The sequence below is a fragment of the Streptosporangium sp. NPDC050148 genome, from assembly GCF_055586505.1.
Genome location: NZ_JBVJIA010000032.1, coordinates 1 through 57,252 on the forward strand (window position 1 = coordinate 1; position 57,252 = coordinate 57,252).

General features: G+C 71.4%; 53 protein-coding genes and 1 pseudogene (1 of these 54 only partly in view). 16 read left to right on the forward strand and 38 right to left on the reverse strand.

What is annotated here, in order from left to right:
* Nucleotides 1–199 precede the first annotated feature (199 nt).
* Nucleotides 200–2,128: a propionyl-CoA synthetase gene (locus ACZ6RT_RS29140; RefSeq protein WP_470157204.1), complete on the forward strand. Its 1,929-nt coding sequence runs from the start codon at nt 200–202 to the stop codon at nt 2,126–2,128.
* 95 nt (nt 2,129–2,223) lie between these two features.
* Nucleotides 2,224–4,380, forward strand: coding sequence for a WD40 repeat domain-containing serine/threonine protein kinase (locus tag ACZ6RT_RS29145; RefSeq protein ID WP_470157205.1), 2,157 nt, complete (start codon nt 2,224–2,226; stop codon nt 4,378–4,380).
* 86 nt (nt 4,381–4,466) lie between these two features.
* Here ACZ6RT_RS29145 and ACZ6RT_RS29150 read toward each other — a convergent pair whose 3' ends face one another.
* The 9 genes from ACZ6RT_RS29150 to ACZ6RT_RS29190 all read right to left on the reverse strand — a co-directional run bounded on the left by ACZ6RT_RS29150 (nt 4,467) and on the right by ACZ6RT_RS29190 (nt 15,203).
* Nucleotides 4,467–5,633, reverse strand: coding sequence for a DUF418 domain-containing protein (locus ACZ6RT_RS29150; RefSeq protein WP_470157206.1), 1,167 nt, complete (start codon nt 5,631–5,633; stop codon nt 4,467–4,469).
* Between the two features lie 196 nt (nt 5,634–5,829).
* Nucleotides 5,830–6,840, reverse strand: coding sequence for an N-acetylglucosamine kinase (locus tag ACZ6RT_RS29155; RefSeq protein ID WP_470157207.1), 1,011 nt, complete (start codon nt 6,838–6,840; stop codon nt 5,830–5,832).
* Nucleotides 6,841–6,860: 20 nt separating this feature from the next.
* Complete coding sequence (locus ACZ6RT_RS29160) at nt 6,861–7,748, reverse strand: alpha/beta hydrolase (protein ID WP_470157208.1); 888 nt, start codon at nt 7,746–7,748, stop codon at nt 6,861–6,863.
* A gap of 233 nt (nt 7,749–7,981) precedes the next feature.
* The gene (locus ACZ6RT_RS29165; protein WP_399187760.1) at nt 7,982–9,376 is read right to left on the reverse strand and encodes an NAD(P)/FAD-dependent oxidoreductase; all 1,395 of its coding nucleotides are present in this window, start codon (nt 9,374–9,376) and stop codon (nt 7,982–7,984) included.
* Nucleotides 9,377–9,562: 186 nt separating this feature from the next.
* Nucleotides 9,563–10,393: an ABC transporter permease gene (locus tag ACZ6RT_RS29170; protein WP_399187218.1), complete on the reverse strand. Its 831-nt coding sequence runs from the start codon at nt 10,391–10,393 to the stop codon at nt 9,563–9,565.
* A 76-nt stretch (nt 10,394–10,469) separates the two neighbouring features.
* Nucleotides 10,470–11,321, reverse strand: coding sequence for an ABC transporter permease (locus tag ACZ6RT_RS29175; protein WP_399187219.1), 852 nt, complete (start codon nt 11,319–11,321; stop codon nt 10,470–10,472).
* Between the two features lie 13 nt (nt 11,322–11,334).
* Entirely contained in the window at nt 11,335–12,540 is a 1,206-nt protein-coding gene (locus tag ACZ6RT_RS29180) for a polyamine ABC transporter substrate-binding protein (protein WP_470157209.1), read from the reverse strand.
* A gap of 43 nt (nt 12,541–12,583) precedes the next feature.
* A complete protein-coding gene (locus tag ACZ6RT_RS29185) occupies nt 12,584–13,729 on the reverse strand; it encodes an ABC transporter ATP-binding protein (RefSeq protein WP_399187221.1) in 1,146 nt (381 codons plus the stop codon).
* 25 nt (nt 13,730–13,754) lie between these two features.
* On the reverse strand, nt 13,755–15,203 hold the full coding sequence (locus ACZ6RT_RS29190) for a gamma-aminobutyraldehyde dehydrogenase (protein ID WP_399187222.1): 1,449 nt from the start codon (nt 15,201–15,203) through the stop codon (nt 13,755–13,757).
* A 193-nt stretch (nt 15,204–15,396) separates the two neighbouring features.
* Here ACZ6RT_RS29190 and ACZ6RT_RS29195 point away from each other — a divergent pair, with 193 nt between their 5' ends.
* The gene (locus ACZ6RT_RS29195) at nt 15,397–15,891 is read left to right on the forward strand and encodes an Lrp/AsnC family transcriptional regulator (protein WP_399187223.1); all 495 of its coding nucleotides are present in this window, start codon (nt 15,397–15,399) and stop codon (nt 15,889–15,891) included.
* A gap of 106 nt (nt 15,892–15,997) precedes the next feature.
* Here the strand turns inward: ACZ6RT_RS29195 and ACZ6RT_RS29200 are convergent, their stop codons facing one another.
* Nucleotides 15,998–16,924, reverse strand: a complete 927-nt coding sequence (locus ACZ6RT_RS29200; protein WP_470157210.1) for a DivIVA domain-containing protein — start codon at nt 16,922–16,924, stop codon at nt 15,998–16,000.
* A gap of 387 nt (nt 16,925–17,311) precedes the next feature.
* On the opposite strand from ACZ6RT_RS29200, the gene ACZ6RT_RS29205 reads away from it, so the two are divergent.
* The 4 genes from ACZ6RT_RS29205 to ACZ6RT_RS29220 all read left to right on the forward strand — a co-directional run bounded on the left by ACZ6RT_RS29205 (nt 17,312) and on the right by ACZ6RT_RS29220 (nt 20,655).
* Nucleotides 17,312–18,112 carry an ABC transporter ATP-binding protein gene (locus tag ACZ6RT_RS29205; protein ID WP_470157211.1) on the forward strand — a complete coding sequence of 267 codons (801 nt, stop codon included), beginning with the start codon at nt 17,312–17,314 and terminating at the stop codon, nt 18,110–18,112.
* Nucleotides 18,109–18,780 carry a hypothetical protein gene (locus ACZ6RT_RS29210; protein ID WP_399187226.1) on the forward strand — a complete coding sequence of 224 codons (672 nt, stop codon included), beginning with the start codon at nt 18,109–18,111 and terminating at the stop codon, nt 18,778–18,780. Before ACZ6RT_RS29205 ends, ACZ6RT_RS29210 begins: the two co-directional genes overlap by 4 nt.
* A gap of 487 nt (nt 18,781–19,267) precedes the next feature.
* On the forward strand, nt 19,268–19,606 hold the full coding sequence (locus ACZ6RT_RS29215) for a PadR family transcriptional regulator (RefSeq protein ID WP_399187227.1): 339 nt from the start codon (nt 19,268–19,270) through the stop codon (nt 19,604–19,606).
* Nucleotides 19,603–20,655, forward strand: coding sequence for a hypothetical protein (locus ACZ6RT_RS29220; RefSeq protein WP_470157212.1), 1,053 nt, complete (start codon nt 19,603–19,605; stop codon nt 20,653–20,655). The genes ACZ6RT_RS29215 and ACZ6RT_RS29220 overlap by 4 nt, the downstream gene beginning before the upstream one ends.
* Nucleotides 20,656–20,674: 19 nt before the next feature.
* On the opposite strand, the gene rlmN is transcribed toward ACZ6RT_RS29220, so the two are convergent.
* Nucleotides 20,675–21,799, reverse strand: a complete 1,125-nt coding sequence (gene rlmN / locus ACZ6RT_RS29225) for a dual-specificity RNA methyltransferase RlmN (RefSeq protein ID WP_399187229.1) — start codon at nt 21,797–21,799, stop codon at nt 20,675–20,677.
* A 72-nt stretch (nt 21,800–21,871) separates the two neighbouring features.
* On the opposite strand from rlmN, the gene ACZ6RT_RS29230 reads away from it, so the two are divergent.
* A complete protein-coding gene (locus ACZ6RT_RS29230; protein WP_470157213.1) occupies nt 21,872–22,954 on the forward strand; it encodes a suppressor of fused domain protein in 1,083 nt (360 codons plus the stop codon).
* Between the two features lie 137 nt (nt 22,955–23,091).
* Here the strand turns inward: ACZ6RT_RS29230 and ACZ6RT_RS29235 are convergent, their stop codons facing one another.
* From ACZ6RT_RS29235 to ACZ6RT_RS29260, 6 genes are all read right to left on the reverse strand, one after another.
* Nucleotides 23,092–23,934: a phosphatidate cytidylyltransferase gene (locus tag ACZ6RT_RS29235; RefSeq protein WP_470157214.1), complete on the reverse strand. Its 843-nt coding sequence runs from the start codon at nt 23,932–23,934 to the stop codon at nt 23,092–23,094.
* An 82-nt stretch (nt 23,935–24,016) separates the two neighbouring features.
* A complete protein-coding gene (frr, locus tag ACZ6RT_RS29240; RefSeq protein ID WP_470157215.1) occupies nt 24,017–24,574 on the reverse strand; it encodes a ribosome recycling factor in 558 nt (185 codons plus the stop codon).
* 202 nt (nt 24,575–24,776) lie between these two features.
* On the reverse strand, nt 24,777–25,544 hold the full coding sequence (gene pyrH / locus ACZ6RT_RS29245) for a UMP kinase (protein ID WP_399187232.1): 768 nt from the start codon (nt 25,542–25,544) through the stop codon (nt 24,777–24,779).
* A gap of 61 nt (nt 25,545–25,605) precedes the next feature.
* Nucleotides 25,606–26,439, reverse strand: coding sequence for a translation elongation factor Ts (gene tsf / locus ACZ6RT_RS29250; RefSeq protein WP_399187233.1), 834 nt, complete (start codon nt 26,437–26,439; stop codon nt 25,606–25,608).
* 114 nt (nt 26,440–26,553) lie between these two features.
* The gene (rpsB, locus tag ACZ6RT_RS29255) at nt 26,554–27,546 is read right to left on the reverse strand and encodes a 30S ribosomal protein S2 (RefSeq protein WP_470157216.1); all 993 of its coding nucleotides are present in this window, start codon (nt 27,544–27,546) and stop codon (nt 26,554–26,556) included.
* Nucleotides 27,547–27,938: 392 nt separating this feature from the next.
* Complete coding sequence (locus ACZ6RT_RS29260) at nt 27,939–28,547, reverse strand: ArsR/SmtB family transcription factor (protein WP_399187235.1); 609 nt, start codon at nt 28,545–28,547, stop codon at nt 27,939–27,941.
* Nucleotides 28,548–28,615: 68 nt separating this feature from the next.
* Between ACZ6RT_RS29260 and ACZ6RT_RS29265 the strand changes: the two genes are divergently transcribed.
* Nucleotides 28,616–29,917 carry an MFS transporter gene (locus ACZ6RT_RS29265; protein ID WP_470157217.1) on the forward strand — a complete coding sequence of 434 codons (1,302 nt, stop codon included), beginning with the start codon at nt 28,616–28,618 and terminating at the stop codon, nt 29,915–29,917.
* Nucleotides 29,918–30,071: 154 nt separating this feature from the next.
* Here ACZ6RT_RS29265 and ACZ6RT_RS29270 read toward each other — a convergent pair whose 3' ends face one another.
* Together ACZ6RT_RS29270 and ACZ6RT_RS29275 are read right to left on the reverse strand one after the other, a co-directional pair.
* Nucleotides 30,072–31,574, reverse strand: a complete 1,503-nt coding sequence (locus ACZ6RT_RS29270; protein WP_470157218.1) for a CoA transferase — start codon at nt 31,572–31,574, stop codon at nt 30,072–30,074.
* On the reverse strand, nt 31,552–31,965 hold the full coding sequence (locus ACZ6RT_RS29275) for a hypothetical protein (protein ID WP_470157219.1): 414 nt from the start codon (nt 31,963–31,965) through the stop codon (nt 31,552–31,554). Before ACZ6RT_RS29275 ends, ACZ6RT_RS29270 begins: the two co-directional genes overlap by 23 nt.
* Nucleotides 31,966–32,149: 184 nt before the next feature.
* Between ACZ6RT_RS29275 and ACZ6RT_RS29280 the strand changes: the two genes are divergently transcribed.
* Nucleotides 32,150–32,566, forward strand: coding sequence for a murein hydrolase activator EnvC family protein (locus tag ACZ6RT_RS29280; protein WP_470157220.1), 417 nt, complete (start codon nt 32,150–32,152; stop codon nt 32,564–32,566).
* Nucleotides 32,567–32,799: 233 nt separating this feature from the next.
* Here ACZ6RT_RS29280 and ACZ6RT_RS29285 read toward each other — a convergent pair whose 3' ends face one another.
* From ACZ6RT_RS29285 to rpsP, 13 genes and pseudogenes are all read right to left on the reverse strand, one after another.
* Nucleotides 32,800–33,138 carry a cupin domain-containing protein gene (locus ACZ6RT_RS29285; protein ID WP_399187239.1) on the reverse strand — a complete coding sequence of 113 codons (339 nt, stop codon included), beginning with the start codon at nt 33,136–33,138 and terminating at the stop codon, nt 32,800–32,802.
* 524 nt (nt 33,139–33,662) lie between these two features.
* On the reverse strand, nt 33,663–34,991 hold the full coding sequence (gene dprA / locus ACZ6RT_RS29290) for a DNA-processing protein DprA (protein ID WP_470157221.1): 1,329 nt from the start codon (nt 34,989–34,991) through the stop codon (nt 33,663–33,665).
* Entirely contained in the window at nt 34,988–36,757 is a 1,770-nt protein-coding gene (locus tag ACZ6RT_RS29295) for a YifB family Mg chelatase-like AAA ATPase (protein ID WP_470157222.1), read from the reverse strand. The genes dprA and ACZ6RT_RS29295 overlap by 4 nt, the downstream gene beginning before the upstream one ends.
* Before the next feature lie 50 nt (nt 36,758–36,807).
* Nucleotides 36,808–37,161, reverse strand: coding sequence for a YraN family protein (locus tag ACZ6RT_RS29300; protein WP_344888311.1), 354 nt, complete (start codon nt 37,159–37,161; stop codon nt 36,808–36,810).
* A gap of 544 nt (nt 37,162–37,705) precedes the next feature.
* Nucleotides 37,706–38,029, reverse strand: coding sequence for a DUF2469 domain-containing protein (locus tag ACZ6RT_RS29305; RefSeq protein WP_030511723.1), 324 nt, complete (start codon nt 38,027–38,029; stop codon nt 37,706–37,708).
* A gap of 39 nt (nt 38,030–38,068) precedes the next feature.
* A complete protein-coding gene (locus tag ACZ6RT_RS29310) occupies nt 38,069–38,755 on the reverse strand; it encodes a ribonuclease HII (protein ID WP_470157223.1) in 687 nt (228 codons plus the stop codon).
* A 64-nt stretch (nt 38,756–38,819) separates the two neighbouring features.
* A complete protein-coding gene (lepB, locus tag ACZ6RT_RS29315; protein WP_399187248.1) occupies nt 38,820–39,425 on the reverse strand; it encodes a signal peptidase I in 606 nt (201 codons plus the stop codon).
* Nucleotides 39,422–40,291, reverse strand: coding sequence for a signal peptidase I (gene lepB / locus ACZ6RT_RS29320; protein ID WP_399187250.1), 870 nt, complete (start codon nt 40,289–40,291; stop codon nt 39,422–39,424). The genes lepB (ACZ6RT_RS29315) and lepB (ACZ6RT_RS29320) overlap by 4 nt, the downstream gene beginning before the upstream one ends.
* Nucleotides 40,292–40,445: 154 nt before the next feature.
* Nucleotides 40,446–40,799: a 50S ribosomal protein L19 gene (rplS, locus tag ACZ6RT_RS29325; protein WP_344888299.1), complete on the reverse strand. Its 354-nt coding sequence runs from the start codon at nt 40,797–40,799 to the stop codon at nt 40,446–40,448.
* Between the two features lie 389 nt (nt 40,800–41,188).
* Nucleotides 41,189–41,983: pseudogene (gene trmD, locus ACZ6RT_RS29330) on the reverse strand (tRNA (guanosine(37)-N1)-methyltransferase TrmD); the annotation flags it as partial.
* Between the two features lie 2 nt (nt 41,984–41,985).
* Nucleotides 41,986–42,531: a ribosome maturation factor RimM gene (gene rimM / locus ACZ6RT_RS29335; protein WP_399187252.1), complete on the reverse strand. Its 546-nt coding sequence runs from the start codon at nt 42,529–42,531 to the stop codon at nt 41,986–41,988.
* A gap of 110 nt (nt 42,532–42,641) precedes the next feature.
* Complete coding sequence (locus tag ACZ6RT_RS29340) at nt 42,642–42,884, reverse strand: RNA-binding protein (RefSeq protein WP_344888290.1); 243 nt, start codon at nt 42,882–42,884, stop codon at nt 42,642–42,644.
* Between the two features lies 1 nt (nt 42,885).
* Nucleotides 42,886–43,422: a 30S ribosomal protein S16 gene (rpsP, locus tag ACZ6RT_RS29345; RefSeq protein ID WP_399187254.1), complete on the reverse strand. Its 537-nt coding sequence runs from the start codon at nt 43,420–43,422 to the stop codon at nt 42,886–42,888.
* Between the two features lie 267 nt (nt 43,423–43,689).
* Between rpsP and ACZ6RT_RS29350 the strand changes: the two genes are divergently transcribed.
* Nucleotides 43,690–44,250 (forward strand): hypothetical protein, encoded by a 561-nt coding sequence (locus tag ACZ6RT_RS29350; RefSeq protein WP_470157224.1) that lies wholly within the window; start codon nt 43,690–43,692, stop codon nt 44,248–44,250.
* A gap of 260 nt (nt 44,251–44,510) precedes the next feature.
* Here ACZ6RT_RS29350 and ffh read toward each other — a convergent pair whose 3' ends face one another.
* From ffh to ACZ6RT_RS29375, 5 genes are all read right to left on the reverse strand, one after another.
* Nucleotides 44,511–46,067, reverse strand: coding sequence for a signal recognition particle protein (gene ffh / locus ACZ6RT_RS29355; protein ID WP_470157225.1), 1,557 nt, complete (start codon nt 46,065–46,067; stop codon nt 44,511–44,513).
* 85 nt (nt 46,068–46,152) lie between these two features.
* Nucleotides 46,153–46,746, reverse strand: a complete 594-nt coding sequence (locus ACZ6RT_RS29360; protein WP_399187259.1) for a GTP-binding protein — start codon at nt 46,744–46,746, stop codon at nt 46,153–46,155.
* A complete protein-coding gene (locus tag ACZ6RT_RS29365) occupies nt 46,727–47,185 on the reverse strand; it encodes a DUF742 domain-containing protein (RefSeq protein ID WP_399187261.1) in 459 nt (152 codons plus the stop codon). Before ACZ6RT_RS29365 ends, ACZ6RT_RS29360 begins: the two co-directional genes overlap by 20 nt.
* A gap of 24 nt (nt 47,186–47,209) precedes the next feature.
* Nucleotides 47,210–47,623, reverse strand: coding sequence for a roadblock/LC7 domain-containing protein (locus tag ACZ6RT_RS29370; protein ID WP_211263895.1), 414 nt, complete (start codon nt 47,621–47,623; stop codon nt 47,210–47,212).
* Between the two features lie 43 nt (nt 47,624–47,666).
* Nucleotides 47,667–50,723 (reverse strand): sensor histidine kinase, encoded by a 3,057-nt coding sequence (locus tag ACZ6RT_RS29375; RefSeq protein WP_470157226.1) that lies wholly within the window; start codon nt 50,721–50,723, stop codon nt 47,667–47,669.
* A 665-nt stretch (nt 50,724–51,388) separates the two neighbouring features.
* Between ACZ6RT_RS29375 and ACZ6RT_RS29380 the strand changes: the two genes are divergently transcribed.
* The 5 genes from ACZ6RT_RS29380 to ACZ6RT_RS29400 all read left to right on the forward strand — a co-directional run bounded on the left by ACZ6RT_RS29380 (nt 51,389) and on the right by ACZ6RT_RS29400 (nt 55,920).
* The gene (locus ACZ6RT_RS29380; RefSeq protein WP_399187265.1) at nt 51,389–52,375 is read left to right on the forward strand and encodes an ABC transporter substrate-binding protein; all 987 of its coding nucleotides are present in this window, start codon (nt 51,389–51,391) and stop codon (nt 52,373–52,375) included.
* A complete protein-coding gene (locus tag ACZ6RT_RS29385) occupies nt 52,372–53,160 on the forward strand; it encodes an ABC transporter permease (RefSeq protein WP_399187267.1) in 789 nt (262 codons plus the stop codon). Before ACZ6RT_RS29380 ends, ACZ6RT_RS29385 begins: the two co-directional genes overlap by 4 nt.
* Nucleotides 53,160–53,951, forward strand: a complete 792-nt coding sequence (locus tag ACZ6RT_RS29390) for an ABC transporter permease (protein WP_399187269.1) — start codon at nt 53,160–53,162, stop codon at nt 53,949–53,951. The genes ACZ6RT_RS29385 and ACZ6RT_RS29390 overlap by 1 nt, the downstream gene beginning before the upstream one ends.
* A gap of 9 nt (nt 53,952–53,960) precedes the next feature.
* Nucleotides 53,961–54,743, forward strand: a complete 783-nt coding sequence (locus ACZ6RT_RS29395; RefSeq protein WP_470157227.1) for an ABC transporter ATP-binding protein — start codon at nt 53,961–53,963, stop codon at nt 54,741–54,743.
* 172 nt (nt 54,744–54,915) lie between these two features.
* Complete coding sequence (locus tag ACZ6RT_RS29400; protein ID WP_470157228.1) at nt 54,916–55,920, forward strand: methyltransferase; 1,005 nt, start codon at nt 54,916–54,918, stop codon at nt 55,918–55,920.
* Here ACZ6RT_RS29400 and ACZ6RT_RS29405 read toward each other — a convergent pair.
* On the reverse strand, nt 55,862–57,252 hold the 3' portion of the coding sequence (locus ACZ6RT_RS29405) for a flavin-dependent oxidoreductase (protein WP_470157229.1). The gene runs 118 nt beyond the window's last position; only the last 1,391 of its 1,509 coding nucleotides appear in the window; its start codon lies beyond the right edge, outside the window — the gene reads right to left on this strand; it ends in the stop codon at nt 55,862–55,864. The genes ACZ6RT_RS29400 and ACZ6RT_RS29405 overlap by 59 nt on opposite strands.

The window sequence follows — 57,252 nt, forward strand, 5'->3', positions numbered from 1 at the left end:
TCCAGCGCCTGCCACTCGGCGTCCGTCAGCTCATAGCGTCGCACCACGTCTTACATACTGCACGATTCCCAACCACTTTGACGACACGCCCTAGGGGCCCGTGGCGTCCGCCCCCGGGCGGTGGCATCGCCGCCCCGGCCTGGCCGGCGGGCCGGAAAGGGATCTCGACCGGGAGTCCCCGGAAGAGCATGATGGCCTGATGCCGTACGCCGACGCCTTCGCCCGCAGCATCGCCGATCCCGAGGACTTCTGGGGCGAGGCCGCCGAGGCGGTCACCTGGATCAGGCCCCCGCGCGAGATCCTGGACGCCGGAGCGCCCCCCTTCCACCGCTGGTTCCCCGACGGGGAGCTGAACACCTGTCACAACGCGCTGGACCGGCACGTAGAGGCCGGTCACGGCGACCGGCTCGCGCTGGTGTACGACAGCCCGGTGACCGGCACCGGGCGGTCGTACACCTACGCCGGGCTGCGCGAGGAGGTCGCGAGGTTCGCCGGGGCGCTGCGCTCCCTTGGCGTGGAGCATGGCGACCGGGTGGTGGTCTACATGCCGATGGTGCCCGAGGCGGTCGTCGCGATGCTGGCGTGCGCGCGGCTCGGGGCGGTGCACTCGGTGGTGTTCGGCGGGTTCGCTCCCAAGGAGCTGGCGGCCAGGATCGACGACGCGCGGCCCAAGGTGGTGGTCTCGGCCTCCTGCGGGATCGAGCCCTCGCGCGTGGTGCCGTACAAGCCGATGCTGGACGCCGCGCTGGAGCTGGCCGCGCACGCGCCCGCGCACTGCGTGGTCCTGCAGCGCGAGCAGGCGCCCGCCGAGCTCGTGCCCGGGCGCGACGTCGACTGGGCGGACGCGCTGGCGAAGGCCGAACCGGCCGGGTGCGTGCCGGTCAAGGCGACCGACCCGCTGTACATCCTCTACACCAGCGGCACCACCGGGACGCCCAAGGGCGTGGTGCGCGACAACGGCGGGCACGCGGTGGCGCTGCTGTGGAGCATGGCCAACGTCTACGACATCGCGCCGGGCGAGGTGTTCTGGGCGGCCTCCGACGTCGGCTGGGTGGTCGGGCACTCCTACATCGTGTACGGCCCGCTGCTGCGCGGCGCCACCACCGTGCTGTACGAGGGCAAGCCTGTCGGCACCCCGGACGCGGGCGCGTTCTGGCGGGTGATCGCCGAGCACCGGGTGAACGCGCTGTTCACCGCGCCGACCGCGTTCCGGGCGATCCGCCGGGCCGACCCCGAGGCGCTGCTGCTGCGCGACCACGACGTCTCCTCACTGCGGACGCTGTTCCTGGCCGGGGAGCGCCTGGACCCCGACACCTACCACTGGGCCGCGGAGAAACTGGGCGTCCCGGTGGTCGACCACTGGTGGCAGACCGAGACCGGCTGGCCCGTCGCGGCCAACCTGCGCGGCCTGGAGCCCATGCCGGTCAAGCCGGGCTCCCCCACCGTGCCCGTCCCCGGCTACGACGTGCGCGTGCTGCGGGCCTCGGGCGAGGAGTGCGCGCCGGGCGAGGAGGGGGCGATCTGCATCCGGCTGCCGCTGCCGCCCGGCACGCTCCCCACGCTCTGGCAGGACGACGAGCGCTACGTGCGGTCCTACCTGTCGGCCTTCCCCGGCCACTACCTGACCGGCGACGGCGGCCACCTCGACGAGGACGGCTACCTGTACGTGATGGGCCGCACCGACGACGTGATCAACGTGGCCGGTCACCGGCTGTCCACCGGATCCATGGAAGCGGTGCTCGCCGCGCACCCGGCGGTGGCCGAGTGCGCGGTGATCGGGGTGGCCGACGAGCTGAAGGGGCAGGTGCCGCGCGGTTTCGTGGTGCTCAAGAGCGGGGTGGCGATCGACCCGGAGACGCTGCGCGCCGAGCTGATCTCCGCCGTACGCGACCAGGTGGGCGCGGTGGCGGCCTTCCGGCGGGTGGACGTGGTCCCGGCGCTGCCGAAGACCAGGTCGGGGAAGATCCTGCGCAAGACCATGCGCGGCATCGCCGAGGGCGCCGACGAGCCCGCCCCCTCGACCATCGAGGACCCGGCGGTGCTGGAGGTGCTGCGTCCCATCATCGGACGCCCCGCCCTGGACGGACCGCTCACCGGACGTCCTGCCGTGGACGGACCGCCGCGGTGACCCGCCCCCGCCGGGGAGCGACGCCCGGCATCAGGACGGTCACGATCGGTTCCGCGCCGGAGCTCGCGGGGGCATACCCTCATTAAGGTCGTGTCGTGGCGAATGACACCGGAAGGCTGGTCGCCGGTCGATACCGGTTGATGGAGGTGCTCGGCCGCGGCGGGATGGGCACGGTGTGGCGGGCGCGGGACGAGAGCCTGCACCGCGAGGTGGCGATCAAGGAGCTCACCCTCCCCGATCATCTGGACCTTCCGGAACGCGAGATGCTGCACAGGCGGGTGCAGCGCGAGGCGCGGGCCGCGGCGCGGCTGAAGCACCCGTCGATCATCACCGTCCACGACCATCTCGTCGAGACCGACGGCAGCCCGTGGATCGTGACAGAGATCATCGACGGGCCGTCGCTGGAGGCGGTGCTGAGGACCCGCGGGCGGCTGCCGCCCGCGGAGGTGGCGGAGATCGGCACGCGGATCCTCGCGGCGCTGGAGGTCGCGCACGCCGCCGGGATCACCCACCGCGACATCAAGCCCGCGAACGTCCTGCTCGAGGGCGAGCGGGTGGTGCTGACCGACTTCGGCATCGCCGCGGTCGAGGGGGACGCCACCCTCACCGGCACCGGCGTCACCCTGGGCACCCCGGCCTTCATCTCTCCCGAGCAGATCAACGGCCGTCCGGCCACCGCGGCGTCGGACCTGTGGTCGCTGGGCGCCACCCTGTACGCCGCGGTCGAGGGCCGCAGGCCGTTCACGGGAACGACGGCCGGTTCGATATACGTCTCCATCGTCACCCGGCCGCCCGACCCGCCCGTGCACGCCGGCCCCCTCGCCCCGCTCCTGGAGGGGCTGCTGCGCAAGGAGCCCGCCGACCGCCTCACCGCCTCCCAGGCCGCCGGGATGCTCGCCGGCATCGCCGCGAGCCCGGCACCCGGTGGCTCCTCCACCGGAACGCGACCGCATCACGACGGCGCCCCGGCCACCGCCCTCCTGACCCCCGGCACCCCGGCCCCTCCCTCACCGGCCGAGCCGCCCGCCCTCCCGCCGGACGGCGCCACGCTGTCCACCCCGCCGGACGGTGCAACGCTGTTCGACGCCGCGCCGCCCACCGCCCCGTCCCCCGGCGCCCCGTCCCCCCGCGCGACCGTCGCACCCGGCGTACCCGGCACGCCGGGCGCGCCCGGCGTGCCGCCCGCCGCCTCGCCCACCCTCGCGGGGGCGGGGAGCGCGGCGGGCACCTCCCGGCGCCGGTTCCGCTCGGTGATCGTCGCGGCCGTGGTGCTCCTGGCCTCGGCGACCTCGGCCTACCTGCTCTGGCCCGACGCGAAGGACCCCGTGCGAGCGACGGCCGTCGCCCGTCTCAAGGCCCACACCGAGACGGTGAACGCGGTGGCGTTCAGCCCGGACGGCAGGACCCTGGCCAGCGGGGGCGGCGACGGAGCGGTGATCCTGTGGGACGCGGCGACCCGGCGTCCGGTCGGCGGACCGCTCACCGGCCACACCAGGGCGGTGGAGGCCGTGGCGTTCAGCCCGGACGGCAGGACCCTGATCGCCGGTGGCAGCAACGGGCAGGGGACCGACCCCGGCGACCACACGGCGGTCATGTGGGACACGGCGACCCGGCGGCCGGTCGGCGACCCGCTCACCGGCCACACCGACTGGATACGGTCGGTGGCCTTCAGCCCGGACGGGAAGACCTTCGCCACCGGAAGCGGCGACCACTCGGTCATCATGTGGGACGCGCGGGCCCGGCAGGCGGTCGGCGACCCGCTCAACGGCCACACCGACTGGGTGCAGTCGCTGGCCTTCAGCCCGGACGGGAAGACCCTCGCCACCGGAGGCGACGACACGACGGTGATCCTGTGGAACGCGGCGACCCAGGAGGCGCTCGGCGACTCGCTCACCGGACACACCGGGCCGATACGGTCGCTGGCCTTCAGCCCCGACGGGAAGACCCTCGCCACCGGAGGCGACGACAGAACGGTGATCCTCTGGGACGTGGCGACCCGCCGCCCGGCCGGAGCACCGCTCACCGGTCACCCGGGCGACGTCCACGCTCTCGCGTTCAGCCCGGACGGCGCCACCCTGGCCGTGGGCACCGGTTCCGTCGTCCGGCTGTGGGACGCGCGGGCCCGGCGGGTCGTCGGCGACCCGCTCACCGGTCACGCCGACTCGGTGTGGTCGCTGGCCTTCAGCCCGGACGGCAGGACGCTCGCCACGGCCGGCGGGGACCGTCAGGTGATCCTGTGGAGCCTGTCCTGACCGGCCGGTGCCCGGTGCGCCCCGATCAACCGTGACACGTCGGCCCCCGCTCGAAGCGCCACGGACGCGCGGGGCGCGGGGCGTCCCTACCGGCCGGTGGAGGCGCCCACGTTCTCACCGGGGCTCTTCGAGCGCCTCTGCGGCGCCAGGTAGGCCCACTGCCACAGTGCCTCGACCGGCCCCCGCTCGAAGCGTCGCAGCCAGAGCGTGGACAGCGTCATGAAGAGCGCGCAGATGACCAGCCAGGCCACCGGCACCCACCACGGCCGCAGGTCGTCGAAACGCGCGGCCAGGCCCAGACCCCAGCCGTAGCAGAGCGCGGAGGCGACCAGGTTCTGGAAGATGTAGCAGCTCAGCGCGGTACGGCCGACGTTGGTGAGCCCTCGCCTCAGCACGCCGGGGGCACCGGTCGCCCGCCGCGCCAGGGTCGCGACGAGACCGAGCAGGCCCAGCGCCACCAGCGGGGGCAGCAGGTAGCGGTCCACCAGGAACCAGCCGGGCCCGGCGAAGGAGGTGAGCAGGTTCAGCGGCACGCCCACGGCGAACCCGGCGACCATGAGCCGCCGCCGGAGCGCGGTGCCGCGCCCGGAGTCCTCGAACACCCCGGCGCGCATCAGCCGGGAACCGAGCAGGAACAGCACGATGCCCAGCGGGACGATGACGACGATCTCGATGCGGTACAGGCCGAACGACTCGATCCGGGCGGCGACCTGGTCGAGGTAGCCGCCGGTGGTGAAGAGCGTGGAGGGCGCCGGGGCCGTGCCCGCGCCCGTTCCCCCGGCGAGCATGACCGCGGTGAGCAGGCCGATCAGCACGGTGAACACCGACCCGACCGTGACCATCCACATCGTGATCGCCCGGTCGCTCCTGCCGATCAGGTACGCCACGATGACGGAGGTCAGCGCGTACCCCATGAGCACGTCGAACTCGAAGATCAGCAGATAGTGGATCAGCCCCTCGACGAACAGCAGGCCGGCCCGCCACAGGTACCAGCCGGGCCAGGGTGCGTTCCGTCGCGCGGCCGAGCGGTACTGCAGTTCCAGGCCGATCCCGAAGAGCAGGGTGAGCAGCGCCAGGAACTTGCCGTTGGTGACGAAGCGGAGGAGGGTCTCCATCGTCCCGGGCGTGCCCAGCGCGTTCAGGACCTGGGCGGGCCCGCCGGGATCGGTGAAGATCCAGATGTTCGTGCCCAGGGTGCCGGCGATGGCGATGCCCCGGAGCAGGTCGAGCGTTTCGATACGGCGTTGTGTCACGCCTTCCACGATCTCGTCCGGCCGGGCCCGGGACATCGTCGCTCAGGCCCATCCGGGGCGTACATCGATGTATGTACCCGCCCCGGACCCCGGCCGTCCCCGCGTGGCGCCCGTCCGGTCCCGGCCGCGCCCCGCCCGTCCGGTCCACGAGCACCTCGGTCGGCGTACGGGCGCCAGGCGCGCGGGAGGACGGCGGCTACCGGCCGAAGGCGATGCGGGCGTGCAGCAGCGCGGCGGTCTCCGGGTCCCAGCCGAACGCCTCCCGCCCGGCCAGCCACGCCGCCGCACCGGCGCCGTCACCCGCGGGCACCGCCCCGGCGCCCAGCCTCTCCCGTACGGCGGCACCGACCGGGCCGTCACCGGCCAGCACGCCACCGGCCAGCACGATCGGGCCCGTCCCGTCCGCGGGGCGGACCTCTGCCACCGTCTCGCAGAGCAGCCGGGCCGCGGTGGACACGATCTCCCGGGCGACCGGGTCGCCCTCGGACGCCGCCCGCGCGACGAGCGGGGCGAGCCTGGCCAGCTCCAGCGGGGGGCGCGACTGGGCGCGGACCACCAGCCTGATCGCCAGCGCCCGCATCTCCCCGGCGGCGCCGTCGCCCATCTCGCCGACGACCGCCCTCCCAGGGGCGGGCGTCTCCGGGTCGGTCGCCTCCGGGCGGGGCGGCGCGTCGTCCAGCAGGGCGTCCATGACCAGGCCGGTCAGCGTCCCGCCCGCGTCGCCCCGGCTGAGGGCGCGGGCGGCGGCCCGGGCCGCCCGCCTGCCCAGCCAGAACCCCGACCCCTGGTCGCCCAGCAGCCAGCCGAGCCCGTCGGCGACGGTCACCGGCTCGCCGTCCTCGATCCTGGCGGCGATCGCCCCGGTACCGGCGATGAGCACGGTCCCGTGCGGCTCCGCCGTACCGGCGGCGAAGGCGATGCCGAGGTCCCCGACGAGGCGGGGCGCGACGCGCAGTCCCGTCGCGGCCCACATGCGGTCGAACACCGGCCGCTCCAGCGCGCCCGAGCCCGCCAGGCCGACGACCGCCCCGGCCACCAGGGCCGGATCCGTCCCGCGCAGGGCGGACCCCAGCGCCAGGCCGATGTTGGCGACGGCCGAGGCGTTGCCGTGGGCCGCGGGATTGCCGCCCGCGGCGTGGCCGTACCCGGAGCGCCGCCCGGAGGCGTCCAGCAGCAGCGCCCGCGAGGAGGTCCCGCCGACGTCCATCCCGAGGACGTACACGGCGCTCAGAGGTGTTCGCCGAAGAACGCGACGACGGCCTCGACCGCCCGGGTGACGTGCGGCTCGGCGTCGTAGAGGTCGATGTGGACCTTGCTGTCCAGCCAGACGATCCTCTTGGGCTCGTCCATCCGCCGGTAGGCCTCCTCGGCTCCCTCCGGCGAGCAGAAGCGGTCGACCACCCCGTGCACGATCAGGCCGGGCGTGGGCGAGAGGAAGTCGGCGCCCGTCATGTTGTCCATGGTGATCAGCTCGCGGATCGAGGCCCTGGTCACCGTGTTGCGCCAGTGCTGCGAGGCCCCGCGCCCGGTGCCGTAGTACGCCCACGGCTCGTCGCCGGGCATGGCCGCCTCCCCCTCCTCGGCCACCGCGGGCAGGTACTCGGTCTCGCCGCCCGTGTCCTGGCGCTCCAGCACCTCGGTGAAGGAGGCCAGCGCCCGCCGGTACCCGTCGGGCGACATCCCGGCCCGCATGGCGTAGGGGTTGTTGTACGCCCCGGCGATGCCCGCGAACGCCCTCACCCGGGGGTCGAACGCGGCGAACCTCAGCGCGTACCCCCCGCCGAGGCAGATCCCGACCGCGCCGATCCTGCCGCCGTCCACCTCACCTCGCGAGCGCAGCAGCGACACCGCGGCCCGCAGGTCCTCCAGCTTGCCCTGCGGGTCCTCGTGGCAGCGCGGCTCGCCGCCCGACTCGCCCCAGTTGCGGTGGTCGAAGGCCAGCGTCGCGTATCCGGCCTCGGCCAGCAGGGCGGCGTACCGGCCGGCCACCTGGTCGCGGACGCCGGTGAACGGCCCGGTGAGGACCACGGCGGGGTGCGGCCCCGGCGCCGCGGGGACCCGCAGGTCACCGGCGAGGGTGACCCCTCCGGCGGTGAACGTCACTTTTTCCGACATGGCGCAAGTCTGTACGGCCCGCCGGGCGGAAGCCAACACGCGCCCGGCCGGAACGCGGGACGGCGCCCGGGAACCCAGTGGACCGACCCCGGACGCCGGACGCCCGGCCGGACCGGCGGCACCGGCCCTGGACGCGGGACGGCGCCCAGGGGGCGGACGGGACCGGAGCCGGACGCGGGACGGTGCCCCGGGGCCCGGCCGCGGGGCCGGGTGCCGGGGCGCCGTCCGGCGCGCTAGGAGTCGAACCCCAGGCCCATCCGGTCCAGGGTGCGCAGCCAGAGGTTGCGCCGGCCCTGGTGCAGGTCGGCCTGGGCGATCGACCAGCGGGTCATCTGAATCCCGGCCGAGCGGACCGGCTCGGGCGGGAACGGCACCGGCTTCTCCTTCACCATCCGCAGCTCGGTCCGCTCGGTCCGCTCTCCGGCGAGCAGGTCGAGCATGACGTTGGCCCCGAACCGGGTCGCGCCGACGCCCATGCCGGTGTACCCGGCGGCGTAGGCGACCCGGCCGCCGTGCGACCGGCCGTAGAAGGCGCTGAACCGGCTGCAGGTGTCGATCACCCCGCCCCACCGGTGGGTGAAGCGCACCCCGTCGAGCTGGGGGAACGTGGTGGCGAAGTGCTCGGCCAGCGTGACGAAGGTCTCGTCGCGCTGCTCGTACTCGGGCTTGATCATGCCGCCGTTGTAGTAGACCGCGTCGTAGCCGCCCCACAGGATCCGGTCGTCGTCGGTGAGCCGGTAGTAGTGGAACTGGTTGGCCGCGTCCCCCACCCCCTGCCGGTTGTGCCAGCCCACCGAGGCCAGCTGCTCGGCCGAGAGCGGCTCGGTCACCAGCGCGTAGTCGTAGACCGGCACCAGGAAGTGCCGTAGCCGCCGCAGCAGCGGCTGGAACACCCCGGTGCCCAGGGCGACCTTGCGCGCCCTGACGGTGCCGTGCGGGGTGATCAGGTCCATGCTCGTCGGGGTGTCCTTCATCGCCCGCACCGGCGTGCGCTCGAAGACGCGCACGCCCAGCGAGAGGCAGGCCTGCCGGAGCCCCCAGGCCAGCCGGGCGGGATCGATCATGGCGCAGCCGTCGCGCTCCCAGTGACCGCCGATGTAGGTGGGCGAGTTCACCTCCGCCCGGACCTGCTCGGTGTCCAGGACGTCGATGCGGGCGCCCATCTCCCGGGCGATCTCGACGTGCCGGTTCATCTCCTCCAGCTGCCACGGCTCGGTGGCCACGTGCAGCTCGCCGGTGCGCCGGTAGCCGCAGTCGATGCCGTACCGTTCGACGGCCTCGCCGATCTCGTCGAGGTTGTCGACGCCGAGGCGTTCCAGGGTGGCGATCTCCTCGGGCCAGCGTTCCAGCCCGTTGGCGATGCCGTGGGTGAGCGTGGCCATCGCGAAGCCGCCGTTGCGGCCCGACGCCGCCCACCCGACCCGGCGGCCCTCCAGCAGGACCACGTCGAGCGACGGGTCGCGTTCCTTGGCCATCAGGGCCGCCCAGAGCCCCGAGAAGCCTCCGCCGACCACCGCCAGTCCGGCGGTCGTGTCACCGAGGAGCCGCGGCAGCGGCTCCGGTTTCGCCGTACTGTCGAGCCAGTACGGCTTGCGCTCCGCGTCAGCAAGAGCCTTCAGCGGATCCACAGATCTCACTTCCCTACGTGAGTCAGTTTGTCTTTAGGTGTGTCGCGTGGTCACGGGGACCACGCGCGGGTTCCCCCCGCCTGAATCCGATCTCGCCTCCCTGTTCTGTGCCGGAGCCTCCCGTACGGGAGTACGTGTACACCGAGGCCCCGTGCCGCCCGATGGGGGCACGGGGCTCGGCGTCGGTCAGGTGCGGCGGCGCGCGGTGACCGAGTTGACCACCGCGATCGCGACGCCTACCGCGAATATAAGCGTTCCGACGATGTTGACCTGCGGCGGAACCCCGTTCCTGGTCGCACCGAAGATCCACAGCGGGAACGTCTGGAGCGCGCCGTTGGTGAACTGGGTGATCACGAAGTCGTCGATGGACAGCGCGAAGGCCAGCAGCGCGCCGGAGACGACGCCGGGCAGGATCATCGGGAAGGTGATCCGCCAGAAGGTCACCCAGGTGGACGCGCCGAGGTCGCGCGCGGCCTCCTCGATCGACCGGTCCAGCCCGATCACCCGGGCGCGCACCGTGATCGCCACGAAGGACAGCGAGAACAACACGTGCGCGATGACGACGGTCACGAAGCCGGTCTTGACCCCGGCGCTGATGAACAGCGACAGCAGCGAGGCGCCCATGACGATCTCGGGCGAGGCGATCGCGGCGAACATCACCAGGTTGGTGGAGCCCTGCCCGCGGAACCGGTACCGGCCCAGGGCCAGGCCCAGGAGCGTGCCGATCACCGTCGTGATCAGCGTGACGAGCGCGGCTACCTGCAGGGAGTTGACGACCGCCTCGATCATCTGGGGGTACTCGTCCAGCCGGCCCCACCACCTGAGGGTGAAGCCCTGCCAGGTCACGTTCGACTTGCTGCGGGTGTCGTTGAAGCCGAAGACGACCATGACGACGATCGGCACGAACAGCCAGGCGAGGACCAGCCAGACGTAGCCCTTGAGCAACCGGTCCCCGAGCCGCGACCTGCCGCGCGCGACCGGGCGGGCGTTCGCCTCCGCGATGGTCTGCGCGCTCATCGGGCACCCCTGGGAAGGTCGGCGGTCGTCCTCGCGGTCACCGGGCTCCCGGGGACGTTCACGGTCGTCCGCGCGCTCATCGGGCCGCCGCCTCGAGGACGTTCTCGGTGCCGAGCGCCCTGGCGTAGGCGAAGATGCCGATCAGCATCGCCGCCATCAGCGCGAACGACAGCGCCGCGGCCGTCGGGTAGTCGCCGTTGGTCAGGTACTCGACCTGGATGATGTTGCCGATCATGGTGTTGTCCGGGCCTCCGAGGATGCTCGCGTTGACGTAGTCGGCGGTCATCGGGACGAACGTCATCAGCACCCCGGCGAACACCCCCGGCAGCGAGAGCGGGAGCACGATCCTGGTGAAGGCCTGGCGCCTGGCCGCGTACAGGTCCTGGGCGGCCTCGATCACCCGGGGATCGACCCGCTCCAGCGCCACGTAGATCGGCAGGATCATGAACGGCAGGTAGTTGTAGACGAGGCCGCCGATCACCGCCGCGGTCGTCTGGAGCACGTGGAAGTCGTCAGGCAGCAGCCCCGCCGACTTCAGCGGGCCCAGCACCATGCCCTCGTCGGCCAGCAGGAACTTCCACGACACCGTGCGCAGCACGAACGAGACGAAGAACGGCAGCAGCACCAGCAGCAGGTAGGTGGACTTGCGCTCACCCCCCTTGAACGCGATCCAGTACGCCATCGGATAGGCCAGCGCGATGGAGATCAGCGTGCCGATCAGGCCGTACCCGGCCGAGCGCAGGAACTGCGTCCGGTACTGGATCAGGACGTCGCCGTAGATGCCGACGTTGAAGGTCTGGACGAACCCGTTCAGCGAGTCGCCCTCCTGCAGCGAGACCGAGGCCATGAAGACCATCGGCACCACCAGGAAGATCACCAGCCACAGGCCGCCCGGCAGGACGAGGAGGTAGGGGGTGAGGCGTTTCACGGGCGGGCCACCGTCAGCCCTGGGTGATCGGCTGGAAGATGTCCTGGAAGACCTTCTCCTGCGCCGGGGTCAGCGTCGTGTACGAGCGCAGCTTGGCCAGGTCCGCCTCGGACGGGAAGATCAGCGGGCTCTCGGCGATCTGCTTCAGCGACGCCTTCTTCTCGCCCGTGGCCTTGTCCGCGTCCGCCAGCACCAGCTCCCTGGTCGCGGAGACCGGGGTGATGTAGTTGATGTACTCCACCAGCATCGTGGCGATCTTGGGCTGGTAGACGTAGTCCATCAGGGTCAGCGCGTCGACCGGGTTCTGCGCGGTCTTGGGGATGCACATGTTGTCGGTCCAGATCGTGCCGCCCTCCTCGGGCACCACGAACCTGAGGTCCTTGCCCTCGGCGACCTGCTGGAAGATGTCGCCCGACCAGGCCATCGTGATCCAGATGTCGCCCCGGGCCAGGGCGTCGACGTAGTCGTTCTCGTAGTACTTGCGCACCAGGCCCGCGTCGCGCTGCTCCTTGAGCTTGGCCCCGGCCTTCTTCCAGTCGGCCTCGGTGGAGGTCTCGGGGTCGATGCCCAGGGCGAACATGGCGAAGTTCGCGACCTCCTGGGTGTCGAGCATCATGCCGACCTTGCCCTCGTACCTGGGGTTCCACAGGTCGGCCATGCTCGTGACCTTGTCGACGTACTTGGGGTTGTAGGCGATGCCGGTCACCCCGATCGTCCACGGGATCGTGTGGGCGTTGTCCGGGTCCCAGGGCGGGTCCTTGACCGCGGAGTTCGCGTGGGCGGCGAAGTTGGGCAGCTTGGAGTGGTCCAGCGGCACCAGGTACCCCAGCGCGATGGCCCGGCTGAGCTGGATGCTGTTGGTCAGCACCATCAGGTCGTAGCCGATGTCGTTCCCCGCGGCCAGCAACGGCTGGATCTTGCCGAAGAACGGGCCCACCTCCTGGATGGCCTCCTGGTAGGTGACCTTGATGCCGGTGTCGGCGGTGAACATCTCCAGCGAGGGGTACCTCTTGCCCTCCTTGTCGATGTACAGCGGCCAGTTGGCGAAGCGCAGCGTGCCGGTCTTCTTCTTGGAGGCCCAGTACTCGGCGACGGCGTCCCGCTGGGGCGGCGCCACCTTCTTGCCCTCCACCCCGCAGGCGGCGAGGGCGAGACCGGCGGCCGACAGTCCCCCCAGACGGAGGGCGTCACGACGGGTGACGGAGCGGCTCTGCGTCATGCCTCGCAGGAAGGCGGGGTCGGTACGGGGGTACATAACTGACTCAACTTCCGATCGCGTACGAGTGGTGCGGCCGCCACGACAGCCAGACGGAGTCGCCACGCTCCGCCGTGCTCGCGCTGTCGAGGGCGTTCTGCTGGAAGACGGTCACCTCTGCCCCGTGGGCCAGTCGGACCGTGTAGCTGGTGTAGAGGCCGAGGTAGACCACCTCCGAGACGACGCCCCGGACCACGCTCAGGTCGCCGGAGGGCCTCCCGGTGGAGATGACGATCTTCTCCGGGCGGACCGTGATCGCGATCGGCTCCCCGGCGTGGAACGATCCGCCCTCGGCGAGCACGTGGTCGTCCTCCCCCAGCCTCAGGACCGCGAAACCGTCCCTCAGGCCCTCCACGGTGCCGCTGAGCAGGTTGGACGTGCCGATGAACCCGGCCACGAAGGCCGTGGCGGGCCTTTCGTAGATCTCCCGCGGGGCACCGAGCTGCTCGACCGCGCCCTCGTTCATGACCGCGATGCGGTCGCTCATCGTGAGCGCCTCGCTCTGGTCGTGGGTGACGTACACGAACGTGATGCCGACCTCGCGCTGGATGCGCTTGAGCTCGATCTGCATGGCCTGGCGGAGCTTGAGGTCCAGGGCGCCGAGCGGCTCGTCCAGCAGCAGCGCCCGGGGCCGGTTGACCAGCGCGCGGGCCAGCGCGACCCGCTGCTGCTGGCCGCCGGACAGCTCCCTGGGCCGGCGCCTCTCCCGGCCGGTGAGGTCCACGATCTCCAGGATCTCGCCGACCCGGTGCTTGATCTCGTCGCCGGGGACGCGCCTGCGCCGCAGCCCGAAGGCGACGTTCTCCCAGACGTTCATGTGCGGGAACAGGGCGTAGGACTGGAAGACCATGTTGACGTCGCGCCGGTTGGGCGGAACCCCGGTGACGTCCTGGCCGTGCAGCCGCACGGTGCCGCGCGAGGGATCCTCGAACCCGGCGATCATGCGCATGGTGGTGGTCTTGCCACAGCCCGAGGGGCCGAGGAGGGAGAAGAACTCCCCCTCGACGATGCTCAGCGTGACGCCGCCGACCGCCTGGACGACCTCGCCGCGGGAGACGTACTCCTTGACGACTCCGTCGAGCTCGATCGCCGGCACGGTGGGCGGGCCGGAGACGGCCTCGGCCGCCCCCGTACCCGCCTGAGTTTCGGTCATTCCAGGCTTATCCCTCTCTTCATACCTACTCGCCGATGTAGTGCATGACGTGCTTCACGCGAAGATAATCGTGCAGGCCGAAAACCGACAGATCCTTGCCGTAACCGGAGTGCTTGAACCCGCCGTGCGGCATCTCCGAGACGAACGGGATGTGGGTGTTGACCCACACCACGCCGAAGTCCAGCCGGTTCGACACCCGCATCGCGCGGCCGTGGTCGGAGGTCCACACCGAACCGGACAGGCCGTACCTGACCCCGTTGGCCTTGGCGATGGCGTCGGCCTCGTCGGAGAAGGTCTGCACGGTGATGACCGGGCCGAACACCTCGTCCTGCACCATCTCGTCGTCCTGCCGCAGGCCGTCGACGACGGTGGGGGCGAAGAAGTAGCCCTTCTCGCCGATCCGGGAGCCGCCGGTCAGGACCTTGGCGTGGCCGGGGACGCGCTCCAGGAAGCCGGTGATCTTGGCGAGCTGGTCGGGGTTGTTGAGCGGCCCGTACAGCGCCTCGTCGTTGTCCAGGTCGCCGGTCACGGTGCCCGCCGCCGCCTCGACGAGCGCGGCCGTGAACTCGTCGTGGACGCTCTCGTGGACCAGGACGCGGCAGGCCGCGGTGCAGTCCTGACCGGCGTTGTACAGCCCCGCGGTGGCGATGGTCTCGGCGGCGGCCTTGAGGTCCCTGACGTCGTCGAACACCACGACCGGGGCCTTGCCGCCCAGCTCCAGGTGGACCCGCTTGACGTCGTCGGCGGCGCTGCGGGCCACGGCCATGCCGGCGCCGACCGAGCCGGTGATCGCGACCATCGACGCGGCCGGGTGGCCGACGACCAGCGCGCCGGTCTCCCGGTCGCCGACGACGACGTTGAACACGCCCTTGGGCAGGATCTCGCCGATGATCTCGGCCAGCTTGACGGTGGAGACCGGGGTGGTGTCGGAGGGCTTGAGCACCACGGTGTTGCCCGCGGCCAGCGCCGGGGCGATCTTCCAGACCGCCATCATCATCGGGTAGTTCCACGGCGTGACCTGGCCGACCACGCCGATCGGCTCGTGCCTGATCACGGAGGTGTGCTCGGCGAGGAACTCACCCGAGGTGGGGCCCTCCAGGGTGCGCGCGGCACCCGCGAAGAAGCGGAAGTGGTCGGCCGCGACCGGGGTCTCGTCCTCGGCCATCCGGGCGCGCGGCTTGCCGGTGTTGCGGCACTCGGCCTCGTTCAGCTCGTCCGCCCGCGCCTCCATCGCGTCGGCGACCTTCAGCAGCAGGTTGGCGCGCTCTCCGGGGGTGGACGTGCTCCACGTCTCGAACGCGGCGGACGCCGCGGCGTAGGCCGCGTCCACGTCCTCCTGCCCCGAGACCGGGGCCTTGAGGTAGACCTCCCCGGTGCAGGGGTCGACGACGTCGGAGAACCGGCCGCTCCCGGACTCCACGAGCTCACCGTCGATGTAGTTCCGCAGGCGGGGCAGATCAACCGGGGTGGTCACCGTCGGCCTCCTCATGAATCGGGGCTGAGTCTCGCGACTCTTACAGAGAGAAAAACCTGCGACAAGGGATTTCGTTGTTAAGATACCAAATTGCTACGAAATCACTTGACAGAAGCACCGGAACTGACAGCATGTCGCATCGGAGCCGCAACGTGACGGCAACAGGCCAGCAACATGACGCCAGGGAGCGCGGATGACGACGCCGCCCAAGGTACGCCGCGAGAACGACGCCCGGCCAGGCCCCTTCGTCCTCGACGACCTCTCCAAGCGGATCATCGAGGAGCTCCAGGCGGACGGGCGCAAGGCGTACGCCGCCATCGGCAAGGCCGTCGGGCTCTCCGAGGCCGCCGTACGGCAGCGGGTCCAGCGCCTGCTCGACGCCGGGGTCATGCAGATCGTCGCGGTGACCGACCCGCTCACCCTGGGCTTCTCCCGCCAGGCGATGATCGGCATCAAGTGCGAGGGCGACCTGGAGACGGTCGCCGACGAGCTGTCGGCGATCAAGGAGATCGACTACGTCGTGCTGACCGCCGGGTCGCTCGACATCATGGTCGAGGTGGTCTGCGAGAGCGACCAGCACCTGCTGGAGATCCTCGGCAAGATCCGCGCCATCCCCACCGTGCGCGCCACCGAGACCTTCGTCTACCTCAAGCTGCACAAGCAGACCTACTCCTGGGGCACCCGCTGACACCGTCTTCCGGGACATCCCGCCGGCGCCGCCCCCCGGGGCACCCCGCCGACCCGGGGCACCCTGCCGACCCGGGGCACCCTGCCGACACCGTCCTCCGGCGCGCTCACCGGCCGAGGCGGGCCTCCATCACCCCCGCCAGGTCGGCCAGGAACTCGTCGACCTCGGCGACCGCGTACCCCGGCCGCAGCATCACCGTGGCGAACCTGGCCTCGCGCACGTCATCGGCGCTGAGAGGCCGTTCGGTGGTACCGCGCAGGGTGGCCACGACCCGGTCGAGGAAGGCGTCGACCTCCTCCTCCCGGTAGCCCATGCCGAGACGTCCGGGCCGGAACGCGACCCGCTCGATCCGGGCGGCGTGCTCCTCGGCGTCACCGGGGCCGAGGACGCCCGGCGGCCCCGCGGCCCGGGGGTACGCGCCGGGCTCCGGGCCCTGCTCGCCGTACGCCGGATCCGGGTCGCCGTGCGCCGCGTCCCGGTCGCCGTGCGCCGGGTCCGGGAGGGCCGACCCCGGCTGCGCGCCCGATGTCCCGGGCTCGGGCCACTCCGTCACCCCGGGCGCGGCCTGCCGGGGCACCGAAGGCTCCTGGCCGCCGGGCGGACCGTCCCACGCGATCTGTACGGTCTCGGTCTGAGCGGCCTGGGCTGCCTGAGCGGCCTCGGTTGCCTGAGCGGCCTCGGTTGCCTGAGCGGCATGAGCGGCATGAGCGGCATGCGCGGCCCGGGCGGCCCCCGCGACCCGGCCGGACTGCGCGGGCTGCGCGGACTGCGCCACCTGCGCCGTCCGTACCCCCTGGCCGATTCGCGCGGTCTGCTCGACCCGTGCGGTCTGCCCGGCCTGACCGGCCTTCGCGGTCTGTCTCGTCTCTATCGCGACGATGAACGCCTCAAGCGCGAAATCAACGGCGATCTCGTGGTAACCGCCGAGCTTCGTACGAAAACGGGCGTCGCGGATCTCGTCCGCGGTGATCGGCTCCCCTTCCAGGGAGCCCCTGCCGAGGGTGCCCTCGATCCGGCGAATCAGCAGATCCACCTGATCGGGGTCATATCCCATACGCACCCCGAGAACCCGTGGAAAGCGGTTCAATCCCGCATCCTTTCGCCTTTTCCCGATCGGCCTTTACCGCAGGGAATCCATTCTGAGGGGAATCACCGGACAAAAGCGAGAGATCCCGACGGTATCGCGGACGGGCGTGGATTCCGGCCCCGCCCGTTCATCCGTCCGGCCGGGCTTCGCCCCTCAAGACCGGGCCCTTCAAGACCGGGCCCTTCAAGACCGGGCCCTTCAAGACCGGGCCCTTCAAGACCGGACGGAATCTCGTACCGGAGGATCGGACAGGACTTCGTTCCGGAAGGGCGGGGTGGTTTCGTCCCGGAAGGCCGGACGGTGAAACGAGTGATCACGGTAAGGTTGCGGCTTATGCGGCTCTCCACGGTGTCCTTTCGATACTCGCGCCGTGGCCCGTGGATCCTCAAGGACGTCGAGCTCACCCTCCCCTCCGGCTCCGTCGTCGAGGTCACCGGCCGCAACGGAGCCGGGAAGTCGACGCTGCTGCGCCTGCTGGCGGGATTCGTCCCCCCGTCCCGCGGCACGATCCCCGACCGGCCCGCCGTCGTCGGCTACGCCCCCGACGTGTTCCCGGTCGGCCAGCCGTTCACCGCCGCCGACTACCTGGCCCACATGTGCAGGATCCGGGGCGTGTCCCCGGCTTCCGCCACGGACCTGGCGGGACGGCTGAACGCGACCCACCTGCTCGACCAGCCGCTCGGCGACCTGTCCAAGGGCAGCGCGCAGAAGATCGGGATCATCCAGTCGCTGCTGGCCTCTCCGGACCTGCTGATCCTGGACGAACCCTTCGCCGGGCTCGACGAGCAGACCCGGGCCGAACTTCCCGTGATCATCGGCGAGATCGCCGCCCGTGGCGGGGCGGTCGTGGTCAGCGACCACCAGAACCAGCTCCGGGACTTCCCCGGCGCCGAGCACTGGCTCGTCGCCGACGGCGGCGTCACCGTCGGCACCCCCTCGGTTCCCTCCCCGCCCGGCGGCCGGACGTCCCCGCCCCCGCCGGCCCCCTCGGCGGAACCGTCGTCCTCGTCCCGGGACGTCTCGCAGGGGCCGCCCCCGCGGGTGGTCATCGAGGTGGTCGTGGACGCGCACGAGGCCGACGAGGTCGAGCAGAAGCTCCGCGCCGACGGCTACCTCACCAGGCGGTCATCGTGATCCACCTCGTACGCTTCAAGCTCGCCGCCTACGGCCGCTCGCACCGGCTGCTCCAGCCGACGATCGGGCTGTTCGTGATGCTGGTGATCTTCTACTCCACGCTCACCCCGCCCGGCAAGGAGCTCACCGCCTACGCCGACTCGGCCGGGCTGCTGATCCTCGTCTTCGCCTGGGCCGCCCGGGGACTGCTCGACACCGAGCCCTCCACCCAGCGGCTGATCTCCATGACGGCGGCCGGGCGTCCGGGCCGCGAGATCGGCGCGGGGCTGCTCGCCGCGCTGGCCGTCAACCTCGGTCTCGCCGCGATCGCGGTCGGGTTCCCGCTGCTCCACGGCTTCGCCGCCATGCCGGCCCCCGCCGACCTGGCGCGCGGCGTCGCGCTGCACCTGCTCGGCCTGGGCACCGGAACGGCCCTGGGCGCGCTGACCAGCCGCCCGATCCTGGCCTCCCCCGCCGTCTCGATGCTCGTCCTGTTCGGCGGCTACGTCGTGCTCCTGCTGGTCAGCCTCACCCCCGTGGGCCGCCTGGTGGTCCCGATCATGCCGTGGATGCGCGCCGCCAACGCCGGAGTGCTCGACACCGTCCTGCTGCCCATCTCCGCCGCCACCCTCTTCTGGATCGCCGCGAGCCTCCTGCTGTACGCGCGCCTGCGCCGCCTGAACCCCTGAACGACCCCGTGGCGTCCGACACGGATGCCGAGGGCGCCGGACCGGCCACGAGCGGATCGCCCGGACGTTCACCCGTGCGGGGCGGCGACCTCCCAGAGTGCGCTCACCGGCATGGCCCGCATGCGGTCACCGAACGGGAACGTCCGCATGGCGCCCCCGTCACGAGGGTGACACGAGTATCGGACAGGACCTCCTCGACGGTTTTCCCCGCGCGTCGCGGAAGCACTTTCCCAAGAGGCGTCCGTGAGTCGCTGACCACGGGAAGAGCATGGCATATCTCGGATTCGCCGGCAGGATGGTCGCAAGGTGGCTGACAGAATGGTCGGAGAGTTGCCGACAGGATGGCCGCAGGGTCGCTGACACGATGGTCGCTCGATGACCGGTTCCCTGGCCGCCCTTTCGTGAGGAGCGCGGTCGGGAGCGGCGCACCGGAATCCCTGCCGATCACACAGGCCCGATATCCTGTCTCACAGGATATGCTGTTCGCATGAGCCAACGCACGATGACGGAACCCGCGTTCCTCGTCCTCACGGCACTGGTCGACGCTCCACGGCACGGCTACGGCATCGTGCAGGAGGTCGAGAGGCTCTCGGGCGGGCGGGTGGAGTTGAAGATCGGCACACTGTACGGCGTGCTGGACCGGCTGGCCGCCGACGAGCTGGTGGCGCTGGACCGCGAGGAGGCGCAGCAGGGGCGGCTGCGCCGCTACTACCGGCTCACCGAGTCCGGGGCACGGGCACTGGAGGCCGAGGCCGCGCGGCTGGCGGAGAACGTCAGGAGCGCGCGCGAACGGCTGCGCCTCCGGCACGCGGGGGGTGTGGCGTGAGCCTGCTGGAGGACCGCTACCGGCGCGTGCTGCGCCTGCTGCCCGCCTCCTACCGCGCCGAGCGGGAGGAGGAGATGGTCTGCGCCTTCATGGAGGGGTCGGCCGGCCTCACCGACGCCGACGACCCCCGGCCCCGCTGGTCGGAGGTCGCCAGCGTGGCCGCCCTGTCGCTGAGGGTACGACTGGGCGGCGCCGGCGCGGCACCGCGCTTCCTCGCCTGGGGCCGGGCGGTCCGCCTGGCGGCCGTGCTCGGGCTGCTCTTCCACGCCACGATGAGCTGCGCCTGGTTCCTGGAGACCGTGCGGGGTTCCCTGAGCACCGGCCGGCCGGCCGTCCCCGGCGAGGTCTGGTCCGAGCAGTGGCTGTCGGGCACCGCGCAGATACTCGGCTACCTGCTGTGGATCGCGGTCTTCGGCACGCTCGTGCGCGGCCACCCCCGCACCGCGAAGATCCTGGCACTGCTCGCCCTGGTGTCGTTCTACGGCCCCCTCGCCCAGGGCGGGCACGGGACCGGCAACGCCGTCGTGTACGGCCTGCTGTTCGCGGTGCCCGTCCTGGCCCTGGTGACCGGTTTCCACCGCGACGCGCCGCCACCGCGTCATCCCCGCTGGACGGCCGCCCTGCCCGTCCTCGCCGGCGTCCCGCTGCACGTGCTCCTGAGCGTGCTCGGCTCGCCGGGAATGTCACGGACCGTCGACTGGCACCTCTGGTCGTGGCTGTGGCCGTGGCTGAGCACCTCGGGGACGGCCTGCCTGGCGTTCCTGGTCGCGAGCGCGATCTGCCTGGGAAGGCGTCCGCGGGCTCCGGGCGGGCGTGACCCCGCGCTGCCGCTGGCACTGGCCGTCCTGTCCGTGTCGGTGGTGCTCGCCCGCGTCGCCTTCCTGACCGTCGACGCCGTCGACCCGGCCACCCGCGTCATGGCGGCCGTGAACATCGGACAGCTCGTCGCGGTGCTGCTGTGCGGCCTGGCACTCACCCGCGTGGCGGTCAGGGCCCTGCCCGCACCGCCACGGGTGCCCGACGTCCCCCCGTCGTCGCCCTCCGGCTGACGGCCCGGCGACGCGGGGGCTACTCGGCGGCGGCGAGCTGGCCGCAGGCACCGTCGATCTCACGGCCCCGGGTGTCGCGGACCGTCACCGGCACCCCGTGGAACTCCAGGCGCCGGACGAAGGCCCGCTCGTCCTCCGGGCGGGAGGCCGTCCACTTGGAGCCCGGGGTCGGGTTGAGCGGGATCAGGTTGACGTGCACCAGCTTGTTCTTGATCAGCTTGCCGAGCAGGTCGGCCCGCCACTCCTGGTCGTTGATGTCCTTGATCAGCGCGTACTCGATGGAGACGCGGCGCTTGGTCCTGGCGGCGTAGTCCCAGGCCGCGTCCAGGACCTCGGCGACCTTCCAGCGGGTGTTGATCGGCACCAGGGTGTCGCGCAGTTCGTCGTCGGGGGCGTGCAGCGAGAGCGCCAGCGTGACCGGCAGGCCCTCCGCGGCGAGCTTGCCGATCGCCGGGACCAGGCCGACCGTGGAGACGGTCACGCCGCGGGCGGAGATGCCCAGGCCGTCGGGGGCGGGCTCGACCAGCCGGCGGACGGCGCCGATCACCGCCTTGTAGTTGGCCAGCGGCTCGCCCATGCCCATGAAGACCACGTTGCTGACCCGCCCGGGACCGCCCGGGACCTCACCGGCCGCGAGGGCCCGCGCACCGGCGACGACCTGCTCGACGATCTCGGCGGTGGTCATGTTGCGGGTCAGGCCCGCCTGCCCGGTGGCACAGAACGGGCAGTTCATGCCGCAGCCCGCCTGCGACGAGACGCACATGGTCGTCCGGTCGGTGTAGCGCATCAGGACCGACTCGACCAGCGCGCCGTCGAAGAGCCGCCACAGCGTCTTGCGGGTGGTGCCGGCGTCGGTGGTCATCTCCCGGACCGGGGTCAGCAGCGTGGGGAAGAACGCCTCGGCGAGCTTCTCCCTGGCCGCGGCAGGCAGGTCCGTCATCAGCTCCGGGTCGCCGGTGAGCCTCTCGAAGTAGTGCCGGGAGAGCTGGTCGGCGCGGAACGGCTTCTCGCCCAGCTCGGCGACGGCCGCCCGGCGCTCGGCCATGGTCAGGTCGGCCAGGTGGCGGGCGGGCTTGGCCCGGCGCGGCGCCACGAAGGTGAGCTGGCCGGGTACGGGGGTCCCGGGCGGGCTGACACTCGACAAGTCCAACGCCTTCTCTCGACGGTTACGCGAATACTCGAAGCGGTGCCCGACCGTGATCTAAAGTCCGAAGATATGGCGACAAACCGCTCTACGGGAGAGCGGGGAGACGGCGTCGAGGTCATACTCACCGACGTCAATCCCTACGGGAGCCGCACCCTGGTGGTCGAACGCGACGAGACTTCCTCGGTAGCTTACCTGTGCGGGTCACAGGGAACGGTGCACGGAGCCGTCTGGCTGGCCAACCACGGCCCGGCACCGGACACGATCGACCCGGCCCGCCTGACCTCCGAACTGCCCCCGGTCGTGCCCCGGGCCGACACCCGGCACCCCGGCGGCAGAGGCCCCCTGGGCACCCTGCGGGCCCTGTGGTTCGAGGAGGGCGACGGCGTCGCCCTGTACGAGAACGACGATCTGCTCGCGGTCATTCCGGGCTGGGCGGACATGAGCAGGGGGATGCCCGGCTACTCCCGGGACGCGGTGGGCGAGTCCCCGTTCGCCTGGCCCCTGCGGGAGGCCCAGGACGGCCTGGCCCCCCGGATCGCCCAGGCCCGCTCCTACTGGGAGTGGCGCCGGGGCGACGGCGCCTGGGCCACCTTCCAGCAGTTCGTGATGGGTCACCTGGACCGCGCGGTCGGTCCCGCAGGCAGGTTCTGGGACGCCGCGGGCGAGCGGTTGCCGACCGTGGGCATCACCGAACGGCCACCCGAGGGGAGCAGGGACCACACGATCCTGTCCACGGTCGGGATGAGCTGCCAGCGGATGCCCACCGTGGAGCAGTACATCGACCGGCCCGACGCCTGCGCCCGGGTGGAGCTCGCCGTCGCCACCCCCGGGGACGCCCGCGACGCCGCCCGGCTCTTCCTGTGGCTGGGACAGTACCCCTGGCACTCGGTCACCTGGCTGGGCCACGGCCACACCGCCCGCTGGTACCACCGGCCCGAGACCTTCCCGCTCGGCCCCGCCTACGGCGGCGTCATCATGCTGACCGGCCTGCCCGGTCTGCCCGACCTGTCGGGCTTCTCGTTCGGCGGGGACTCCGTCCAGTGGCTCTGGCTCGTCCCCCTCACCCCCGGCGAGCTGGACCTGGTCTCGGCACGGGGCCACCGGGCGGTGCTCCCCCGGCTCTCCGCGACCCGGCTGACCGGCGACGGCTGACCGTCCGTCCTCCGCTCCGTAGGCCGTACCCTGCCCGGGCCGTACCGGCACGGCCTGCGGAGCGGAGCGCGGGACGGCGGGGACGGACGGCGCGGTCCGTGACGGGTGGTGCGGCCCGGCCGGTGGCGCGGGCGGGCTCAGGCCAGCAGGGTGAGCAGCACCCAGACCGGGATCAGCGCCGCCACCATGGAGTCGAGGCGGTCCATCATGCCGCCGTGGCCGGGCAGCACGCTTCCCATGTCCTTGACGCCGAGATCGCGTTTGATCACCGACTCGACCAGGTCACCCAGGGTGGCGAAGACCACGATCACCGCGCCGATCAGGACGCCCTTCCAGATCTCCTCCTGCAGCAGCCACGCCACCAGCCAGCCGCCCACCGCCATGCAGGCCAGCGCCGAACCGGCGAAGCCCTCCCAGGTCTTCTTGGGACTGATCACCCGCGCCATCGGGTGGCGGCCCAGCGATATCCCGGCGAAGTAGCCGCCGATGTCGCTCGCGGCCGTGGTGGCGATGAAGACCACCACCCGTCCCGGACCGTCGTCCGGGTCGGCGAGGAGCAGCGCGACGAACCCGGCGAGCAGCGAGGGATAGACGACGACCAGGATCGTCGCGGTGATGTCGCGGACGTAGTTCTCGGTGCCCTTGAACATCCGCCAGATCATCAGCACCAGCACGGTCATCGCGAAGACGCCGACCAGCCAGGTGGCCCCGCCCCAGGACGAACCGGTCAGCTCAGAGCCCCAGTACGCACCGGCCAGCATGGCGGCCATGCCGGCCAGCACCGGGATCAGCGGCACCTTGATGCCCCGGACCTCGAACGACCGCACCAGCTCGGTCACGCCGATGCCCACCGCCGCGATCACCACTGCAAGGAAGAGCACCTTTACGAAGTAGAGGGAGAGGATGATGACCGCAGCCAGAGCGAGCCCCACCGCCACGGCGACGGGAAGGTTCCGGCCGGTACGGCTACTGCCCGCCACGGGTTCCACAGGGGTCCTACTTTCCTACACGCACAAAATCCCTGTCCCGCACGGGCGGCCCGCGCGGGACAAGGATCAGGACTCAGACCTCGAGAAGTTCGGCTTCCTTGTGCTTGAGCAGCTCATCGATCTTGGCGACGTGCTTCTGGGTGAGGTCGTCGAGCTCCTTCTCCGCGCGGCGCACCTCGTCCTCACCGGCCTCGCCTTCCTTGATCATCTTGTCCAGGGTCTCCTTCGCGCTGCGACGGATGTTGCGGATCGAGACCTTGGACTGCTCCGCCTTGTTCCTGGCGACCTTGATGTACTCCCTGCGGCGCTCCTCCGACAGCTCGGGGAAGGCCACCCGGATCACGGCTCCGTCGTTGCCGGGGTTCACCCCCAGGTCGGAGTTGCGGATCGCCTTCTCGATCGCGGCCATCGAGCCCTTGTCGAAGGGCTGGATGATGACCATGCGCGCCTCGGGCACGTGGAACGAGGCAAGCTGCTGAATGGGGGTGGGCGTCCCGTAGTACTCAGCGCTGATCTTGTTGAACATCGACGGGGTGACACGGCCCGTGCGGATGGCCGCGAAGTCGTCCTTCGCCACCGAAACGGCCTTGTCCATCTTTTCCTCGGCTTCGAGGAGGGTTTCGTCGATCACAGCGGCTCCCTGTCTTCTCGGTCACTCCCCATCCTCACGCACTTCGCGGGACGCCATCACCGCGGTGGCCCGCCCGGGGCCGCCATGGCTCGCGTACCACTCCGCTCGCTGCGTCAGGTTCGCATCCTGTCTTCTCGCTCGATCACCACCGGGGCGCGTCGGGCTCACGTCCGCTCCGCCCGCCCCGGGGCTCGCTCCCGCGCTAGTGCGCCGGGCTCACCAGCGTCCCGATCTTCTCACCGCGCACCGCGCGCAGGATGTTGCCCTCACCCATGAGGTCGAAGACCACGATGGGAAGGTTGTTGTCCATGCACAGGCTGATGGCGGTGGCGTCCATGACCCCGAGACCGCGGGTCAGCACCTCACCGTATTCGAGGTGATCGAACCGGACGGCGTCGGGGTTCTTGCGGGGGTCGTCGTCGTAGACGCCGTCCACCTGGGTGCCCTTGAGCAGCGCCTCGGCACCGATCTCCAGCGCCCGCTGCGCGGCGCAGGTGTCGGTGGAGAAGAACGGCGAGCCGAGCCCCGCCCCGAAGATGACCACGCGGCCCTTCTCCAGGTGGCGGATGGCCCGGCGGGGCAGGAACGGCTCGGCGACCTGCTGCATGGTGATCGCGGTCTGGACGCGGGTGTCGACGCCCCGCTTCTCCAGGAAGTCCTGGAGGGCCAGGCAGTTGATGACCGTGCCGAGCATGCCCATGTAGTCGGCCCTGGCCCGGTCCATGCCGCGCTCGGCCATGGCCGCGCCGCGGAACATGTTCCCGCCGCCCACGACCACCGAGACCTGCACGCCGCCGCGTACGGCCTCGGCGATCGAGTCGGCGAGGTGCCCGACGACGCCGGGGTCGATGCCCAGCGGCTCGCCGCCGGCGAACGCCTCACCGGACAGCTTCAACATCACCCGCTTCCAGCGGAGCGGGTCCGGATACGAAGAAACCGCCGGCGTAGCGGGTCCTGGATTCTCCTGCACGACGGCGGCCTCCTCGTTCGGTGCTCTGCGTGAAGAGCGGATGTCAGGGACCGGTCAGGGACTAGGCCTGGCCGACCTTGAAACGGACGAAGGCCTGGACCTTGACACCGTTCTCGTCCGCGAACTTCGCCACGGACTTCTTGTTGTCCTTGACGAAGGACTGCTCAAGGAGCGTGAAGTCCTTGTACCAGCCGTTGATCCGGCCATCGACGATCTTGCCGATGGCGGCCTCGGGCTTGCCCTCGTCGCGGGTCATCTCCTCGAAGAGCGCCCGCTCCTTCTCGACGACGTCGGCCGGGACCTCGGCGGGGCTGAGGTACTTGGGGGCCATCGCCGCGGCGTGCTGCGCGATGTCCTTGGCGACGTCGGCGTTGGCGGTGTCGAGCTGCACGAGCACGCCGACCGCCGGGGGGAGCTGGGGGTCGGTCTTGTGCATGTACGAGCCGATGAAGCCGCCCTCGAGCACGGCGAACCTGCGGATCTCGATCTTCTCGCCGAGCGCGGCGTTGGCCTCGTCCAGGTGCGCCTTGACGCTCCTGCCGTCCAGGTCGGACTCGAGCAGCGAGGGCACGTCGGCCGGCCTGGAGGCCAGGACGTGCGTCACGACCTGGGCCGCGAGCTCCTGGAACCGCTCGCCCTTGGCGACGAAGTCGGTCTCGCAGTTGAGCTCCAGCAGCGCCGCGGCGGAGTCGCCGTCCTGCTTGAGGGCGACCAGGCCGTTGGAGGCGGTACGGGCCTCACGCTTGCCGACGTCCTTGGCCCCCTTGAGACGGAGGAGTTCGACCGCGCGGTCGAAGTCACCCTCGGACTCCTCGAGAGCCTTCTTGCAGTCCATCATGCCGGCGGCGGTCAGCTCACGAAGCCGCTTGACGTCGGCCATGTTCACGGAAGCCATTGTCTTTTCCTCGTGGGAATCGTCGTGGATCGGGTGGGTGCCCCCGACTGGGCGGGCACCCACCCGGAAGGGTCGTGCGGGTCGTACGGCCGCACAGGACCGTACGAGGAGGAACTAGGCCTGCTTCTCGGTGTTCTCGCCGTTCTCGGCGTTCACTGCGTTCTCGCTGTTCCCGGTGCCGTCGCCCTCGGCGGCCGGGGCCGTCTCGGCGGGGGCCTCGGCGGTCTCCGCGGGAGCGTCGGCCTCCTCGGCGTTCACTGCGTTCTCGGTGCCGTCGCCCTCGGCGGCCGGGGCCGTCTCGGCGGGGGCGGCGGTCTCGTCGCTGCGGGTCAGCAGCTCCTGCTCCCACTCGGCCAGCGGCTCGGCGCCACCGGCGACGGCCGGCTTGTCGTCGCCGCCGCGGTTGGCGCCGGCGCGTGCCATGAGACCGGCGGCGACGGCGTCGGCGACGACGCGGGTCAGCAGGCCGACGGCGCGGATGGCGTCGTCGTTACCCGGGATCGGGTAGTCGACCTCGTCGGGGTCGCAGTTGGTGTCGAGAATGGCCACGACCGGGATGTGAAGCTTGCGAGCCTCACTGATCCCGATGTGCTCCTTCTTGGTGTCGACGATCCACACCGCGCTGGGGATCCGGGACATGTCGCGGATGCCGCCCAGGGTGCGCTCCAGCTTCTCCTTCTCGCGGCGGCGCATGAGGAGCTCCTTCTTCGTGAGCCCCGAGGCGGCCACGTTGTCGAAGTCGAGTTCCTCCAGCTCCTTCAGGCGCTGGAGCCTCTTGTGCACGGTGGAGAAGTTGGTCAGCATGCCACCCAGCCAGCGCTGGTTGACGTACGGCATCCCGACGCGGGCGGCCTGCTCGGCGATGGCCTCCTGCGCCTGCTTCTTCGTGCCGATGAACATGATCGTGCCGCCGTGCGCGACGGTCTCCTTGACGAAGTCGTAGGCCCGGTCGATGAAGGCCAGCGACTTCTGCAGGTCGATGATGTAGATGCCGTTGCGCTCGGTGAAGATGAAGCGCTTCATCTTCGGGTTCCAGCGGCGCGTCTGGTGGCCGAAGTGCACGCCGCTCTCGAGCAGCTGTCGCATGGTGACGACGGGGGTGGACATTGATTGTCCTCCAGGTCGGGGCGCCCATCGCTGGGCGCTGTTCTCGGTTGGACGCGACGACCAGCGGCCGTCGCCCTGATGCCCCGCACCGGACCCGGCCGGGCTCTCACCCGGACCGAAGGGACCGCGGTTCTCGACGGGGCATGCGAAGTCGGCCCGTGACTCACAGGCCACCAAAAAGTGTACCCGTAACCGGGCCTCCCCCCGACCCGTGACCTCCGGGCCGGTCCGGCCCCCCCGCGGGTGACACCCGGGCGGGCCCGGTCCCCGGAACAGGCCGTTCGGGCCCCGGACGACCCGGAAAGGCCGCGCGCGCGGGTGCGGGGCCCTCCGGGAGGCGCACGACGGACCCGGGCACCGCCGGACATACCGCGCGTGCCGCGTGGGCAGGGTCAGGCGTCCCTGGGGATGCCGTGCGGGCGCCGCCGGGCGCGCGGGAAGAGGCTGACCTGAGCCTCGGCGACCCTGGCCCCGGCGGGGGCGTCCGCCCGGTCCCTGACCGTGGTCTTGTAGGGGGCGAGCAGCTCGTCGATCCGCTCGTTCAGCCACCTCAGCTCCTCGGCGTCCACCAGCAGGATCGCCCGGTTGAACATCGCGGCCTCCCGCCACTGCCTGGACTCCCGCTCCAGGGCCTCCAGCCCCCGGGTGGCCTCGTCCGCCGCCTGGTCCCGGAACGCCTTGATCAGGAACTCCTTGGCGGCCCGGACGTCCGGGCCGTCCTCGGGGTCGGGGCTGACGCTCAGGCCCGACCCGCTGGAGCGCCACAGGCGCTCCCTGCCGTCACCGCGGTCGGGCGCGTCCTCGACGAAGCCGTACTTGGCGAGCATCCGCAGGTGGTAGCTGGCCGCGCTGGGCGTGACCCCGACCACCTCGGCCATCTCGGTCGCGGTGCAGGGTCCCTCGGCCTGGAGGCGGTTCAGGATCGCGAGCCGCGCGGGATGCGCCAGCGCGCGCATCGCCGTGGGATCGGTGAGGGACTTGCGCTTCGGCACCTCGGTCATGTGCAGACCGTACCCACTCCAGATGTGAAGGGTTGTCTTCATATGTGTGAAGGATTACCTTCACACATATGAAGCATTTCCTTCAGACTTTCCGGCGGGCCTCCCGGAGCCCGGAGGACCCCGTGCCCCCCGCCGGCCGTCCCGTACCGCTCAGGAGGCAGCGCGACTACCGGCTGCTGTTCACCGCCCGCGCCGTCACCGAGACGGGCACCGAGATCTCCCGGCTGGCGGTGCCGCTGACCGCCGCCGCCCTGCTGGGCGCCTCCCCCGCCCAGATGGGCGCGCTCACCGCCGCGACCTCGCTGCCCCACCTGCTGTTCGGCCTCCAGGCCGGAGCCCTCGCCGACCGGCTGAGACGGCACCGCCCGGTCATGGTCGGCTGCGACCTGGTCTCCGCGCTCGCCATGGCGACCGTTCCGGCGGCCTGGGCCGTGGGCATGCTGACCGTCCCCTGGCTGGTCGCGGTGGCGTTCGTCGTCGGCACCTGCTCGGCGATCTTCAGGGCGGCCGCCTTCCCGCACCTGACCACGGTGGTGCCCGAGAGCCGGCGGACCGAGGCGCTCGCGGGCTTCCAGTCCGCCTTCGCGGTGGCCACCGTCGGCGGCCCCGGCCTGGCCGGCCTGCTCGTCCAGCTGATCACCGCGCCGTTCGCGCTCCTGGTCGACGCGCTCTCGTTCCTGGCCTCGGCGTTCCTGATCCGGTCGATCGCGGCACCGGAGAACCACGTCCCGGCTCCCCCGCGCGGCATGTGGACCGAGATCCGCGAGGGTCTGGGCGCGGTGGCCCGTAACCCGGTGCTGCGCGCGCTCTGCGGCGCCGGGGTCACGATCAACTTCTTCGGCGGCGCGTTCATGGCGCTGTTCGTGATCTACGCCCTCACCGTGGTGCACCTGCCGGCAGGGCTGATCGGAGCGGTCACCGTCTGCTTCGGCGTCGGCGGCCTGCTGGGCGCGGCCGTCGTACCGCGGCTGACCAGGAGGTTCGGCGAGAACGCCGTCGTGACCTGTGCCGCGCTGCTCTTCCCGATCGACTTCGCGACCACCGCCCTGGTCTCGGGGCCGCCCTGGCGCAGTTTTCTGTTCCTGGCCGTCAGCGCGGTGATCTCCGGCCTCGGCGTCGTGGCCTTCTCCATCTGCATGGGCACCATCACCCTGCGCGAGGCCCCCGCCGAGCTGCGCGGCCGGGTCAACGCCACGCAGTCGTTCATGATCCAGGGCGTCGTCACCCTGGGCGGTCTCGGTGGCGGCCTGGCCGGCGAGCTGCTGGGGCTGCGCCCGGTGTTCTGGATCTCCGCGGCCGGAGTGCTGACCGCGACCGGCTGGATCCTGCTCTCCCCGCTCCGCCACTTCTCCGCGGCGCGTACGCCGTGATCCTTCGGGATCCTCCGTTTTCCTCTGGATTCCTCGGTTTCCCCCGGGTTCTTCCGGGTTCCTCCGCGGGTGGGCGCGACCTGCCGAACCCGGGCCGACCCGAAGGACCGGCGGATCGCGGCCGGCGGACCACGGCCGGCTCACCACGGCCGGCTCACCACCAGGCGGGCGGGTGCTCTCCCTGCCGGGGAGGCGGGCTCGACCAGTACGGCGACCTTCCGCCGACCGTACCCGGGGGCCGGAGGTGGGTGAGGCGCCCGAAGGCGCTCTCCGTCTCCTGGAGCAGATCGGTGACGTCCGGCTCCGGTGTCGCCGCGCCGTCGAGGCGGCCGAGACCGTCCAGCCAGTGCGCGGTACGGGCCAGGGAGAGCTCCACCCTCCAAGAGCCGCCCTCGGCGGACCGGCGAAGCAGCCCGGCCACCGCGCCGAAGGCCGCCAGATGGCCGGTGGCGTGATCGAGGACCTGGGCGGGCAGCGGACACGGCCGCGAGCCGTCACCGCCCTCGTGGGCGATACCACAGGCCATCTGCACCAGGCTGTCGAACCCCCGCCTGCCCGCCCACGGCCCGTGCCCGCCGTACGCCGAGATGTCCACGCACACGATCCCGGGCCTGATCGCCGCCAGTTCCCGGGGACCGAACCCGAGCGCTTCCAGCGCCCCCGGCCGGTACGACTGCACGAACACGTCCGCCCCGGCCACCAGGGCGCGTAACCCGGCCCTTCCCTGTCGCGTCCTGAGGTCCAGGTGACAGGAGCGCTTGCCGAACGCGGAGCCGATCACCGCCCCGGGCACCTCGGGAAGGTGTCCGGCCCCGACCCGGAGCACCCGGGCCCCGTGCGAGGACAGCACACGCGTGGCGTAGGGACCGGAGAGCACCCTCGTCAGGTCGAGCACCCGGACCCCTTCCAGCGCCCGCTCGCCCCCGGCCCCAGGCCACGCGTCCGTCCCGCCCCTCGCCTCGATTCCACCTCTCGCCTCGAAGCCGTCAGAGCCGTCAGAGCCGACGGAGCCGACGGAGCCGACGGAGCGGTCAGGGCCGTCAGGGCGGTCGGGGTCATCAGAGCCGTCGGGGTCATCAGAGCCGTCGGGGCCATCGAGGCCGTCGGGGCCATCGATGCGGGTCAACCGGACGAGCGGTGACGCGGCCACCGCCCGGGACTGCGGGTGCCGCCGCCACTCGGCGCGGTCGCGCATGGCCGCGGCACATCCTCCCGCTCTGGTCACCGCCTCCTCGATCTCGACGGCGCCGCGACCTGCGCAGGCGCGGATGACGGCGTCCACGTCCGCACCGGCCGGTAGGTCCAGCGCCATAAGGGCGGCATCGCGATGGTGATCGAAATTGCAGTGCAGCCGGACCCAGCCGTCCGCGGTCCGGTAGTCGCCCGACAGGGGAGCCCACAGATCCACGGGTGCCCCGTCGATCCTGAGATGACGCTCGTCCCGGAAGGCCACCGCCGCCTCCCGCACGTCCACCGCGGCCTCGCTCCCGTCACCCCGGAACGCCGCGACCGCCGCGGTGGCGGCTCCGACCGCGATGGCAGCGGCCGTCCCCACCCGGAAGACCGAGGGCAGCACCGGGTCGCTCCCGCTCACCCGGAGCGGCGGCAGCGTGATCCCCAGCTCCGCGGCCAGCTCACGAACATGGTCTTCGACCACGTGCCCCTCCTTCCGGCGGCCTGTCCACAGAATCGCGTTCGGCGCCGTCGTCCTGCTGTGGGATCCCCATGCTCACATCCATGAGATCCGTCCACGCTCTGGGGCTGCCGATCCTGCTGTGCCCACTGGTCCCGGCATCGGCATCGGCGCCGGCATCGGTGGTGGCATCGGCGCCGGTGGTGGCGTCGGCATCGGTGGTGGAGTCGGTGCCGGCCGGCGTCCACCTGCCGACCTCCCGGCCCGGCATGCGAACGACCGGCCATGTCGCCACTTCGGAGGCGGCCCCCTCCCGGCTGGCAACGAACGCGCCGGGAACGACGCCTAAGGCAGGAACGGGGCCGGCAAGGACGACGCCCTCGGTGGGGACGCCCCCGGCGAGAACAACGCTCACGGCAGGAGCGGCCGCAGTGAGAACAATGCCTTCAGCGGGAACGGCCCCGGTAGGAACAACGCCCTCAGCGGGAACGGCCCCGGTAAGAACAATGCCCTTAGCGGGAACGGGCTCGGCGAGAACGACGCGTCCGGATCGGGGCTCCGCCTTACCCTGGAGGTGGCCGCTCGCCGGGCGGCCACGGATGCCTCGCGGGTTCGCGCCACCGCCGCGACCGTGGCTGGCGGGCCACCGGGGCGTCGATCTCGTCGCCTCCCCCGGGGCCGAGGTGTACGCCGCGGGAGAGGGGACGATCGGTTACGCGGGACGGCTCGCCGGGCGGGGGGTGGTGACCGTGCTCCACCGTTCCGGCCTGCGAACGACCTACCTGCCGGTCCGGCCCACGGTGAGACGCGGGCAGACGGTCGACGCCGGGGACGTGATCGGTGTTCTCGAGGACGTCCCGGGTCACTGTGCCGCCACCTGCCTGCACTGGGGTCTGCTCAGAGGCCGCGCCTACCTCGACCCCCTGCTCCTCCTCGGCCACGGCCAGGTCCGCCTGCTCCCCCTCCGGCCCACCACCCCGCCCCCGTCCTCGCCCCCTCCCGGCGTACAGCCGTGACCGGAGAGCGACACCGGACGACCTCGTGTCCGAGCGATCACCCCTATCAGGGAAAGGGTCGACCGCGTCTCCCGATGCCCGGCCTGCCAGGCACCGGGCACAGCACGGGCACGGGCACAGCACGGGCACGGGCACAGCACGGGCACGGGCACGTCTCTGGGCAGTACCGCCGCACGCGGCCACCAGGGTTCACCGATCTGATGGAGCGCAAAGGTCGATCGAGGCGTGGTGCCTTACCGGCCCGGCGCGCGGGAGCCGTACGCCGGACCGAACACCACCAGCAGCGCCAGGTCCTCGGTCACCTCGTCGAACCGGTGCTCCTCACCCGCCGGCACAAAGATCACCGCACCGGGGCCCACCTCGGCCGTACCGCCGGGTGTCACGATCTTGGCACGCCCCGCGGTGACCACGTAGATCTCGTCCTCGGTATGCGGACTCTGGTCGTCGATCCCGCCGACGGGAATGCAGTACGTTCCCACCGACAGATCCGGTGTCCTCAGCTGCTCCACCCAGTCGTTGACCGCTCCGGCGGCGGGTGGCGCCCATGTCCCCGCGCCTTCGATGATCTGCATGGCGGAAGCATAGTCACAGCCCACCTCCGGCCATCGCGGCGTGCCCGACCGGGCGGGGTGATCGACCAGGCGACCTGCCCGCCCCGGCAGCGTGTTCGACCCGGCAGCGTGTTCGACCGGACAACCTGCTCGACCAAACAGCCTGCCCCACCCGTCAGCGTGTTCGACCCGGAAACCTGCTCGACCGGACAGCCTGCCCGACCGGGCAGCGTGTTCGACCGGGCAGCGTGTTCGACCGGCTTGATCGTCCTCGAATCGGTGGCCCCGGATTCGACGCCGCCGCGACGGCATGCCAGGCCGCTTGAACGCATGTCGGCCTCTCGGCTTCAGGCCGGTCTGCCCAAGGACGTATCGGTGCTCCCGAATGTGTGCGGTCCCTGTGAACGCAGATGATCCACTCGGATACGCCGAGGTCTCTCGGCTCCGGGCCGGTCCATCCGGGTACGCGCGGGCCCCTCCCCTCCAGAGTCCACTCGGCCATGTACCGATGATGTCGACGGGTGCCGATCCGCTCGAAAGAGGAACTACCCGCCTGCGGGCCGGTCGGGGCGGAGGCGCCAGCCCCGGGAGACGCGTTCGACGTAGCCCGCCGCGGCCAGCCCGCCGAGACAGGAGAGCGCGGTGTCCAGGTCGACCCCGGCGGCGACCGCGATCGTCGCCGGCCCCACGCCGATCCGGGTGGGCATGGCCTCGACGACCCTGCGGCTCTCCGGATCGAGGCTGTCGCGGGGAAGCACCGGACCACGTGGCTCCGGAGCGAGATCCGCACCCATCGTGCCCATGAGCTCGATCACCTCCTCGGGGCCGGTGACGCAGGTGGCCCTGCCCTGACGAATCAGCCGGTGACACCCGATCGACGCCTCCGAGGTCACCGGTCCGGGGACGGCGGCCAGATGGCGGTTGAGCGCGACCGCGTGCCCGGCGGTGTTGAGGGCCCCGCTGCGTACGGCCGCCTCGACGATCACCGTGCCCCGGGACAGGGCCGCGATGAGGCGGTTCCTGACCAGGAACCTCGGCCGGGTCGGGTGGGCGCCCAGGGGAGACTCGCTGACCAGCACTCCCCTCGCGCGGATGGCGGCGAAAAGCTGCTGGTGCGAGCTGGGATAGGCGACATCGGCGCCACAGGCGAGCACGGCGACGGTCGGCGCCTCACAGGCGAGGGCGCCACGGTGGGCCGCGCCGTCGATGCCATGGGCTCCGCCGGAGATGACATGCCACCCCTTCTCGCTCAGCCCTGCCCCGAACTCCGCCGCGACGTGCGTGCCGTAGGGGGTGGCCGCACGGGAACCCACCACCGCGACGGATCGCAGGCAGGAGAACCGCAGGTCGGCGTCCCCGTACACCCAGAGGGCGTAGGGCCGGGAGGCTCCCAGGTCGTCCAGCTGGCTGGGCCACTCGGGGTCATCGGGGATCACCAGCCTCGCCCCTATCCGCTCCCCCTCGGCCAGGTCCCGCTCGGGGTCGGCCGTCTTCAACCGGGCCGCCCAGGAGGCGATCGTCCGATCGAGTCGTGCCGCCCTGGTCGCGAGCCGCCCTTCTCGTCCCTGCCCGGAGCCGTCCTTTGCGGCCACCGGGACGGAGACGGGCTCCGCGCCCTTCCGAGAGGGTGCCGTGCCGTGCCGGGCGGGCTCGGCGCCCTCCCGGGGAGGCTCGGTGGTGCGGGAACCGGCTTCCACGTCATGGGGATCGGGCGCACCTCCGGCCAGCCGCTGGGCGAGGTCTGCGTCCATCACGCCCTCCCTGACCAGGTCGACGGCCCGCCGGGGGCCGCGCAACGCGACCAGTGCGCCCATGGCGGCGTCCCCGGGCTCGGCCAGGCGCATCAGGACGAGCCGCGCGAGCCTGTCGTTCATCGTTCCTCCCCCAGCCAGAGCCCGAGGGCGGTGTTGGTCTCGTGCAGTTCGGGCCGGTCCTTGCCACCGAGATCGGCAAGGGTCCAGGACAGTTTGAGGATCCGGTCGAGCCCCCGGGCGCTCAACAGGCCGCTGTCGAGATGCCGGAGCAGCGGTGACATGGCCGAGGACGACGGGCGGTACTCGGTGTGCAGGAGCCGGGCCGGGACCTCGGCGTTGCACCGCCACGGGGTGTTGGCGAACCGCTTGGCGGCGCGTTCGCGGGCCAGCCGTACCCGCTCGGCCACCACCCTGCTCGGTTCGATGAACCTGCGGTCGGCCAGGAGCTCGCGCCGGGTCGACCGGAACAGGCTGACCTTGACGTCGATGCGGTCCAGCAGCGGGCCGGAGAGCCTGGCGAGATAGCGGCGCCGGGCGGCGGGAGCGCAGGCGCACGGGTCGGCCGGGGTGGAGGGCCGCGCGCAGGGACACCTGTTGGCCGCCAGCACCAGCGCGAACCGGGCGGGGAAGGTCACCGACCCCAGCGCCCTCGCGACCGTCACCTGGCCCGATTCGAGCGGTTGCCGCAGCGCGTCGAGAACGGTGGCCGGGAATTCCGGGGCCTCGTCCAGGAAGAGCACTCCACGATGGGCCAGCGAGACCGCGCCGGGACGGATCATCCCGCTGCCTCCTCCGATGAGGGAGGCGACGGTCGCGGTGTGGTGCGGCGCCACGAAGGGCGGACGCACCAGCAGGGGACGGTCGGCGGGCAGCACGCCCGCGACCGAATGAATGGCCGTCACCTCCAGCGCGTGCTCCCACTCCAGGGGCGGGAGCAGGGTCGGCAGCCGCTCGGCGAGCATGGTCTTCCCGGTGCCCGGAGGCCCGAGCATCCACAGGTTGTGACCACCGGCGGCGCAGACCTCCAGGGCCCGGCGGGCGAGAGGCTGACCGGCGACGTCCCCCAGGTCGGGACCCTCCACGTGGCCCGGCGCCTCACCCGGCTCGGTGACCCCCTCCAGGCCCGGGGACCGCCCTGACCTCGGGGCCGCCTCTCCAGGGCCCGGGACGGCCACCCGGGCCGGAGCTCCCGGAAGCGGGCCGAGGGCGGTCTCCCGCCTGGATGAGCCGGGGATCCCGACAAGGGACGATCCGGTGGCGGACACCGCGTGCCGCGCACTCCCGGCCCTTCCCCCACCCCTCCCCTCGCCCTCGCCCTCATCTCCGGCTCCGGCTCCGGCTCCGGCTCCGGCAGGAAGATCACTCAGGGGTCCGTCGCTCCGCAACCGGCTCATCAGGGCGGCCAGCGTGGTCGCCGGGACCACGGTCACGTCCGGCACGAGAGCGGCCTCGGCGGCGTTTGCGGCCGGGACGACCACGGTGCGGGCACCGGCCGCCACGGCCGCCAGCACGGCGGGCAGGACCCCGCGCACCGGCCGGACGGAGCCGTCAAGACCCAGCTCACCGAGGAAGAACGGCTCGGCGACCTTCTCCGGATGCACGGACCCGGCGGCCGCGAGCAGCGCCGTTGCGATGGCGAGATCGAACAGGCTGCCTCGCTTGGGCAGGCTGGCGGGGAACAGGCTGACGGTGATCCGGGCGTCGGGCCAGGCGTAACGGCTGTTGACCAGGGCGGAGCGGACCCGGTCGCGGGCCTCGCTCAGCGCGGTGTCGAGCATGCCGATGAGGTGCAGGCCCGCCACACCGCTGCTGACATCGGCCTCGACCTCGACCAGGCGGCCGGTCACCCCGACCAGGGCGACGCAGCGCGTGCGTGCGACGGCCACTCAGCTCACCTCCCGGGGTGAGCGGACGATCCATGACAGCCCGGGAGGCATCAGCACACCCCCCGCTCATGACGGATGGCGAAGTCTCCGGCGAACCGCTCCAGGGCGACGACGTCGACCCGGATCGCGTCGAACCGCTCGTGCCTGTCGGCCAGCCATCTGCCCGCGAGCCTGCGCAGACGAGCGATCTTGGCGTCGGTGACCGCCTCGAAGGCGGTGCCGTGGCTACGGCCGGAGCGGGTCTTCACCTCCACCGCGACGAGCGTGCGCCCCTCGCGGGCGACGACGTCGATCTCCCCTTCCCGGCACCGCCAGTTACGGTCCAGGATCTGCAGGTCGTGGGCGAGCAGATAATCCACGGCGATCTGTTCACCGTGCCTGCCGAGCGCGTCTTTCGCGGCCATGGAACCACCTCCGGTTCCAGACCTTCGCCCAGCACGCCCCACCCGCAAGGGACCGAACCGGATTCTGTGGACAGTCGCCCTGCCGCGAGAACCCCTGTGGACGAACGAGCCCCCGGGGACGGTGGCGTTTCATGGAAGCCCTCGGCCCCGCGACCACCTCGCACCGGTCCACGATCACCGGTCCATGATCACCGGTTCACGATCACCGGTTCACGATCACCGGCCGTACCCCGAGTGGCCGCTCACGCATCGGCTCCGAGGCCCGCCACCGGCTCCGGCGGCCCGGATCCTCCGGCCGCGCTGAATCATCCCGGCCATCGACGCGCCGATCATCCCGGCCATCGCCGCGTTGAATCATCCCGGCCACCCCGGCCACCCCGGCCGTACCGAGCCATCCAAGAAGGCCCTGCCGGAGCCGAGCCCGTCCGATCAGAGCCGTCCGATCAAAGCCCTTCCGGTTCGCACCCGTCCGGGCCCGTTCGGCCCCGCTCCCACCCCCGCCCACCGGGCGAGGACGTCCCTCACCGGCGGGCACCGGAAACGCTCAGGAGGAGAAGCCCTCCTTGGGCATCTCGAGATCGGGCTTGGCCAGTTCCTCCACGTTGACGTCCTTGAACGTCACCACCCGTACGTTCTTGACGAACCTCGCGGGCCGGTACATGTCCCAGACCCAGGCGTCCTGCATCTTCACGTCGAAGAACACGTCCCCGTTCTCGGCCGTGCGCACGTCCAGATCGACGGAGTTGGTGAGATAGAAGCGGCGCTCGGTCTCCACGACATAGGTGAACAGGCCGACGACATCGCGGTACTCACGGTAAAGCTGCAGCTCCATCTCGGTTTCGTACTTTTCGAGATCCTCTGCGCTCATACCGGTCCTCCTGTCAAACGCCCACCCCGAACCGCCAGGTCAGACGGTCCCGGCCCCCACTTCATTCTCACCCATCACCTCGCCCGCTCCTGACCGCGCCACCGTCGAGAACGAGAAGCGATGATCCGGACACGGGCCGTAGGTTCCGAGAGCCCTGCGATGATCTGCGGTGCCGTACCCCTTGTGCACGGCGAACCCGTACCGGGGATGGCGCTCGTGCAACGCGATCATCATCTCGTCCCGCGTCACCTTGGCCACGATCGAGGCCGCGGCGACGCAGGCCGCCACCCGGTCCCCTTTCCACATGCCCAGTGACGGGGCGGGCAGACCGGGGACGGGAAACCCGTCGGTGAGAACGTAGCCGGGGTCACAGGGTAACCGTGCCACGGCCCTGCGCATTCCCTCGATGTTGGACCGGTGAAGGCCACGGGAGTCGATCTCGGCCGGTGGGATCACCACCACCGCGACCGCCCGCGCGGTGGCCGTGATCCGCTCGTGGAGCGACTCGCGCCGGGAGGCCGTCAGCAGCTTGGAGTCGTCCAGGCCGTCGATCCGGACTCCCAGCACCACCGCGGCGACCACCAGGGGCCCGGCACAGGCGCCCCGGCCGGCCTCGTCGACCCCGGCCACCGGGCCGAGCCCGCGGCGCTCCAGGGCCCGTTCGTAGCCGTAGAACCCGGAATCCCGCCGGACCACGCTGGGTCTGGGGCGAAACACCGCCGTCATGGCACCACGGGCGACACACCGAACATGAGCAGAGAGTACGCCCCCTTCGGGGTATTCGGTACCGCTATCTCACCTTGAGGAAGCTCTCCGGCCGGGACAGGACGGTGGCCCTGGAGAACGGCCAGTAGATCGCGACGGCGCGGCCGATGACGTCCTCCTCGGAGACCGTGCCCTCCCCCAGCCTCTCCTCCTGGGCCCGCGAGTCGGCCGAGGCGGTGCGATGATCTCCCATCACCCACAGCCGTCCCTTGGGCACGACCTTCTCGAACTCGTCACCCGAGGGGAAGTCCTCGGAGTACAGGTAGGAGCTCTCGTCCAGCGGCACGCCGTTGACCGTGATGCGGCGCTTGGCGTCGCAGCACTTCACGGTGTCACCGCCGACCGCGATGACCCGCTTGATGGTGTCCTGGTCGTTCCAGCCGCTGAAGACCACGATGTCGCCGCGCTCGGAGGCTCCGTGCAGCTTGTTGACGACCACCCGGTCGCCCACGAGCAGGGTGCTCTCCATCGACTCCGACGGGATGTGGAACGACTGGAAGACGAAGACCTGTAACAGCAGGGCCACCAGCACCCCGCACACCAGCAGGAACAGTGACTCGCGCAGGCCACCGCCCTTACCGCGCTTCTTTCTCTTCCCGACCTCGGGTTCGGCGGCCATGGGTGCGCTCACCGCCTCGAAAGGTGGCGACGACGCCACAGCACCAGCGGTACGGCACCGGCGAAGCCCGCCAGGAACGGGGTGGCGCCTCCGGCGACCGCGGCCACCTTGAGCGCCTGCTGGCCGAACGTGTCGGGAATGGGGAGGGTCGTCGCCCTGGAGAACGGCCACACGATCACGAAGGCCCGGCCGATCACCTTGTCCACCGGGATCGTCCCCCCGCCCGGGTCACCCAGGTGTGATCGGGAGTCGAGGGAGACCACCCGGTGGTCGCCCATCACCCACAGGCGTCCCGGGCCGACCTTGACCTCGAACTCCTTCTGGGACGGCACGTCTCCGGGGTAGAGGTACGACTTCTCGTCGATGGCGACCCCGTTGACCGTCACCCGGCCCTGGGCGTCACAGCACTTCACCGTGTCCCCGCTGACGCCGATGACCCGCTTGATGTAGTCCTTCTCGCCGGGCACCACGCCGAAGGCGGTGCCGACCCAGCGGAAGAACCCGACGACCGGGTTGGAGGGCTCCTCGAGGTCGACCTCGGGATCCCAGGAGTCGACCCCGGAGAAGACCACCACGTCACCGCGCTCGATGTCGCGGGCGCGGTAGACGAGCTTGTTGACCAGAACGCGGTCGTTGGTGAGCAGGGTGTTCTCCATCGACTCCGACGGGATGTAGAACGCCTGGATCACGAACGTCTTGATTATGAGGGCGAGCACCAAGGCCACGACGATCAGGACGGGCAGTTCCTTCCAGAAGGAACCCTTCTTTTTGCCCTTGTCATCTGTGGCGGTCTTCTGGGTGTCTTCGGCGACCACGTCCACCTCGTCCTCGACAGGTCGACGCGAGACTGCGCCGTACTCCCGGTCTTCGCTAGTCATCGCAGACGAGCCTAGATGATGGCCGGTACCAAGTGGTCGAGCCACCGGGTACCACCTAGCCTGCTTATCGCCACAGGATTTCAAATCCCGTCACACGCCACTGGCCCGCCCCCGCGTTCCAAGGGGGCGGGCCAGGACGACGACGGGCGGACGCCTAGCGGGCGTCGCGCTTCTCGCGGATGCGGGCGGCCTTGCCCCGCAGGTCGCGCATGTAGTAGAGCTTGGCGCGGCGGACGTCGCCACGGGTCACGAGGTTGATCTTCTCGATGACCGGGCTGTGCACCGGGAAGGTGCGCTCGACGCCGACGCTGTAGCTGACCTTGCGGACGGTGAAGGTCTCGCGGGCGCCACCGCCCTGACGGCGCAGGACGAAGCCCTTGAAGACCTGGACACGGGACCGGCTGCCCTCGATGACCCGGACGTGGACCTCGAGCGTGTCACCGGGCCGGAAGTCCGGGACGTCGGTGCGGAGCGCGGACTTCTCGAGCTCGCTGATCAGCGTGTGCATGGCAGTTGGTACCTCGTCTGTCAAAGGCGCGCGGAGGTCCGTCCGGCCGCGGCGGGGCGGCGTCGTGACGGACACGCGTGCTGGAGTGGACTGTGTCTCGGAGCCGGAACCGTCTGGCCGGCGACGCGCGTCGGCCCGAACTCGACCGGCGGCAACGCTTCAGTCTGCCATATCCTTTCGACCGATCGGAAATCAACCGGTCAGAACGCCCGGTTCTGCGGGCCGTCGGCGGGACCGGCGACATGATCGGCGACGGCGTCGTCACCGTGATCGGCGGCGTCCGGCACGGAACCGGCGTCGTCCGAGACGGAACCGGCAACGGCGTCCGGAACGCGGACAGTCCCGGCCGCGGGCGCGGGGCCGCGATCCGGCGCGGGAGCGGCGCCACGGTCCGGTACGGGACCGCCCGCCGCGTCGGTGATCGCCAGCCCCGTCTCGGCCAGCACCTCCCGGTCCCTGCGGTCCAGGCTCTCCGGCCCGATCAGGGCCAGCAGCTCGGGCCTGTTCCTGGCGGTACGGCGCAACGCCTCGTCCCGCCGCCACCGGGCCACCTTCCCGTGGTGGCCGGAGAGCAGGACCTCCGGCACCTCGTGACCCCGCCACTCGGGCGGCTTGGTGTAGACCGGGCCCTCGAGGAGGTTCTCCATCGCGCCGGGCGCGAACGAGTCGTCCACGGCCGAGCGGGCGTTGCCCAGCACCCCCGGCAGCAGCCGTCCGACGGCCTCGATCATCACCAGCACCGCGACCTCACCCCCGGCCAGGACGTAGTCGCCGATGCTGACCTCGTCCACCCGCAGACGGGTGCCGTACTCGGCCGTCACCCTGGAGTCGATGCCCTCGTAGCGGGCCGGGGTGAACAGCAGCCAGGGCTCGGCGGCGTACTCCATCGCCAGCCTCTGGGTGAAGGGCACCCCGCTGGGGGTGGGGACGATCATCCGCGGCCGGGTGCCGGGATCCTCGGCCAGGACGGCGTCGATGACCTCCCCCCACGGGCCGGGCTTCATGACCATGCCGGGGCCGCCGCCGTAGGGGGTGTCGTCCACGGTGCGGTGCACGTCGTGGGCGCGGTCGCGGAGCTGGTGCAGCCGGACGTCGAGGATGCCGCGCTCGCGGGCCTTGCCGATGAGGGAGACCTCGAGGGGGGCGAAGTACTCGGGGAAGATCGAGACGATGTCGACGCGCATGGTCAGACGATCTCGTCCGGATCGAGCAGCCCGGGCGGGCCGTCCACGACGAGGAGGCCCTTGTCCAGGTCGACCACGGGGACCAGGGCCTTGACGAACGGCACGTAGACCTCGGCGGGCTTCGCGCCCCCGGTGCCCTCGGTGCCCCCGGATCGCTGTACGACGAGCAGGTCCTGGCCGTGGTGGAGCACGTCGGAGACCTCGCCCACCGCCTCGCCCGCGGGCGTGACGACGGTCAGGCCGATGAGCTGGTGGTCGTGGAACTCGTCCGGGTCCTCGGGCGGCGGGATGTCCCCCGAGTCGATGACGAGCATGGTCCCGCGGAGCTCCTCGGCGCGGTCGCGGTCGGCCACCCCCTCGAACCTGACCAGCAGGACCCCCGAGTGCCAGCGGCGGGACTCGACGACCAGCGGTCCGGCCGAGGCGGGGTCCGTGGCCAGGGCGGTGCCCGGGGCGAAACGCCTGTCCGGCTCGTCGGTGCGCACCTCCACGGAAACGTCTCCGCGGAGTCCGTGCGGGCGGCCTATCCGCCCTACGACGAGCTGCACGCCCGCCTCCTCACTGCTGTGCCGGGAGAACCCGGAAGAACTGGGGAAAGCAGACGGGCCACCCACGCTGGGCGGGTGGCCCGTTCGCTCGATGGGACGCTTCTCGGCGCCTAGCGGGCCTCGTTCAGGTCGAGCAGGTCGACCCGGACGTACTTGCCGTCGCCGAGGGCGTTCACGACGGTGCGGAGCGCCTTGGCCGTACGGCCACCGCGGCCGATGACCTTACCCAGGTCCTCGGGATGGACCCGGACCTCGAGCACACGCCCGCTGCGGATGCGGCGAGCGTGAACCTGGACGTCGTCCGGAAACTCGACGATGCCCTTCACCAGGTGCTCGAGGGCCTCCTCAAGCACCTCAGGCCTCGCCTTCCGGCTTCTTCTCCTCGGCGGCCGCGGTCGGCTCGGCCGGGGTCTCGGCGGCGGCCTCGGCCTCAGGAGCGGCCTCAGGAGCGGCCTCCGTCTTGGGGGCCGCCTCGGCCTTCGGAGCCGCGTCGTCGGCCTTGGGAGCCGCCTTGCGGGTCGACTTCTTCGGCGTGGTGGCGGCCTCCAGGGAGAGCGCCTCCTTGGCGGCGGCCTCGTACACGGCGTGACGGTCGCTCTTGGGCTCGGCGACCAGCAGCGGAGCCGGGGCGGGCTCGCCCTTGAACTTCTGCCAGTCGCCGGTCAGCTTGAGGAGCTTGAGCACGGGCTCGGTCGGCTGGGCGCCGACACCCAGCCAGTAGGCCGCCCGGTCGGAGTCGACCTCGATGCGCGAGGGGTTCTCCTTCGGGTGGTACAGGCCGATCTCCTCGATCGCCCGGCCGTCACGCTTGGTGCGGCTGTCGGCGATGACGATGCGGTACTGCGGGTTGCGGATCATGCCGAGCCGCTTGAGCTTGATCTTGACTGCCACTGGTGTGGTCTCTCCTGCATTAGAGCGTGGGTGAGCGGCGTCTCATCGAGTGGGGCACGAGGAGAGGACCGTTCGAGGGACAGGCATGGCACGCGGGAGTGAGAGGGCAACCACGTGTCACGATGTTCCAACATGTCATTGTGCCAGACCCCCGGGGGTGCCCGGTCGATCCACGGCCATCCGATGGGCCGTGGAGAGGGCAAATCTCGGTAATCCGCGTGTGTCCGGGGTCGTGGGCGGGCCGGGCTGCTGCGCTAAATGGCCGCCGTGCCGACCACCCTCAGATCCCTGCTGCTGACCGCGACCGGATCCATCGCCGTGCTGGGCGCGGTGCTGGCCATCAGGACGGCCCCCGAGGGCCGGGCCGTCGTGGCCCCCCTGCCCGCACCGGCCTCCACCGCCCCGGTGCCCGCGGTCCCCGTCCCCGCGCCCGGCGTCCCGGCGAACGTCCCGGGACCGGTGGGCGCGCCGGGACCGGTGGGCGCGCCGGAAGGCGTCCCGGACGTTTTCCGGGAGCGGGCCCCGGCCGGTGCCGCGGAGATCCTCCTGCGGAGCGTCCTGGGAGACCTCCCGGCGCTCCGCCCCGCCGCTCCTGGCCTGTCCGCCGCCTCGGTCCCCGCAGGCGGCACAGGCGACGATGTCCCGGAGAACGATCCGGTACGGCTCCCGGCCCCCTCCCCGACCCCTCCGGTGGTCCCGGGGACGCCGGTGCTGCCGGACGGGCCGGTGGTGCCGGAAGGCACGGGGGACGACGCCTCCGTGCGGACGCCCGGGGCCACGGCCCCCGTACGGGTGACGCGGGTCATGCGGGCCGTGCCCGCCGGATAGCCCGCGCGCCCGGCCCACCGGGCCACGGCTCCGCGCACCCGTGGGAAAGACCGGGTGCCGGAAAGACCGGACAGGAAAGACCGGACGGGCAGGACCGGGCGGGAAGGCTAGGCGGGGCGTACCCCGGCCAGCTCCAGCACGGTCACCACGATGAAGCCCAGCATGATGACCACCCAGATCCACCGGGTACGCGAGTTGAAGCGGTCATCGCTCACCTGGGCTCCTCACTCCTGCGGGCCCCGCCCGTCCGGGGCCGCCGCTCACTTCTGGCCGGGGAACTTGAAGGTCGAGGGGTCGAAGCCCGGGGGCAGCTCCAGGCCCGGCGGGAGCTGCTGCCGCGAGCCCAGCTTGCCGAGCAGGCCGTTCCCGGCCGGGGGCGTCTCGGCGCCCTTGTCGGAGGCCGCCTTGCCGAGCGCCGCCTTGCGCGGGTCGCCGCTGACCCTGCGTCCCTTGGCCGCCTTCTTCTGGGCGGCCTTGCCGGCCTTGCGGCCGCCCGGCATGCCGGGGATGCCCATCCCGCCGGCCATCCGCTTCATCATCTTCTGCGCGTCGAAGAAGCGGGTCACCAGGCCGCTGACCTCGGTCACCGTCACCCCCGAGCCCTTGGCGATACGGGCCCGGCGGGAACCGTCGATCATCTTCGGGTTCTGCCGCTCGGCCGGGGTCATCGAGCGGATGATGGCGGCGATGCGGTCGAGGTCGCGGTCGTCGACCTGGTTGAGCTGCTCGCGCATCTGCCCCATGCCGGGCATCATGCCGAGCAGGTTCTTGATGGGGCCCATCTTCTGGACCATCATCATCTGCTCGAGGAAGTCCTCCAGCGTGAAGCCCTCGCCCGAGGTGAGCTTGCTCGCCATCTTGGCGGTCTCGGCCTCGTCGAAGGTCTTCTGAGCCTGCTCGATCAGGGTGAGGATGTCACCCATGTCGAGGATCCGGGAGGCCATCCGGTCCGGGTGGAAGGCGTCGAAGTCCTCGAGCTTCTCACCGGTGGACGCGAACATGATCGGCTTGCCGGTGATGTGGCGGACCGAGAGCGCGGCGCCGCCCCGGGCGTCGCCGTCGAGCTTGGTCAGCACCACGCCGTCGAAGCCGACGCCCTCCATGAACGCCTGGGCCGTGGTGACGGCGTCCTGGCCGATCATGGCGTCCACCACGAAGAGGACCTCGTCGGGCGAGACCGCGTCGCGGATGTCGGCGGCCTGCCTCATCAGCTCCTGGTCGATGCCCAGGCGGCCGGCGGTGTCGATGATGACGATGTCGTGCTGCTGCCGCCTGGCGTGGTCGAGGGACCGGCGGGCCACCTCGACCGGGTCGCCGACGCCGTTGCCGGGCTCGGGCGCGTAGACCGCGACACCGGCCCGCTCGGCCACGACCGAGAGCTGCTGGACCGCGTTGGGCCGCTGGAGGTCCGCGGCGACCAGCAGCGGCGTGTGGTTCTGCTCGCGCAGCCAGCGGGCGAGCTTGCCGGCCAGGGTCGTCTTGCCCGCGCCCTGCAGGCCCGCGAGCATGACGACGGTCGGGGGGTTCTTGGCGTACCGGAGCCGCCGGGTCTCCCCGCCGAGGATCTCGATGAGCTCGTCGTTGACGATCTTGACGACCTGCTGCGCCGGGTTCAGCGCCTGGGAGACCTCGACACCGCGGGCCCGCTCCTTGACCTGGGCGACGAACGCCTTGACCACGGGCAGGGCGACGTCGGCCTCGAGCAGCGCGATACGGATCTCGCGGCAGGTCGCGTCGATGTCGGCCTCGGACAGCCGACCCTTGGATCGAAGGGAGGAGAAGACCGATGTCAGCCGGTCGGAAAGCGTCTCGAACACGTGATTGGCCAGCCTCTGCGCTACAGGTCTGCGACTCGACCTCCCAGCCTATCCGCTGGGAGGTACGACTGACGCCCTCCTGGGGTCAGCGGCCCCAGCCGGGGACGGCCATCCGCACGGTGAGCGCGTGCTCGACCAGCGTGATGAGCGTGGCCTTGACCGCGTCGCGGGAGCGCGCGTCGGTGCGGGAGATGGGGATGTGCGGGGCCAGGGTCAGCGCCTCGCGTACCTCGTCCTCACCGTGCAGATAGGTGCCGTCCCACCCGTTGACCGCCACGACGAAGGGGAGCTTGGCCTCCTCGAAGTAGTCGATCGCCGGGAAGCTGTCGGCCAGCCGCCGGGTGTCGACCAGCACGATCGCGCCGATCGCGCCGCGGACCAGGTCGTCCCACATGAACCAGAACCGGTGCTGGCCGGGCGTGCCGAACAGGTACAGGATCAGGTCGCGGTCCAGCGAGACGCGGCCGAAGTCCATCGCCACCGTGGTGGTGGTCTTGTTCGGCGTCAGCCCCAGGTCGTCGATCCCGGCGCTGGCGTCGGTCATGACCGCCTCGGTGGTCAGCGGCAGGATCTCCGAGACCGCTCCCACGAACGTGGTCTTGCCGACGCCGAACCCCCCCGCGACGACGATTTTCGTCGATGTCAGGCCGCCGCCGCGGCTAGAGCCTGCGAAGTCCACTGAGCACCCTTTCCAGCAGGTTGAGATCCGGCTTGCCCGCGTCCAGCTGCGGCTGGTGCAGCTGGACCAGACCCTCGGCGGCCATGTCGGCCACCAGGATCCGGGTCACGCCGAGCGGGATGCGGAGCATCGCGGAGATCTCAGCGACCGAACGCACTTGCCGGCACAGGGCGCTGATCGCCTGATACTCCGGGGTGCGGGTGGATAGATCGTGATGTACGGACGTCGCCGAGGAGACCAGGGCCTCCAGGGCGAGCTGGGTCCGGGGGGCGGTACGCCCCCCGGTCACCGCGTACGGACGGACCAGGGAGCTCTGCTCCGCCGGTGCCGGCTGCATGAGGTGTGACGGACCGCCCTGATGCCGGTGGGGGTCGTCCATTGATTGATAGGGGAACCCGCCGTGCGGGTCGCCCTCACCGGTCCAGCCGCGGCCTGCCACGGCAGCCTCCTAGCGTCGTCACCGTCACCGCGAATGGGAAGACTGCAGTTCCGCGCGCACGGCCGGGGTCAAGACCTGGCCGGCCCGCTCGACGAGCAGGGTCATCTGGTAGGCCACCAGGCCCATGTCGCAGTCGGCCGCGGCCAGCACGGCCAGACACGAGCCGTCGCTGATGGACATGATGAGGAGCAGCCCGCGCTGCATCTCCACCACGGTCTGGGTGACCGCACCGCCCTCGAACACCCGGGATGCGCCCTGGGTCAGGCTGATCAGACCGGCCGCGACCGCGGCGAGCTGGTCGGCCCTGTCCCTGGGGAACCCGTCGGAATACGCCAACGGCAGACCGTCCGCCGACACCACGACCGTGTGCGCCACACCCGGGACGTTGTTCACAAAGTCGGTGATCAGCCAATTGACCCCCCGGGCGGCCTGGCTCATTTCGCGCACGTGTCATCCTCCTTGGCGACCATGATGAGCTCGCTCACCGGTCCTCCTTGTTTCCTTCGACGTCCCGGGTGAAGTCGGGATACGGCCGCCCGTCCCCTGTGGCCCCGCCCCTGGCGGCCGCCCGGCCCTGCCGTACTCCCTGCTGGAAGCTGGCCAGCCTGTTGCGCACCGCCTCTGGGGAGACGGTCGGCCTCAGGACGGGAGCTTGGGGGGCCGCACCCAGGTCGGGTGTGACCGTACCGGGCACCAGGTTCGCCTTGGGCACCCGCTTGGGCAGCCCGGAGCCGGTGATCCCGCCGAGGGAGGGGTCGCTGGCGGCCTTGGCCGCCTGCCAGCCGGCGTCGGCGGGCGAGGACCATCCGCTCGGCTGCGCCGGGGCTGCGGGCTGCGGGAGCTGGACGGTCTCCTGGGCCGAGGGGGCCGGCGCGGCCTCGGGGGCCTGGGCCGGCGTGGCCTCGGGGTGGTGTTCCTGGACCGCGGCGACCGGCTCGACCTTCTTGAACCAGTCGGACTCGACGGCCGCGAAGATCGGCAGGAACTCCTCCTTGGCCTCCTCCATGGGCGAGGAGTCGGGCACCACCGGCAGCGGGCCGGTGTTGTCGGCCGCATCGAAGGCGCGGCGCCCGAACGGCCCGGGGTCGCCGGTGGAGGGCCACCCTCCGGAGTCGCCGCCGCGCAGGGAGGAGTTCGACCAGACGTCGGAGCCGCCGTCCCTGTTCTGCCCGCCGGGCCAGACCGGGGCGTCGCCGCGTACCGGCGCGCCGGGACCGGCCGACCATCCGCCGGAGTCGGCGCGGGGGGCGCCCTGTCCCTGTCCCTGTCCCTGACGCCAGGCCGAAGGGTCGGGCTGGGAGGTCTCGGGCCAGCCGGGGGCCGCAGGTCCGGTCCCGGGGGCCGGGGTCTGTCCCGGCCACGGGGTGTCGACGGGCGCCTGGCCGAACTGTCCCCCGCCGAACGGGGTCTGCGGGGCCTCGAAGGAGTTGAACTGCTGTCCCAGGTCGAGGGAGGCGAACGAGTTCTGGTGCGCGGCCTCGAACGAGGCGAAGGACGGCATCGGGGGGGCGGTGGGGCTGGCCATCACCGGTGCGCGGTCCATCGAACCCATGGAGCCCATGGAAGCGCCCCAGTCGCCGCTCTGCGTCATGCCCGCGGGGGCGCCCGGGCGGGCGGTGACGGCGAGCAGGTTCTCCGGGAGCAGGACCATGGCGGTCAGGCCGCCGCTGTCCTGCTGCCTGAGCTGGACGCGGATGCCGTGGCGCAGGGCCAGGCGGCCGACCACGAACAGTCCCATCCGGCGCGACACCGACACGTCCACCACCGGCGGGTTGGCCAGTCGCCAGTTCGCCTGGGCGAGTTCCTCGGCGGTCATGCCGATGCCGATGTCGGTCACCGAGACCATCACGCCGCCGCCGTCGATGCGGTTGCTGGAGACGATGACCTTGGTCTCCCGGGGGGAGAAGGAGATCGCGTTCTCCACGAGCTCCGCGATCAGGTGCACGACGTCGTTGACGGAGGTACCGGCCACGGACACGCCGGCGGACAGCTGCAGGTCGACCCGCTCGTAGTTCTCGACCTCCGACAGCGAGGCGCGGACCACGTCGATGAGCGGGACCGGCTGGCTCCACCGGCGCGCGGGTTCCTGGCCGGCGAGGACCAGGAGGTTCTCGGAGTTGCGGCGCATGCGGGTGGCCAGGTGGTCCAGGCGGAAGAGGCTGCCGAGCCGGCCCTCGTCCTGCTCGCCCTGCTCCAGGCTCTCGATGAGGGAGAGCTGGCGCTCGACCAGGGTCTGGCTGCGCCGGGAGAGGTTGACGAACATCGCGTTGACGTTGCTCCGCAGCGTGGCCTCCTGGCCCGCCAGCCGTACGGCCTCGCGGTGGACCTCGTCGAAGGCCCGCGCCACCTCACCGATCTCGTCCTCGGAGGAGACGCCGATCGGCGTGATGTCGGTGGCCGAGACCTCGCCGGTCTCGCGCATCGTCTGGACGGTCTCGGGCAGGCGCTGCCCGGCGATGGACAGCGCCTCGGTGCGCAGCGTGCGCAGCGGCCTGACCAGCGACCGCGCCATGATCGCGGTGACGATCAGGACGAGGACGATCAGCAGGCCGATCAGCCCGGCGGCGATCAGCGCGCCGCGCTGCTCGGCGCTCTGCAGCACCTGGCTCTGGCCGATGAGGGTGGTGGCGACCTGCTTCTCGACCGTGCGCATCCGGCTGACGATGTCGCTGGAGACGTCGAACCACTGCGCCTGGTCGCTGGCCCTGCCGGCGGAGACGTCGACGTTCTGCAGCGGGACGATGTTGTTCAGGCCCATGAAGATGGCGCGGGCGCGCATGGCGGCCGCGCGGTCCTTCTTCTGGCTGCTGACCGTGTCGTCGTAGAGCTGGCGCTGGGCGACGGAGGCCTCGGTGCGGAAGGCGGCGAGCTCTCCCTCGAGCCGGGCGCGGGCGGCCAGCATGGCGTTCAGGCCCTCGGAGCCGAACTGCCCCGCGGCCAGCGCGATGGCGAGCTCGGCCCGTTCCCTGGACGCCTGTTCCTTGGCGCGGGCCAGCGAGCCGAAGGCAGCCGCGTTACCGGCGAGGTCCTGGTCGGAGATGCCCTGGATGATCTCGTCGTGCAGGGCCAGCAGGTCCGCGATCGTGCGGGAGTACATGTCGATCACGGGCTTGGCGGGCATCGCGCTGTTCGGCCCGGTCGCGGTCTCGCGCATGCTCTTGAACTCGGCGATGCGCCGGCGGATCTGGGTGAGCTCGGTCCTGCCCCGGCTGCCGAGGGACTCCAGCACGCCGCTGTCGAGGTTGACGGCGTCGACGCGGGTGGAGACCTCTCCGACGACCTCGTCCACGACCTCGTACTGCTTGCGGACGTTCGCCCTGCCGGTGCTCTGGCGGCCCTGGGCCGCGTGCCGCGCCGACAGGTCGCGTTCGAGCTGCAGCTCGTCGACCAGGCGGCTGAGGTCGTCGGCGAGCTGGGCGACGGTGTGCACCCGCTCGTACTCGCCGGCGGTGGTGAGCGAGGTGGTGACCCTCAGGCCGCCCAGCACGATCGCGGCGGCGGTGGGGATGACGATGAGCGCGATCAGCCTGGATCGCACCCGCCAGTTCCTGAGCGCGAACCTGCCGCGTCTCCGTGCGGGCCTGTCGGAATCGCTTCCCTCGGGGTCCGGGTCGGGGCCGCCCCGGGGCCCTGTCCCCCGGTTGGCGGATCCCAGGGCAGGTGCCAGCCCGGATTCGCGTTCGCTGGGGGTTGACGCTGTCCTCACTGGCCTCCGCTGCCTCTCCTCGGATCGTCTGCTTGGAGGGGATCGCGTCACGCAGTGATGTGCAAGTGACGCCGACGCATCCATGGGGTAGGGGTTATTGGAGCACAGCCGGATGAGATCGGCCAACAGCACATATCGCGCATCTATCCATGAACGGGTACATAGCGCCCGCAACCGGGCAGCGCCACACCCCCCTATGACCACAAAATCCCACAAAGATGCAAAACAGCTTTCTTGACAACTTTCAACGCGCCCGCTAAGCCCTCCGCTGTTGTTGGTACGAGTGTGATGCGTGAGATGCATATGACCGCTTTGTGACTTAGGGACGATAGGGGCGAAAGGGGCGTTATTTATGATTTGACTGATCTACTCCGCTACTCTGATCCGCGGTCGGCATCCCCCCTCGACCGACATGCCTCCCGGGGCCTCCTTCATGTCGCCCGATGCGTTCCACGGCGAGTCCCGGACGGGGCGGTCAAACGCAGCTAAGGAGACCCATGAGGTTCAGACTTGCGAGCCGGGCCGTCATCGCGGGAGTCGCCGCGGCCCTGGCACTGAGCGCCTGCGGCGGTTCCGGCGAACCGGCCAAGACCGCCGCCGCGAACGCGAAGGGCCTGGAGAAGACCAGCATCAAGATCGGTGCGCTGCCCATCCCCGACTCGGCCTCGCTCTACATCGCCCAGAAGAGGGGCTTCTTCAAGGACGCTGGTCTGGACGTCACGATCGAGACCGTGGTCGGCGGGGCCCAGGCCCAGCAGGCCCTGCTCGGCGGCACCCTGGACGCCACCCAGACGAACTACGTGTCGACCTTCCTGGCCGTCTCCGCGGGCAACAAGCTGAAGATCATCGCGGACATGTACCAGGCGACCCCGAACTCCTTCAACATCATGGTGCCCAAGGGGTCCTCGATCACCTCGCCCGCCGGCCTCAAGGGCAAGAAGATCGCGGTCAACAGCAGGAAGAACATCGGCACCCTGGCGGTGACCTCGGTCCTCAAGACGCACGGGCTGAAGGAGAGCGACGTCTCCTTCGTGGAGTTCCCCTTCCCGGAGATGAGGACCCAGCTGGAGAACGGCACCGTCGACGCCGCCTGGATGACCGAGCCGCACCTGACCGCCGTGCAGAAGACCATCGGCGCCCAGAAGCTCGCCGACACGATGGTCGACTCCACCGCCGACTTCCCCATCGCCGGCGTGGTCGTCACCGAGAAGTTCGCCAACGACAACCCCAAGACCGTCGCCGCCTTCCAGGCCGCGATGGGCAAGGCCCAGCAGATCGCCGCCTCCGACCGCAAGGCGGTCGAGGAGGTCCTGCCGGACTACACCAAGATCGACGCCGCGACCGCGGCCGTGATCACGCTCGGGTCCTTCCCCACCAGCCTCGACGAGACCCGGCTGCAGCGGGTCGCCGACCTGATGGTCGAGCAGGGTTACCTGAAGGAGCCGATCCAGGCCAAGGTCATCCTCCCCGGAAACCCCGGGTGAGAACGTACCACCCGCTCGACAGCAAACTGCTCTGCGGCGCTCTCGGCGCCGCGGGGCTGTTCTGCGTCCTGGAGGCCGCCGGCCGGACCGGGCTCATCGACCCGGCCGCCTTCCCGCTGGCCTCCACCGTGCTGGGCCGGGCGGCGTCGCTCCTCACGGACGAGGCGTTCCTGTCCGACGTGGCCTCCACCCTCGGGGTGTGGGCCTCCGGCCTGCTGATCACCTTCGCGGTGGCCGTGCCCGCCGGGTTCCTGCTGGGCACCTCGTCCCAGGTGGAGAGGGCGTTGCGGCCCATCCTGGAGTTCCTCCGGCCGATCCCGTCGATCGCGCTGATCCCGCTGGCGCTCGCGGTGTTCTCCGAGAGATTCGACATGAAGGTCACCCTGGTCGTCTACGCGGCCACCTGGCCCGTCCTCATCAACACGATGTACGGCCTCAAGGACGTCGACCCGCTCGCCAAGGAGACGCTGCGCAGCTTCGGCTTCGGCAGGTCGGCCGTGCTGTGGCGGGTCTCGCTGCCGAGCACGGCACCGTTCATCGCCACCGGCGTCCGGCTGGCCTCGGCGATCGCGCTCATCGTGGCGATCAGCACGGAGCTGATCGGCGGCGGCAACGACGGCATCGGCAGCTATGTGCTGGAGAGCGCAGGCAGCGTGGACGCGGTGCAGTACGTCACCGCCGCGGCCATCTGGGCCGGGGTCATCGGGGTGCTCACCAACGGCCTGTTCGTGCTGGTGGAACGCCGGGTCTTCCGCTGGCACACCGCCCGTACGGAGGTGGTCTGATGAGCGGCGCGCTGCGCGCCGCCGCCCGGCTGTGGCCGGTGCCGGTGGCCCTGGTGCTGTGGGAGCTGGCCGCCCGCTCGGCCGAGGCGCTGACCTTCCCGCCTCCGTCGCAGATCGCCGCCAGCATGCACACCATGTGGCTGACCGGCCCCCCCGAGCGGCTGTGGCTCACCGACGCGGCGCTGACGAACATCCCGGTGAGCATCGGCCGGCTGCTGCTCGGATGGGTGCTGGCCGGGATCGCCGGGATCACCCTCGGGGTCGCGCTGGGCCGCTCCCCGCTGCTCTTCCGCTTCGTCGACCCCCTGATCCAGTTCGCCCGGGCCATCCCCCCGCCCATGCTGCTGGCGTTCTTCCTGGCGTTGTTCGCGATCGGCACCCGGATGCAGGTCAGCTTCATCGCGTTCGGCATCGTCTGGCCCGTCCTGATCAACGCCTCCGAGGGGGCCCGCCATGTCGACCGCCAGCACCTGGACACCGCCCGGGTCTTCGGGCTGTCCGGCCGCGAGCGCCTGTTCCGGGTCATCCTGCCCTCGGCCATGCCCAAGATCTTCGCCGGGCTGCGGGTCAGCCTGTCGCTGGCGCTGATCCTCATGGTGCTGTCGGAGCTGGTGGGCAGCGTCGACGGGATCGGCTTCCAGCTCCTGGACTCCCAGCGGTCGTACGACCTTCCGGGCGTGTGGGCGTCCATCGTGGTGCTCGGCGTCCTGGGATACGTCCTGAACTCGGCCTTCCTGGTGGCCGAGCGGCGTGTCCTGTCCTGGCACCGCTCCGCCAAGCAGACGACCTGAGGATCTGCCGTGCTTGAAATCACCAACCTGACCCACACCTACGGCAGCGGGCCGTCCGCCCACCACGCGCTGGGCGGCATCGACCTCAAGGTCGCCGAGGGCGAGCTGGTCTGCGTCGTCGGCCCGTCCGGGTGCGGCAAGTCCACCCTGCTGCGCTCCATCGCGGGGCTGCTCAAGCCCGGCGGCGGCCAGGTCGTCATCAACGGCACCCGCGTCGAGCGCACACCCGACAACCTGGCGGTGGTCTTCCAGGACTACAGCCGCTCGCTGTTCCCCTGGATGTCGGTGGCCGACAACGTCTCGCTCCCGCTGCGGCGCAGGGGGATGGACCGGCGGCAGCGCACCGGGACGGCGATGGAGGCACTGGCGCAGGTCGGCCTGGAGGGCGCCGCGGCCAAGTACCCCTGGCAGCTGTCGGGAGGCATGCAGCAACGGGTCTCCATCGCCCGCGCCCTGGCCTACCGTCCCGCCCTGCTGCTCATGGACGAGCCCTTCGGCTCGGTCGACGCCCAGACCCGCGAGGACCTCGAGGACCTCACCCTGCGGGTACGCGGCCTGCACAACATGACGATCCTGCTCATCACCCACGACATCGACGAGAGCGTCTACGTCGGCGACCGCGTCGTGGTCCTGTCCAAGGCCCCCGCCAGGATCGTCGGCGACCTGCGCGTGGACCTGCCCGGCCCCCGCGACCAGATCACCACCCGCCAGCACCCCGCCTTCGTCCACCTCCGCGCCGAGGTCGGCCGCCTGGTACGCGGCATCCCGGCCCCGCCCGCCCCCGCCCCCTGACCCCCGGCCCCGGACCCCGGATCGCGACACCCCGATCCCGGGACCGGCGCTGAGCACCCGCCGCAACCGGCGTGCCCCCCGCCCCGGGCACGCCGGCGTCCCGGCGTGGACGCCCGCCCCCTGGCGTGCCGGCCCCCTCACCCACCGGCACGCCGGAAAGAGAGGATCCTTCATGAGCAACCCACAGGCACCGGTCTGGGACGTGATCGGCGGCGTCTCCCGCTTCGCCGCCCTGGCGACGATGGCCGAGCTCGGCTGCGCCGACCACCTGCGCGACGGACCCCTGGACGTCGACGAGCTCGCGCGGCGCTGCGGCGCCGACGCGCCCGCCCTCGGCAGGGTGCTGCGCGAGCTGGCCTCCATGGGCATCGTCGCGACGGCACGGCCCGGCGTGTACGAGCTGACCGAGGCCGGAGCCACCCTGCGCGACGACGTACCGGGCTCGCTGCGCCCCGCGGTGCGGATGATCTCCGAGGAGGGCTTCTGGTACGGCATGGGCAAGGTCCCGCAGACCGCCCGCACCGGCAGGTCGGGGTTCGCCGAGCGGCACGGCCCGCTGTACGGCTACCTCAAGGCCAACCCCCGGGCCGGGGCCCTGTTCAACGACTACATGGTGGTCAGGGCCAGGCCCTTCGCGGACGCGGTGGCCGACCGCTACGACTTCTCCGGCGTGCGCACACTGGTGGACGTGGCCGGCGGCAAGGGACACATCCTGGCCTCCGTCCTGAACAGGTATTCAAATGTGTCGGGCATTCTTTTCGACCAGGAACAGGTGGTCGACGACGCCAGGCGATTCTTCGCCGACACCTCTGTTGAAGACCGGTGCAGATTCGTCTCCGGCGATTTCTTCGTCTCTGTGCCCGAGGGCGCTGACGCCTATCTGTTGAGCAGCGTCATCCACAACTGGTCCGACGAGGACTCGGTGCGGATCCTTCGCAACGTCCGCAGGGCCGTCTCCGACGACGGCCGGGTGCTGCTGGTGGAGGCCGTGGTGCCCGAGGACGACCGGCCGCACATCAGCAAGGACATCGACATGCGCATGCTCGCCCTGTTCGGGGAGGGCATGGAGCGCAGCGCCTCGGAGTACGCCGCGCTGCTGGAGGCCTCCGGCTTCCGGCTCAGCCGGCAGGTGGAGCTGACCCAGGGGGCGTCCATCGTGGAGGCCCTGCCGGTGTGACGACCGGTGTGACGGCCGATGTGACGGCCGGTGTGACGACCGGGCCGGTGACGCGCTCCTCGCGCTCACCGGCCGCCCCCTGCCCGGCACTGCGCCGGACGCTCCACGAGGGACGCGCGTTGAGGGCGCTCACGTCCACGTCGGTGATCCTCTGCTGGGCGGCTGCCATGTCCGCCAGCTCCCGGGGGGTGAGCACGTCGGCGATGTCGTCGAACCCGCCGGGCGCCCGCTCGGCGACCAGCGCGATGGTCCGCTCCATGGGCAGCTCCCGGTGGGCGAGCACCAGCCCGGTGGTGGCGGTCCTGCGCTCCTTCTCGTACGCGGCCAGTCCCGCGGCCGGATCGGCCGCCCCGGCCAGCTCCCTGGCCAGGACCCGGGCGTCCAGCACGGCCTGCGAGCCGCCGTTGGCGCCCACCGGGTACATCGGGTGCGCGGCGTCCCCCAGCAGGGTGACCCGGCCCGTCCCCCACTCCGGGAGCGGGTCCTTGTCCACCATGGGGTACTCCAGGATGCGTTCCGAGGCGGAGACGAGCGCGGGCACGTCCAGGTAGGGCAGCCTCCAGCCGTCGAAGTGCGGGAGCACGTCCCGCAGGCGGCCGGGCCTGGACCAGTCGGCGGCCGGGACGGGGCCGGGCCCGGCGGTGACCACCTCGGCCACCCAGTTGATCAGCGCTCGTCCCCGGGGCCGCGCCGAGACGGGATAGGCCACGAACTTGGCCGACAGGTTGGAGCCCGCGACGACCATCGTGGTGCCGTCGAGAAAGGGCTCCGCCTCGGCCGTTCCCCGCCACATCCGGATCCCGTTCCACAGCAGCGGCCCGTCGCCGGGGTGCAGCCGGGCACGCACGGCCGAGTGGATGCCGTCGGCGCCCACGAGGACGTCGGCCCTCTCCGTCAGGCGCTCGCCGGTCCGCACGTCGCGCAGCCACGCCGTGACACCGCCGACCCCGGCCTCACTTCGCCCGGAGTCCCGCCCGGAGCCCTGCTCGAAGCCCTGCTCGAAGCCCCGGCCGGAGCCCTGGCCGGGGTTCCGCTCCGCGGCCCGCCCGGGGTCCTGCTCGAAGTCCTCCAGCCGCAGCCCGGTCCTGACGGCGCCGGCGCCGAGCCGCTCACGCACCGCGGACAGGAGCAGCATCTGCAGCTCACCGCGGTGAACGGAGTACTGGGGCCAGTCGTACCCGGCTGCCCTTCCGCGCGGCATCGACAGGATCGTCCCGCCGAACCTGTCCGTGAACCTCATGGAGCTCGTCGGGACGCCGAGCCGCGCGAGCTCGTCCCCCAGGCCGAGCTCGGTCAGCTCCCGGACGGCGTGGGGTTGCAGATTGATGCCCA

Coding starts and splice junctions, on each gene's coding strand:
- ACZ6RT_RS29140 (WP_470157204.1), top strand. CDS start 200: ATGCCGTACGCCGACGCCTTCGCCCGCAGCATCGCCGATCCCGAGGAC.
- ACZ6RT_RS29155 (WP_470157207.1), bottom strand. CDS start 6,840: ATGGACGTCGGCGGGACCTCCTCGCGGGCGCTGCTGCTGGACGCCTCC.
- ACZ6RT_RS29160 (WP_470157208.1), bottom strand. CDS start 7,748: ATGTCGGAAAAAGTGACGTTCACCGCCGGAGGGGTCACCCTCGCCGGT.
- ACZ6RT_RS29170 (WP_399187218.1), bottom strand. CDS start 10,393: ATGAGCGCGCAGACCATCGCGGAGGCGAACGCCCGCCCGGTCGCGCGC.
- ACZ6RT_RS29180 (WP_470157209.1), bottom strand. CDS start 12,540: ATGACGCAGAGCCGCTCCGTCACCCGTCGTGACGCCCTCCGTCTGGGG.
- ACZ6RT_RS29185 (WP_399187221.1), bottom strand. CDS start 13,729: ATGACCGAAACTCAGGCGGGTACGGGGGCGGCCGAGGCCGTCTCCGGC.
- ACZ6RT_RS29195 (WP_399187223.1), top strand. CDS start 15,397: ATGACGACGCCGCCCAAGGTACGCCGCGAGAACGACGCCCGGCCAGGC.
- ACZ6RT_RS29205 (WP_470157211.1), top strand. CDS start 17,312: ATGCGGCTCTCCACGGTGTCCTTTCGATACTCGCGCCGTGGCCCGTGG.
- ACZ6RT_RS29215 (WP_399187227.1), top strand. CDS start 19,268: ATGAGCCAACGCACGATGACGGAACCCGCGTTCCTCGTCCTCACGGCA.
- ACZ6RT_RS29230 (WP_470157213.1), top strand. CDS start 21,872: ATGGCGACAAACCGCTCTACGGGAGAGCGGGGAGACGGCGTCGAGGTC.
- tsf (WP_399187233.1), bottom strand. CDS start 26,439: ATGGCTTCCGTGAACATGGCCGACGTCAAGCGGCTTCGTGAGCTGACC.
- rpsB (WP_470157216.1), bottom strand. CDS start 27,546: ATGTCCACCCCCGTCGTCACCATGCGACAGCTGCTCGAGAGCGGCGTG.
- ACZ6RT_RS29260 (WP_399187235.1), bottom strand. CDS start 28,547: ATGACCGAGGTGCCGAAGCGCAAGTCCCTCACCGATCCCACGGCGATG.
- ACZ6RT_RS29265 (WP_470157217.1), top strand. CDS start 28,616: ATGAAGCATTTCCTTCAGACTTTCCGGCGGGCCTCCCGGAGCCCGGAG.
- ACZ6RT_RS29280 (WP_470157220.1), top strand. CDS start 32,150: ATGCCTCGCGGGTTCGCGCCACCGCCGCGACCGTGGCTGGCGGGCCAC.
- ACZ6RT_RS29285 (WP_399187239.1), bottom strand. CDS start 33,138: ATGCAGATCATCGAAGGCGCGGGGACATGGGCGCCACCCGCCGCCGGA.
- dprA (WP_470157221.1), bottom strand. CDS start 34,991: ATGAACGACAGGCTCGCGCGGCTCGTCCTGATGCGCCTGGCCGAGCCC.
- ACZ6RT_RS29300 (WP_344888311.1), bottom strand. CDS start 37,161: ATGGCCGCGAAAGACGCGCTCGGCAGGCACGGTGAACAGATCGCCGTG.
- ACZ6RT_RS29305 (WP_030511723.1), bottom strand. CDS start 38,029: ATGAGCGCAGAGGATCTCGAAAAGTACGAAACCGAGATGGAGCTGCAG.
- ACZ6RT_RS29310 (WP_470157223.1), bottom strand. CDS start 38,755: ATGACGGCGGTGTTTCGCCCCAGACCCAGCGTGGTCCGGCGGGATTCC.
- lepB (WP_399187250.1), bottom strand. CDS start 40,291: ATGACTAGCGAAGACCGGGAGTACGGCGCAGTCTCGCGTCGACCTGTC.
- rplS (WP_344888299.1), bottom strand. CDS start 40,799: ATGCACACGCTGATCAGCGAGCTCGAGAAGTCCGCGCTCCGCACCGAC.
- ACZ6RT_RS29370 (WP_211263895.1), bottom strand. CDS start 47,623: ATGAGCCAGGCCGCCCGGGGGGTCAATTGGCTGATCACCGACTTTGTG.
- ACZ6RT_RS29380 (WP_399187265.1), top strand. CDS start 51,389: ATGAGGTTCAGACTTGCGAGCCGGGCCGTCATCGCGGGAGTCGCCGCG.
- ACZ6RT_RS29390 (WP_399187269.1), top strand. CDS start 53,160: ATGAGCGGCGCGCTGCGCGCCGCCGCCCGGCTGTGGCCGGTGCCGGTG.
- ACZ6RT_RS29400 (WP_470157228.1), top strand. CDS start 54,916: ATGAGCAACCCACAGGCACCGGTCTGGGACGTGATCGGCGGCGTCTCC.